At 37.5% G+C, this 57,671-nt stretch carries 53 protein-coding genes (1 of these 53 running past the window's edge); 50 read left to right on the forward strand and 3 right to left on the reverse strand.

The window, feature by feature from the left end; translation table 11 throughout:
* Positions 1 to 514: 514 nt before the first annotated feature.
* From WKT17_RS07745 to WKT17_RS07790, 10 genes are all read left to right on the forward strand, one after another.
* Positions 515 to 1,249 (forward strand): hypothetical protein, encoded by a 735-nt coding sequence (locus WKT17_RS07745; protein WP_118621657.1) that lies wholly within the window; start codon positions 515 to 517, stop codon positions 1,247 to 1,249.
* Between the two features lie 225 nt (positions 1,250 to 1,474).
* Entirely contained in the window at positions 1,475 to 1,648 is a 174-nt protein-coding gene (locus WKT17_RS07750) for a hypothetical protein (protein ID WP_195518638.1), read from the forward strand.
* Positions 1,630 to 2,187: a hypothetical protein gene (locus WKT17_RS07755; RefSeq protein ID WP_117500884.1), complete on the forward strand. Its 558-nt coding sequence runs from the start codon at positions 1,630 to 1,632 to the stop codon at positions 2,185 to 2,187. Before WKT17_RS07750 ends, WKT17_RS07755 begins: the two co-directional genes overlap by 19 nt.
* A 112-nt stretch (positions 2,188 to 2,299) precedes the next feature.
* Positions 2,300 to 3,244, forward strand: a complete 945-nt coding sequence (locus tag WKT17_RS07760) for a ParM/StbA family protein (protein WP_118621656.1) — start codon at positions 2,300 to 2,302, stop codon at positions 3,242 to 3,244.
* A 14-nt stretch (positions 3,245 to 3,258) separates the two neighbouring features.
* A complete protein-coding gene (locus tag WKT17_RS07765) occupies positions 3,259 to 3,600 on the forward strand; it encodes a hypothetical protein (protein ID WP_118621655.1) in 342 nt (113 codons plus the stop codon).
* Positions 3,601 to 3,643: 43 nt separating this feature from the next.
* Complete coding sequence (gene lepB, locus WKT17_RS07770) at positions 3,644 to 4,075, forward strand: signal peptidase I (protein ID WP_207733097.1); 432 nt, start codon at positions 3,644 to 3,646, stop codon at positions 4,073 to 4,075.
* A 16-nt stretch (positions 4,076 to 4,091) separates the two neighbouring features.
* Positions 4,092 to 4,523: a zinc ribbon domain-containing protein gene (locus tag WKT17_RS07775; RefSeq protein ID WP_118621654.1), complete on the forward strand. Its 432-nt coding sequence runs from the start codon at positions 4,092 to 4,094 to the stop codon at positions 4,521 to 4,523.
* A 351-nt stretch (positions 4,524 to 4,874) separates the two neighbouring features.
* Positions 4,875 to 5,315: a sigma-70 family RNA polymerase sigma factor gene (locus WKT17_RS07780; protein ID WP_158547684.1), complete on the forward strand. Its 441-nt coding sequence runs from the start codon at positions 4,875 to 4,877 to the stop codon at positions 5,313 to 5,315.
* On the forward strand, positions 5,305 to 5,508 hold the full coding sequence (locus WKT17_RS07785; RefSeq protein ID WP_117500889.1) for a helix-turn-helix domain-containing protein: 204 nt from the start codon (positions 5,305 to 5,307) through the stop codon (positions 5,506 to 5,508). Before WKT17_RS07780 ends, WKT17_RS07785 begins: the two co-directional genes overlap by 11 nt.
* A gap of 279 nt (positions 5,509 to 5,787) precedes the next feature.
* On the forward strand, positions 5,788 to 6,009 hold the full coding sequence (locus tag WKT17_RS07790) for a hypothetical protein (protein ID WP_025580086.1): 222 nt from the start codon (positions 5,788 to 5,790) through the stop codon (positions 6,007 to 6,009).
* An 85-nt stretch (positions 6,010 to 6,094) separates the two neighbouring features.
* Here WKT17_RS07790 and WKT17_RS07795 read toward each other — a convergent pair whose 3' ends face one another.
* Together WKT17_RS07795 and WKT17_RS07800 are read right to left on the reverse strand one after the other, a co-directional pair.
* On the reverse strand, positions 6,095 to 6,799 hold the full coding sequence (locus tag WKT17_RS07795; protein ID WP_117500890.1) for a hypothetical protein: 705 nt from the start codon (positions 6,797 to 6,799) through the stop codon (positions 6,095 to 6,097).
* Between the two features lie 11 nt (positions 6,800 to 6,810).
* Positions 6,811 to 7,557, reverse strand: a complete 747-nt coding sequence (locus WKT17_RS07800) for a hypothetical protein (RefSeq protein WP_118621653.1) — start codon at positions 7,555 to 7,557, stop codon at positions 6,811 to 6,813.
* 369 nt (positions 7,558 to 7,926) lie between these two features.
* On the opposite strand from WKT17_RS07800, the gene WKT17_RS07805 reads away from it, so the two are divergent.
* From WKT17_RS07805 to srtB, 32 genes are all read left to right on the forward strand, one after another.
* The gene (locus WKT17_RS07805) at positions 7,927 to 8,319 is read left to right on the forward strand and encodes a hypothetical protein (protein ID WP_243099414.1); all 393 of its coding nucleotides are present in this window, start codon (positions 7,927 to 7,929) and stop codon (positions 8,317 to 8,319) included.
* Between the two features lie 66 nt (positions 8,320 to 8,385).
* On the forward strand, positions 8,386 to 10,302 hold the full coding sequence (locus tag WKT17_RS07810) for a hypothetical protein (RefSeq protein ID WP_118621652.1): 1,917 nt from the start codon (positions 8,386 to 8,388) through the stop codon (positions 10,300 to 10,302).
* Between the two features lie 15 nt (positions 10,303 to 10,317).
* A complete protein-coding gene (locus tag WKT17_RS07815; RefSeq protein WP_118621651.1) occupies positions 10,318 to 12,450 on the forward strand; it encodes a transglycosylase SLT domain-containing protein in 2,133 nt (710 codons plus the stop codon).
* A 15-nt stretch (positions 12,451 to 12,465) separates the two neighbouring features.
* The gene (locus WKT17_RS07820) at positions 12,466 to 13,254 is read left to right on the forward strand and encodes a hypothetical protein (protein ID WP_118621650.1); all 789 of its coding nucleotides are present in this window, start codon (positions 12,466 to 12,468) and stop codon (positions 13,252 to 13,254) included.
* Positions 13,255 to 13,789: 535 nt separating this feature from the next.
* On the forward strand, positions 13,790 to 16,387 hold the full coding sequence (locus WKT17_RS07825; protein WP_182440779.1) for a VirB4 family type IV secretion system protein: 2,598 nt from the start codon (positions 13,790 to 13,792) through the stop codon (positions 16,385 to 16,387).
* Between the two features lie 149 nt (positions 16,388 to 16,536).
* Positions 16,537 to 17,088 carry a DUF5697 family protein gene (locus tag WKT17_RS07830; RefSeq protein WP_117500895.1) on the forward strand — a complete coding sequence of 184 codons (552 nt, stop codon included), beginning with the start codon at positions 16,537 to 16,539 and terminating at the stop codon, positions 17,086 to 17,088.
* On the forward strand, positions 17,051 to 17,764 hold the full coding sequence (locus WKT17_RS07835; protein ID WP_207733111.1) for a DUF6100 family protein: 714 nt from the start codon (positions 17,051 to 17,053) through the stop codon (positions 17,762 to 17,764). The genes WKT17_RS07830 and WKT17_RS07835 overlap by 38 nt, the downstream gene beginning before the upstream one ends.
* A 176-nt stretch (positions 17,765 to 17,940) precedes the next feature.
* Positions 17,941 to 19,002 (forward strand): hypothetical protein, encoded by a 1,062-nt coding sequence (locus WKT17_RS07840; RefSeq protein ID WP_118623120.1) that lies wholly within the window; start codon positions 17,941 to 17,943, stop codon positions 19,000 to 19,002.
* Between the two features lie 33 nt (positions 19,003 to 19,035).
* Complete coding sequence (locus WKT17_RS07845) at positions 19,036 to 20,040, forward strand: DUF6017 domain-containing protein (protein ID WP_118622880.1); 1,005 nt, start codon at positions 19,036 to 19,038, stop codon at positions 20,038 to 20,040.
* Between the two features lie 95 nt (positions 20,041 to 20,135).
* On the forward strand, positions 20,136 to 21,956 hold the full coding sequence (locus WKT17_RS07850; RefSeq protein WP_243246756.1) for a VirD4-like conjugal transfer protein, CD1115 family: 1,821 nt from the start codon (positions 20,136 to 20,138) through the stop codon (positions 21,954 to 21,956).
* Position 21,957: 1 nt separating this feature from the next.
* Positions 21,958 to 22,257 carry a hypothetical protein gene (locus WKT17_RS07855; protein ID WP_243099478.1) on the forward strand — a complete coding sequence of 100 codons (300 nt, stop codon included), beginning with the start codon at positions 21,958 to 21,960 and terminating at the stop codon, positions 22,255 to 22,257.
* 144 nt (positions 22,258 to 22,401) lie between these two features.
* Positions 22,402 to 23,367: an RNA-binding protein gene (locus tag WKT17_RS07860; protein ID WP_118622876.1), complete on the forward strand. Its 966-nt coding sequence runs from the start codon at positions 22,402 to 22,404 to the stop codon at positions 23,365 to 23,367.
* Positions 23,368 to 23,460: 93 nt separating this feature from the next.
* Positions 23,461 to 23,895, forward strand: coding sequence for a zinc-finger-containing protein (locus tag WKT17_RS07865; protein ID WP_118622874.1), 435 nt, complete (start codon positions 23,461 to 23,463; stop codon positions 23,893 to 23,895).
* Between the two features lies 1 nt (position 23,896).
* The gene (locus WKT17_RS07870) at positions 23,897 to 24,550 is read left to right on the forward strand and encodes a hypothetical protein (RefSeq protein ID WP_118622872.1); all 654 of its coding nucleotides are present in this window, start codon (positions 23,897 to 23,899) and stop codon (positions 24,548 to 24,550) included.
* 10 nt (positions 24,551 to 24,560) lie between these two features.
* Positions 24,561 to 25,169 carry a hypothetical protein gene (locus WKT17_RS07875; protein WP_147356333.1) on the forward strand — a complete coding sequence of 203 codons (609 nt, stop codon included), beginning with the start codon at positions 24,561 to 24,563 and terminating at the stop codon, positions 25,167 to 25,169.
* Positions 25,159 to 25,671, forward strand: a complete 513-nt coding sequence (locus WKT17_RS07880) for a hypothetical protein (protein ID WP_118622868.1) — start codon at positions 25,159 to 25,161, stop codon at positions 25,669 to 25,671. The genes WKT17_RS07875 and WKT17_RS07880 overlap by 11 nt, the downstream gene beginning before the upstream one ends.
* Positions 25,672 to 25,690: 19 nt before the next feature.
* Positions 25,691 to 26,029 carry a cold-shock protein gene (locus tag WKT17_RS07885; protein ID WP_445291966.1) on the forward strand — a complete coding sequence of 113 codons (339 nt, stop codon included), beginning with the start codon at positions 25,691 to 25,693 and terminating at the stop codon, positions 26,027 to 26,029.
* Between the two features lie 344 nt (positions 26,030 to 26,373).
* A complete protein-coding gene (locus tag WKT17_RS07890; RefSeq protein ID WP_118622864.1) occupies positions 26,374 to 27,069 on the forward strand; it encodes a response regulator transcription factor in 696 nt (231 codons plus the stop codon).
* Positions 27,062 to 28,114, forward strand: coding sequence for a sensor histidine kinase (locus WKT17_RS07895; RefSeq protein ID WP_243099477.1), 1,053 nt, complete (start codon positions 27,062 to 27,064; stop codon positions 28,112 to 28,114). Before WKT17_RS07890 ends, WKT17_RS07895 begins: the two co-directional genes overlap by 8 nt.
* Positions 28,115 to 28,255: 141 nt before the next feature.
* Entirely contained in the window at positions 28,256 to 29,143 is an 888-nt protein-coding gene (locus tag WKT17_RS07900; protein ID WP_118622860.1) for an ABC transporter ATP-binding protein, read from the forward strand.
* Position 29,144: 1 nt separating this feature from the next.
* Positions 29,145 to 30,389, forward strand: coding sequence for an ABC transporter permease subunit (locus tag WKT17_RS07905; protein ID WP_340272262.1), 1,245 nt, complete (start codon positions 29,145 to 29,147; stop codon positions 30,387 to 30,389).
* Positions 30,390 to 30,405: 16 nt separating this feature from the next.
* Positions 30,406 to 31,953, forward strand: coding sequence for a radical SAM protein (locus WKT17_RS07910; protein ID WP_118622856.1), 1,548 nt, complete (start codon positions 30,406 to 30,408; stop codon positions 31,951 to 31,953).
* A gap of 73 nt (positions 31,954 to 32,026) precedes the next feature.
* Entirely contained in the window at positions 32,027 to 32,206 is a 180-nt protein-coding gene (locus WKT17_RS07915) for an Apre_1838 family putative sactipeptide bacteriocin (protein WP_243099479.1), read from the forward strand.
* 76 nt (positions 32,207 to 32,282) lie between these two features.
* On the forward strand, positions 32,283 to 34,073 hold the full coding sequence (locus WKT17_RS07920) for an ABC transporter ATP-binding protein (protein WP_195368963.1): 1,791 nt from the start codon (positions 32,283 to 32,285) through the stop codon (positions 34,071 to 34,073).
* A gap of 519 nt (positions 34,074 to 34,592) precedes the next feature.
* The gene (locus tag WKT17_RS07925) at positions 34,593 to 34,736 is read left to right on the forward strand and encodes a hypothetical protein (protein ID WP_172590459.1); all 144 of its coding nucleotides are present in this window, start codon (positions 34,593 to 34,595) and stop codon (positions 34,734 to 34,736) included.
* Positions 34,737 to 34,759: 23 nt separating this feature from the next.
* Positions 34,760 to 35,875, forward strand: coding sequence for a hypothetical protein (locus tag WKT17_RS07930; RefSeq protein WP_118622850.1), 1,116 nt, complete (start codon positions 34,760 to 34,762; stop codon positions 35,873 to 35,875).
* The gene (locus WKT17_RS07935) at positions 35,872 to 36,861 is read left to right on the forward strand and encodes a hypothetical protein (RefSeq protein ID WP_118622848.1); all 990 of its coding nucleotides are present in this window, start codon (positions 35,872 to 35,874) and stop codon (positions 36,859 to 36,861) included. Before WKT17_RS07930 ends, WKT17_RS07935 begins: the two co-directional genes overlap by 4 nt.
* Before the next feature lie 29 nt (positions 36,862 to 36,890).
* Positions 36,891 to 38,039 carry an ERF family protein gene (locus WKT17_RS07940; protein ID WP_118622846.1) on the forward strand — a complete coding sequence of 383 codons (1,149 nt, stop codon included), beginning with the start codon at positions 36,891 to 36,893 and terminating at the stop codon, positions 38,037 to 38,039.
* Positions 38,039 to 39,307, forward strand: a complete 1,269-nt coding sequence (locus WKT17_RS07945; protein ID WP_243099476.1) for a hypothetical protein — start codon at positions 38,039 to 38,041, stop codon at positions 39,305 to 39,307. The genes WKT17_RS07940 and WKT17_RS07945 overlap by 1 nt, the downstream gene beginning before the upstream one ends.
* Positions 39,308 to 39,378: 71 nt before the next feature.
* Entirely contained in the window at positions 39,379 to 41,070 is a 1,692-nt protein-coding gene (locus WKT17_RS07950) for an AAA family ATPase (RefSeq protein ID WP_117500907.1), read from the forward strand.
* 190 nt (positions 41,071 to 41,260) lie between these two features.
* Positions 41,261 to 46,357, forward strand: coding sequence for a SpaA isopeptide-forming pilin-related protein (locus WKT17_RS07955; protein ID WP_118622844.1), 5,097 nt, complete (start codon positions 41,261 to 41,263; stop codon positions 46,355 to 46,357).
* A gap of 91 nt (positions 46,358 to 46,448) precedes the next feature.
* Positions 46,449 to 47,135 (forward strand): class B sortase, encoded by a 687-nt coding sequence (gene srtB, locus WKT17_RS07960; protein ID WP_119637540.1) that lies wholly within the window; start codon positions 46,449 to 46,451, stop codon positions 47,133 to 47,135.
* A gap of 385 nt (positions 47,136 to 47,520) precedes the next feature.
* Here the strand turns inward: srtB and WKT17_RS07965 are convergent, their stop codons facing one another.
* Entirely contained in the window at positions 47,521 to 47,829 is a 309-nt protein-coding gene (locus tag WKT17_RS07965; protein WP_270475800.1) for a helix-turn-helix domain-containing protein, read from the reverse strand.
* Positions 47,830 to 47,947: 118 nt separating this feature from the next.
* On the opposite strand from WKT17_RS07965, the gene WKT17_RS07970 reads away from it, so the two are divergent.
* From WKT17_RS07970 to WKT17_RS08005, 8 genes are all read left to right on the forward strand, one after another.
* Entirely contained in the window at positions 47,948 to 48,631 is a 684-nt protein-coding gene (locus WKT17_RS07970) for a 4'-phosphopantetheinyl transferase family protein (RefSeq protein ID WP_270475799.1), read from the forward strand.
* Positions 48,632 to 48,690: 59 nt separating this feature from the next.
* Positions 48,691 to 49,464, forward strand: a complete 774-nt coding sequence (locus WKT17_RS07975) for a LytR/AlgR family response regulator transcription factor (protein ID WP_270475798.1) — start codon at positions 48,691 to 48,693, stop codon at positions 49,462 to 49,464.
* A 164-nt stretch (positions 49,465 to 49,628) separates the two neighbouring features.
* Positions 49,629 to 51,116, forward strand: coding sequence for an acyl-CoA carboxylase subunit beta (locus tag WKT17_RS07980; protein ID WP_270475797.1), 1,488 nt, complete (start codon positions 49,629 to 49,631; stop codon positions 51,114 to 51,116).
* A gap of 30 nt (positions 51,117 to 51,146) precedes the next feature.
* Positions 51,147 to 51,893, forward strand: a complete 747-nt coding sequence (epsC, locus tag WKT17_RS07985) for a serine O-acetyltransferase EpsC (RefSeq protein ID WP_340272300.1) — start codon at positions 51,147 to 51,149, stop codon at positions 51,891 to 51,893.
* 63 nt (positions 51,894 to 51,956) lie between these two features.
* Complete coding sequence (locus WKT17_RS07990; protein WP_270475794.1) at positions 51,957 to 52,673, forward strand: thioesterase II family protein; 717 nt, start codon at positions 51,957 to 51,959, stop codon at positions 52,671 to 52,673.
* 5 nt (positions 52,674 to 52,678) lie between these two features.
* Positions 52,679 to 54,622 (forward strand): non-ribosomal peptide synthetase, encoded by a 1,944-nt coding sequence (locus tag WKT17_RS07995; protein WP_270475793.1) that lies wholly within the window; start codon positions 52,679 to 52,681, stop codon positions 54,620 to 54,622.
* 13 nt (positions 54,623 to 54,635) lie between these two features.
* On the forward strand, positions 54,636 to 55,892 hold the full coding sequence (locus WKT17_RS08000; protein ID WP_270475792.1) for an ACP S-malonyltransferase: 1,257 nt from the start codon (positions 54,636 to 54,638) through the stop codon (positions 55,890 to 55,892).
* 15 nt (positions 55,893 to 55,907) lie between these two features.
* Positions 55,908 to 57,671, forward strand: partial view of a beta-ketoacyl synthase N-terminal-like domain-containing protein gene (locus WKT17_RS08005; RefSeq protein ID WP_340272308.1) — the 5' portion only. It continues 3,717 nt past the right edge of the window; 1,764 of the gene's 5,481 nt are visible here — the first part of the coding sequence; it begins with the start codon at positions 55,908 to 55,910; the stop codon falls past the right edge of the window.

The raw sequence follows: 57,671 nt of genomic DNA on the forward strand, positions 1-57,671 counted from the left end.
GCCGATTGATATGTCCTGTTTTAATTTTTGATCCATTTTATTTTCTCCCTTACTTATATACATATTACAGAAAAATTTGCAATGAATACGTTGCATTGCTATCTTGATTCTATGGGAGAAAGAGGATATAATTGCAATGAATAGGTTGCAAAATGAAGAATGTGGTAAAAAAAATTTTAAAAATTTATATTTTACAAATGAAATAGAAAAACCTTTGAAAAAGTAGGAAAAACGAGCCATGTGAGAGGGCAAGAATATTGAGAGCAGGATATTCATGGCATTGGTTAAAGATTGAAAAATAATCTCTTGTTGGAGATCCTTTTATAAAACGTATGTAGAAGGAATAACTGTGCATGGATTATTTCGCCATCAATGAAATTTTCTGGAGTAGCACTGCAAGTTGGCGGTTGGATTCCACATCGTTTCATACCCTCTTTTTGAATTTGTTTTATGATAAAACATAAATAATGACTGATAGAATCATAAATAGAGAGTGTTAGGAGGGTAGAGGAAAATGAAACGGTATTATGTGGTACATGTAAAGCTAATTTGGGGAATGGTGCTCTTATCTTTTGCATCTCTTTTGTGGAACGGGGTTCAATTTTTCAGTCAGAAAGATAATCTTATTGAAGAGAGAAAAAATCAGAAAGAGGTTTCTTATGAATATAAAAAAATCGAATTTGCTCATTCAAAAGTAAAAGATTCGGTGGACTGTTATCTGTGCGGAAATAATAAGCGCAGCCTTATGGGAATGTATCGGAATTCTGATGAATTGGGAATTGTCAGTGTTAACCATTGGCATGTGGAAAATCTCCGTACACGGAACAGGGATGATGCAGGACAACTGATTAATTCCAGCGGTTCTGTAAATACAATTACAGGAACGGGAGAGGGTGGCAATTTCTTTTACAGCAGCCCTATGAGTAATCGTGGGATTTCTAATGTAAAAGTGAACTATGGAGAAGATAGTATTTTAGATGGAAAGGTAGCGAGAAAATTATTCTGCCAAGCTTGTCTGGAGAAGCTGGAAAGGGTAACAGAAACGTATGTGCCGGAAGACAAAAGCCCTAAGGTAAGAGATTTATTTCTTATAGATTTTAAAACCATGGAACTGTATTCCCTACAGGGACAATATACAGCATATATGATTCGAGATTATTATGTGCAAATTGATTATCAGGAGGAAGGCTTGAAAGTGACAGCCTTTTATGCACCGATATTGGAAAATGGGGAAAAAAGAATAGAATAATATTTATGTATTATAAGACAAGTTAAAGGATTTTGATTATCAGTTGATAATTGAAATTCTTTTTTTATGGTTTTTTACACTTAAATTTATATTTATTTACAGAAACATCACATGTACCGCCTTTTTATTTATTGAAGTTTGGTACATTGACAATTAAATACAGTAGTCACTGAAGCGTTCAGACGGATGTACACAGGAGAATGGAAAACAGTTTGGAGGAATTATATGTTGTTGTTAAGCGTTATAGGTGGCATTTTATTTTTTTTATTGTATTGCTGCCTTGTGGTAGGAAAAAGAAGTGATAGAAAACTGGCAGATTATGAGGAAAGAGAAGAACAGAAAACAAGTAAAGATACTGCAAAGAAATTGGGGGCAGATATATGGGAAAAACAGGAGTAATAAATAGGGATTTTACTGGGGAGGAAAATAACGTTTACCATGATGTAATCCGGCTATTTAAAATATATCGAGCCGTAAACTGGAGAATGCAGATTAAAGTCAATCAAGTAAAGCACCGGATACGGGAAGAGTATGGAACGGATCTTGATGAATTTTTGGATAGTATCTATCAGGCTGGTATGGATATCAATCAGGATTTAGATGATATGAAGCAGAGGATAGAAGTAATCAACCGATCTAATAAGTTTCTGAAACTGATAGATGAAGCGGTAGAGTTGATGAGAAATTTTCATCCGCAAGGAGAACGTTATTACTGGGTTTTATATTACAGTTATATGTCAGCACGAAAAGCAGAGAACATAGATGAGATATTAGACCTGTTAGAGCCGCATTTTCCAAAAATCACACGAATACACCGGGCAACGTATTTCCGATGGCGAGAGCAGGCTTTTCAAGCTGTCAGCAGTATTTTGTGGGGATATGAAGACGAGAGCAGACAGATTATTGAGTACTTCAAAAATAATTTTGAAGTGGAATAGATATTCTGTTGACATGAAAAGTGCGAAAAATTTATATTAGGTACAAGTAATCAATGCGCATAAATTACACAATAATTTTTGAAAGATTTGTACCGGAAAGGAGAGACAAAATATGTTAATGATACCGATTGACACAGGAAATAAAGCAATTAAAACAGAAAATTTTGAGTTTCATTCTGGGATTACGGCATTGGAGAGCATGCCGGGGGAAAATGAAGAGGCGTTAATGTTTCAAGATAAATATTATCGGTTAAGCCATGAAAGAAATGTGTATTTGCCGGATAAGACGCTGGATGACCGTTATTACCTACTGACACTGTTTGCAATTGCAAAAGAATTGGAAAAGCTGAGACAGTCCAGACTATTTATTCCGGGGGAACTGATTAGTATGGACCTGGTAGTAGGACTTCCGCCGCTATATTATCGGAGTCAGTACAAAAAGTTCAGAGACTACTTTTATCGAGAGGGGCGGTTGGTTCATTGTGCATATATGGGAAGGTCATACCGATTGACTTTCTCTAATGTATATGTTCATATGCAGACATACGCTGCATATCTGTATCTGGCGAAAGAACTGAAACTGTCTACATATCCAAAAGTATTGATGATTGATATTGGCGGATATACCTTAGATTACATGTTATTGGAGAAGGGTATGATTTTGTGGAATTACACAGATTCAACAGGAAAAGGCGTTATCTCCATGTATCAGAGGGTAAATAAAGGGATTCGTGAAAAGTTTGACTTGGACTTAAAAGAAAATGATATTGATTCTGTTCTGAAAGAAGAAAGCTGTATGTACGGCGAGGCGATTCGAAAACGGGTAGTAGAAATCGTTACCGAACATGTGGAAGAAATACTGGGAATGTTTCGGGAGTGCGGAATAGATTTGCGTTCGGCAATGACGATTTTTGTAGGTGGAGGTTCAATTCTTTTATCAAAGATAATTGAAACCGTGTGGAAACGATATGACGGAGAATATTACGTGGTAAATGATTCAAAAGTCAATGTACATGGGTACCGAAAAAAATATCTGTTTGATAAAGAAATGCAGTAAAAGGGGGTATCCTTATGGCAAAACAGGATGAACACCGTTTTAATTTGAGATTTGATGAAGATGATGAAAATCATAGACGGGTAAGTGCCTATTTGAACCAATGCGGCAGAAAAAAGGCAAGATACATTGTAAAGGCGGTACTTGCCTATTGGGAGCTGCAAGATGGAAGGATACCGGTCGTAGAACAGCCGGAAAGGAAACAGTTATCAGAAACAGAGTCAGCGATTCATAAAATAGGAGAACAGAATAAGGCGGACAGACTGATTCAGGTAGAAGATGTAAAGGATAGTGTGCTGGATCGGGAGGAAGCTGATTTGATGCGTCAGAATTATGCAATGTTTGAGGATATGGAGTAGGAAAGGAGAGAGGTATACGAGAACAAAAAGAAATGCAGGCAGAATGACGCTGGCAATCATCATTGCGGTATTGATCATGCTTTTGTTTCAATGTTTTTTTGAAGTAGCGTATGTAAACGGGAAGTCAATGGAACCGACTTTTCAGAATGGAGATGTACTCTTATTAAAGAAATGGGGAGTACCCAAAAAAGATGATATTATTATCGCATACATAGAAGAACTTGACCTCATGGTAGTAAAAAGAATACTGGCTATAGAAGGTGATGTAGTCAGTATAGATGAAAGTGGTGTATACGTGAATGGGAAAAAAGCTGCGGAATCCGTTGATATGAAACGGACGAGTATGGAATTTATAGTAACTGCAAATCAGTATTTTCTAATCGGGGATAATATGATGGATTCTTTGGACTCACGTATTTGGGGATGTATAGGTAGAAGTGCTGTCCAGGGGATCGTTATAAAAAAATTATTTTAGAGGAGGCAGAAGAATCATGAAAATGAACAAAATATATGGATTGTGTGCAGTGCAGCTCATGGGGGTAGGTGTACAGCTTATGAATAGGGTAGCAGGAAGTATGATTGTCTTTCTCGGTGTCATAGGAATTATTTTGTTTGTGGCAAGAGAGGATATGGAACGTCGAAAATATAAGACTTGTCCAAAGTGCAAGGCACAAATACTGAAGAAAGCACGTATCTGTCCAAAATGCGGAAATCAGTATATGCAGGCTGTATCAGAAGAAGCATTAATGGAGATGATTGAACAGAGATGTGTTGAAGAGGAAGAAAGAACTTCAGAAATGATTGATTGTGACTTTGAGAAAATTGAGGAAGTGGCAGTAGACACATTTACTTCTTTCGATGGGGATATACAGGAATTTTTGGAGAAAAAGGACTCTCAGGAGAATATATTAACTGTGAATTAAGAAAATGCTAGTAAAAAGTAAGAATTGACATAAGAGATTGGTGTTAAGATTATACTAAATAACCATTTTAATATTGAAAGATACAAAAGAAAGGTATAATCTCATATAGAAGTATAACAAATATTTTGGCAGATATTTCTAGAGATAAACGGTAGAGTTATAAAAAAGAAATACTGCAATCAAGGTAATATAAGCGAAATAACAGACTGTTGGGACATGATCCTGACAGTCTATTTTTTTGTCGAAAAATGTATTTTTCTGCATGAATATATGCGGATGCAGAAAAAATACTGGGCAAGGTCACCGCCTGAAAGGTTCAGCGAAATGAGTAAAAACTTTCAGGAGGCAGAGATGGATAAATATAATGATGAATTAAAAATGCAGTTTAGTGCGTATGTGAAACAGTCAATTTTAAACAGGAGAGGACAATACCTGAGGAAAAAATACAGGATTGAAAGTCTTGAAGTAAATTATGAAGAGTACCTGAGTGTTCTGAAGCAGGATACAGAAGAACTATTTGGAAAAATAGAAAAACTGTCAGGGAAAGTATTTAGTGAGATAGTAGAGAGCAGGCTGCTTTTAGAGCAGATAGAAGATTATCAGCTTTTACAAGCATTAATTACGTTATCTGAAGAACAGAAAAAAGTAATTTTGCTCCGTATATTTTACGAAAAAACATTTCGAGAAATTGATTGGATTCTTGGATTTCCAGAGAAAAAAGCTGAAAATACATACTATAATGCTATCAAAAAGCTACGGAAATTAATGGGAGGTAAACGTCATGGAGTTTAAAGAAATGTTGAAGTATGCGAAAGCATATGATAAAAGAGCGATGATGGATATAATAGAAATGTACCGTCCATTATTGATTAGTAAGTCGGTTGTGAATGGAAAATTTGATGAAGATCTATATCAAGAATTTGTTTATACCATGTTGATGTGTATTTTAAAATTCCCATATCCTCAATCAAAACCGGAAGAATAGGAAATAAAAATACTATATGTTGTGTTTTGATATTGACACAAACTATATATTGTTGTATGATAAGCTTGATACAAGTGTTTTTCAGAAAATGATTTCTGAAAGAAGAGTTTTTGTTTCAGCATAAGTTGGAACTAAAATTTAGGCAGTTTACTGCGTGTAAATTCGGAAGAAAGGCATTGATTGTTTTAGGATAATCAGTGCCTTTTTTGTGTCTGAAAGGAGAAAGTATCAGAAAGGAGGATAGCGGGAAAAAAGAAGAACGGGAAAGGAGGAAAACGAATGAAACCTAAAAAATTTGTACAGATTTATGGCAAAGTTGTATTGCCGATAATCAGAGGAATGACTGTAAGATATTTCAGTAATGGAACATGGAAAGAAACCGCAAGGGTAAGGCGTGTGATTGAGGTAACGGATGCATACATTAAATTTGAAACAGACCGTATTCGTTACTGTATTGATTTTGGGATGGTAGAGGATAATGCAATGCCGATAGCAGCATAGAAGGAAAGGGAAAGGGGCGAAGGATTTTCCCCCTCTCCCGGTAGTCTTAGGTGCTTTTCGGAGACTAGCTAAGAACTGTCTAGACCTATTTATTTTTGTTGTTGATATTTTTCTTATACCATTCTATGCCGCGTTTTCCACACTCATCACGAATCTTGTCCCTAAGAATACCAGTTTTTGTTTGGATTGAAACCATGCGTTCATATAAACATTTAGTTGTTTTTACACACACGTCTTTAATGTTGTATAATTCTTTTTTGTCGTGAGGAGAAACACGAACTTCCCCTTTACCTATTGCAACCAATAAGTTACTTATTTCATCTCTAACTTTTTTGGAATCAATATAGTCGGAATATGCGATATTACTCATAATAAAAGAACGAAAATGTAAACTAGTATATCTGTGAAATTTATCGTTCGCAAGACGCCTTTGATTTTCGTATTCTAAGTTTTTGTTTAAGGTATAAGACACATTGGTAAGTTCTTGAAATCGTTCTGTCCATGCTGTACTAGCTTTTATATATCCTTTGCGTTTGGCATTTTGAATTAATTCTTTGTTTTTTTCTAATTCAATTTCTAATTTTTTTTGATAAGTGTCAATTTTAAATTGTAAATCATCAGTACTTTTACAATCTTGAATCGTATAGCTAGTATTATTCCTATGATTTTTCGGAATGGAATGTTTTTTCTTTTTGTTAGAGCTAAAAAGAATTATAATTAAGAAAATGATAATTACTGCCACAATAACCATTCCAATATTGTCAAATAGCGTATTTTTTAATGTATTCATAATAACCCTCTTTAGTGTATTTTTGATGCTAACATAGGAATAATATTTACGATGGTAGTTACACCATTTATTCTTAATCTGAGTAAATCCATATAGAATTTCATCTCCTTTTTACTAATTGTTCCAGCATACATTTTGGTTTGGTAAAATTGACATACTTGTTCGGCTTCGGAAATTGCTTTTGAAGCCTTTTTTCTGTCTATCATAGCTAATTTCATCATTTTATCAAATCGTTTGTTCTGTTCTTTCCTTTGTGCTTCTAAGTTTTTATAGTACAGATCCATTTCTTTTATTTTCAATTTGTAAGCAGAAGCAATTCTTTGAATTTCTGTGTCATAATAACGATTGATGTTCATAATACTTTGTTGAAGATTACCTTTGATTTGTGCGAGTTTTATTTCTGTATCGCTTTCAATACGACTCATAGCCACATGATATTGCTTATCTACACCGTCTGATATAAACTTTAGCTTTTTTTCAAATTCTTGATGAGCATATTTCATGCGTTTCCTTTCATTTACAAACTTTCCGACACTCCGCAATAAATCTGGAATTACGGTCACTTCGGGAAACCCCACTTCTGTTTTGTTAGATTCCACAAAATTAGCTAGTTTAAATAATCCATCGGTATTCATTACAGGTTCCAACACATTACTATTTTCAAAGCCAATTGGTTGAGAGATGAATTGTTGAAAAGATTTGTTTGAATTTGACGAAAATTTATTATATTTTTGGTTATTATTCTTTTTGTATGTCATGATATCACCTCTTCAGTTAATTCTAATATCTTATATAATTATAACGGTATCTATTAGTACTGTAAAGCTGTTAAAGTAACTTGGTAAAATACAATAAGAGTCAAAATACTTTTCTTAGGATGAAATTTACTACAAATGGTGACTTTATTCTATAAGAGATAAAATTGCTATGATTATGCGACTATATTGCGAACCTATTGATATTGACAGATGACTTCCACAAATATACAATGATAAAGTAAAGTTTTGTGCATGAACGGAACTTGCATGGAGAGCCGCAAAACATTACAGCAAACAGACAGTCACAAAAGGGCTGTCTTTTTTTATGCAAAAAGTAAGTTGATTTTCATACAGAAGGGAGGGAAGTTATTGGCAGAAAATATCAAAAAACAGAATATGGATAGTCTAAAAACGGGGAATCAGTACATGCAACTGGTTCCTCGTTTTGCATTTATTGCTTTTTTAGCTGTTGCACTGATTGCGGTTTCGGCATCACCTGTTTTTGCCGCCGGTATTTTTGATACAGCAAAAAATGCGATGCAGACAGTTTACAAAGATGTAGCGGGTATAGCAACAGTAGCAGCGGTTGTGTGTGCGGCAGTATGCTTATTCTTAATGAACTTTTCTAAATCAGGTCGGACAGTAGATGAATCAAGATCCTGGTTAAAGAGAATCATCATTTGCTGGGCAGCACTCATGACAATGGGAGCGATTGTAACATATTTCGAGAGTATCATTCCAAAGAGTATGTTCGGCGGTTAATGTAAACAGACAAAGCCGGCGCTCTCCCGGCAGAAAGGAGGTTGCCTGAAAGGGTAAGAGACATATATGGGTTGGTTATTAGAATTATTGGTCGAGGGAATCAGAGAAATGCTGTCACAGTTTGTAATCGACATGATGACGCTTGTGACGGATATGTTTACAGAGCTACTGTCCTGTGACCTTAGTTTATTTGAGGAATTATTTTCTGTGGTAGGAGACCTGTATACGAATGTGATGTTGCCGATGGGAATAGCCCTGCTTCTTTTGATTTGTGTCTGGCAGTTATTTAAAAGTATGTTTGGAAAAGCAGGAGTTGCTAGTGAAGATCCAATAGAATTGGTATGCCGGACTGGAATCAGTCTTTTTTTTATTGTGGCGGCAAAGCCATTGGTGGACTATATTCTGACGGTGGCAGGTACGCCGTATCAATGGATTGCAGGAACAGATATTGAGGTAAGCAGTTTTTCCGAATATGTATCAGCATTGGAAGGACTGACTGGCGGACTGGGAATTGACAGTTTAAACATAGCGGTGCTTATGTTAATCATGCAGTTTGTAGTTGCATGGAATTATTTTAAAATGCTCTTTGTAATTGCAGAGAGATATGTATTGCTTGGTGTATTTTCCTATACTGCACCTTTAGCATTTGGTACGGGCGGTTCAAAAGCAACAAATAACATTTTGGCATCATGGGCGAAGATGTTTGGCGGGCAGATTGTGTTAATTATTCTGAATTCATGGTGTTTGAAAATGTTTTTATCAGGGTATGGGAATCTTAATGCAAGCAGTTACGGATTTACCAAATTCTTTGTCGCAACGTTATGTCTGGTAGGCTTTTGTAAAGTCACGTTTAAATTAGACTCATATTTATCCTCACTGGGCGTTAATTTAGGACGACCAACAACTGGAATCGGGGCGCTTGGTCTGATGATGGCAGCCGGAAGAGTGCTGTCACATGTCGGAAGGGGCGTCGGTGACTCAGCAGGAGCAAGTGATCATGCAGGAAATAGCCAGGTATCTACAGATGGAGCCGGAATGACGGATGCTGCACCAGGTCCGATTCCAATGGGATTTGGAAACGACGGTGATGCGATGCACATGGAGGGCGAAAATGATTTTGATAGTGCAACAGTTGATGAAGCAGTAGATATGGAAGCAGATGGAAACGACTTTGATTCTATGGATAAGGAACAGGGCGGTGTATTGCAAGAAATGGGTATGATGCCTGAAGATACGTTTGCTGATGAAGAGGGAATGACAGATATGAATGGTTTCTCCGATGGCACAGACTTTGATTCCGGTGAGTTGTCAGAGAATTCTGCAGATGGTCTCGTGGAAGGTACAGATGGTCTTGTGGAAAGTGCAGATAGTACAGATATGGATACTGTGCTCACAGGAGAGGGAAGTATGGTGAGTGATTTCGGAGATTATCCGGTAGAGGAAGATGAAGCAGAAACGGGAGATTCCATAGAGCCTGAAATGGAATTAGACGGAAATGCAATTGGTAGTACTGGTGGCGAAGATATCGGAATTGGAAGTGGAATGGATACATCCGGTGGAGAATCGCCGCTTTCTGGAGGAAATCAATTATCTGGTAAACAGGTATCCGGACAGTCTGGTGGAATTATCAGCGAAATAGGCGGAGATGGCGGTGTAATGCTGTCCGATTCTTTTGATGCAGGTGGACAAGACTATACAGCAGAGGGTAGATCTCTGCATACAAATGATGGCTTGGATAGAGAGAACAGAGGCTATCAGTCAGAAGGATATCACGATTTTGATGTACCGATACATCAAAATACTTCTTCCACCATGGATACAGACCATAGTTTAAATGGTTTAAATACGGAAGAGGTTAGAAGCCAGGACAGGAGAAACGGTGCTGAAACAAGGAAAAGCTGGGAAGTTCCAAAATCAAGGGAAGAACTTAATCAGCGAAACCAGAAAAATCACAGACGGAATGAAGATGATTTTCTGACATAAGGAAGGGGTGAATGTATGAGAGATGACAAATCAAATGCCTCTCCTTTAGATGGTGCAGCTGGTACTGTAAGTCAGGCAGCACAAACAGCGGGGCAAATTCAGAAAACAGTAAATCAGGCCAGACAGGGAGCAGGTGCGGCACAAAAGGCGGCTCATACATCACAGGCAGCTTACGCCGCAACTGCTTCGGCACAGGGAGGCGCAGCAGCAGCTGGTGCAACAACAGGAACCGCCCTTGCAGGACCGCTGGGGACAGTTGTAGGCGTGATTGTAACGAGTAAAACATTTTGGAAGGTAGTCGGTGGTATTTTGATGGCAATCTTCTTATGGATGTTTATTATTGCAAATCTCATTGGTATTATTTTGACTTATCTTGGATTCGCTGATGCAGATGCCTTTGCAAATGAAGCCCAGTCGGAAGAACTTGCCAATCTGAAAGTCCGGGTAGAGCAGATTTTGGACAAGGAAGAGTATGAGCATGAGATTATGGCAATCATTGAGCAGAATAGAGATGTAAGGTTGGAAGAGATTGCTGCAGATAAGCAGGAAAATTATAATGATTACGAATTGTCTGTGATAGATGAATATGAAACAAAGTTTAAAAGAAATGCAAGCTATTATCTTTCTATATTTTTACTGGATATCTGGGATTCCAACACGAGAAATGAGTTTTTAGGATATTCCAGTGAGTGGGGAGATATGACAACAAATCTGTCAAGTCCATATGATGCTTACTTCCAAGAGGCTGCACAGTCCTATGGTGTTCCGGTGGCTTTATTAAAAGCAATGGGAAAAACGGAGTCAAATTTTAATCAGAGTGCCGTTTCCAGTGCAGGAGCAATCGGAGTGATGCAGCTTATGCCGGGAACTGCCGCTTCTCTAGGGGTAGATCCTTATGATGCCCGTCAAAATATTATGGGCGGTGCAAAATATATTGCTGGAAATTTGGAACAGTTCAAAGGCTATTCCAATGGTTTAGAACTTGCGATTGCTGCTTATAACGCAGGTCCGGGGGCAGTTATAAAATATGGATATCAAATTCCGCCGTATAAAGAGACTCAAAATTATGTGAAAAAGGTTTTGGGATATCTGACAATTGAGGAACGAAAGAATGGAAACAACGAGGGAACAGAGACGGATGAAGATTTGAGTGAACCATATCAACAGTTAAAAACTGCTGTCACAGAACATGTTGACAGCTTTTTTTCATGGTCTGTCACAGATGAAAAAGAACGTGAGATTATGGAGTCCGTATATTATCAGATTTTAGAATCAGGGAAGCAGGAGATTGATCAAACCACCTATGAAAAGCTGAAGGCAGATGGGGAAAACGTGGTAAAGGAAACTGTTCCTGTGATGAAGCAAACAGTCGAATATACCCTTGCACTTCTTCTTAGTTCACAACCCGTATCCGGAAGCGGATATGAATATAAATACGTTACAAGCCAGAGTACTTTTGAATTGGTCTTAAAGGTATTGAAAGTGATGGATGAAGGAGTGGCTGCCTTGAAAGATGCTTTCTTTTCCCTCTTTTCATGGAAAGATTTTGTAACTGGCGGCGGGGAGGATACCTACGTCAGCAATATTGACGCATCAGGCGATATTTTCACCTACGATACGGTTGGAAAAGGAGTCAAAAAAGTAGTCTATTTTAATCAGACGGAAGAACCTTGGGGGAGTATGCCGTATGGCACAAGCACCATAGGGGCAGCTGGATGCGGACCAACTTCAATGTCCATCGTCATATCTACGCTTACCGGAAAGATTGTAAATCCACAGACAACCTGTGCATTCTCCATGAATAACGGAGAGTATGTACCGGGAGCAGGTACGGCACATTCTTTTATCGGAAATGCTGCAAGTAACTGGGGATTGACTTGTGAACGTGTAGGAAAAGATCGTATGGATTATGTTGTGCAATCCTTAAAAGAAGGGAAAATGGTTGTGGAAATCTGTGAAGCATACACCATAACGGGAAGTGGCAGCGGACATTTTATCGTACTTACAGGCGTTACAAGAGACGGGTATATTACCATTGCAGATTGTGCGAGCAGGGAGAGAAGTACAAAGGCATACAGCGTTGATACGATAAAATCATACGGTCGTGATTTAAGTGCCGGGGCATTTTGGATTATTGGAAAAGATTAGTAGGAGGAGTGGCAGATGTATTCAAAAAGGAAAATGTGTTGTTTGATTGCCACATGCAGTTTGTTAGTTTGTATGTTTCGTGCAGAGATATTTGCAAAAGGGAATGAGCAGCAGGAATTACCAGAGATTATTCGGTGGGAAGAAGGTAGGGGCTTTGATGAACAAGGAGAACAAATTGTTGGATCATGGGCATATGATACCGTAAACGTAGAAGGGAAGTATGTATTATTTGACGACATGGGCAATGTAAGAGCGAAAACAGATCAATGGAAAGAACGGGAAACGTATGCAGAAAATTTTACGGATACGGAACAAGCAACAGCCACACTTGCTTTACGGACGGAGTATTTTCCTAAATTTACGGGAACTGTCTACATTACGATACAGAAAGAAAACGGAGAGAGCAGGCAATATGAATTGTCGCCGGATAATCTGTATGAACAAAATGTTGCGGTAAATAACGGAGTTTATAAAGTAAAAGCGGTCGAGGCAGTAGATGAACAGTATATCTATAAAACGGAATATGCAAAGGATGTATTGGAAATGGAACAGAATCAATTACTTCTCTTGAAAATCAACGTCACAAAAGAAAAGACAGGAACGGTGGCAGAAGCAGAAAAAAGGGAAACAAAAATGGTTGAAAAGGCTGGGATAAGAAATGCAGCGGATAGGGAGAATAAGATTGAGATTCTTTTGGAGGAAGGCAGCACAAGAGAAAAGTATGTTTTGTGCGGCTGTATTCTGTTAGCAGCGGTTCTCGGCATTGGACTTTTGTTCCGCAAGAAAAGAAATCAATATGACTAACAGGAGGTGGTCAAAATCGTACAGAGAGAAAAGGTAGACGTATATACAATTCCGCCTAATTTTGCACAAGAAGGTACTATTTTTTCAGGAAGAGTCAGATTAAGAAATGCATTTGAAGCAGGGGTTCTGGCTCTTCTTTTATTTCAGTTGCTTATGGCAACAAACCTCAGCGTGAAAGGAAAAATCTATGCCGGGATAATTGTAATGATACCAGTTGTTATATTTGCGGTGTTAGGGGTACAGGGGGAAAGCCTGACTTCTTTTTTATTTCAGTTTCTGAAATACCTGTGGGGACGGAGAATACTTACAGTTCCAGACGGTAAATATCGTTTAAAAAGGAATCGCAGATTAAGAAAACAGCAATACCGGAGCCAGAGTGGAAAAGGAGGCGAGCGTCATAGGAAACGAGGTAAAAGAATTAAAACGTCAGCTAAAAGAAGCAAAACAGACGGAAAAACGGAATCTTAAAGAAGAGAAAAAAGAACGTAAAAAGCAGCAGAAGTTAGAGCGGGCACGTTTCCGGGAAGAGGAACGGATGCGAAAAGTTCAGATGAAAGAAGAAAAGAAGCTGAAAAAAGAGCTGGACAAGCCAGAAGTTCATAAAGAAAATATCAGTAATTTAAGAGATGATCGGAGAAAGGAGAAAAAAGAGCGAGAACCGGATTTGGACTTACTTCCGGTAACATGGGTATCCTCATATCTTCCGATACGTCAGATAAAAAACGGGGTTATCTATACAACGGATCACCGCTATGTGAAACTGATAGAAATATTGCCAATCAACTTCCTGTTGCGCTCATCATCTGAACAACGCAATATCATTATGTCTTTTATGTCCTACTTAAAAATAGCACCTGTTAAAATACAGTTTAAAGTGGTATCCAAGAAAGCGGATATTTCGGAGTATATAGAAAAAATCAAAGAAGAGGCAGAACGGGAACCGGATTACAGGGTAAAGCTGCTTCAGGAGGATTATGCGAAACTCATTGAGCGTTTGGGAAGAAAAGAGGCAATTACCAGACGTTTTTTTATGGTGTTTGAATATCAGTCCTATAACAATAACAAAAATCCAAAAGAGAGGGAGGTACTGCTTTACATGAGGTCAGTAGTACAGACTGCAAAAAAGTATCTTTCTCAATGTGGGAATGTTGTACTGGAATATGAAAATGACACCCGTTTTCTGGTGGATGTCCTGTATCAAATTTTAAATCGAAAGACGAGTGTGTATGAAACTTTGGAGGAACGGACAAAAAAAGTAGCAAGGTATTACCAGAGAGAGAATGGTAGGGAGAGTATCAGCCACATTCCGGTTACTGAACTGATTGCACCTGAAACAATGGATATGCGGCACAGGAGTCATCTTGTCATTGACGGTATGTATTACAGTTATCTTCTGATACCTTCCCATAAATACAGGACAAGAGTACCAGCGGGATGGCTGTCACTATTGATCAATGCAGGTGAAGGAATTGATGTAGATGTTTTCTTTTTCCGACAGGATAAAAGTAAATCCATGGAACGTATCGGCAGAAGAATCCGTCTAAATCGTTCCAAAATTAAAGATACCTATGACACCAATACGGATTTTGATGATCTGAGTGAGTCTATCCATGCAGGATATTATCTGAAACGTGGGTTAAGCGGGAGTGAGGATTTTTATTATATGAGCACTCTGATCACTATTACAGGATACAGCGCAAAAGAAGTCGAGTGGCGTGTAAGAGAAATGACAAAGCTATTGAACTCTCAGGATATCGGAGTGATAAGCTGTATGTTTCGTGAAGAAAATGCGTTTTTGTCTTCGCTGCCTTTATTGTGTCTGGATAAGAAACTGTATGAACGTTCAAAGCGGAATGTACTGACTTCCGGAGTGGCGAGCTGCTATCCATTTACTTCCTATGAAATGTCGGACAAAGACGGAATTATGATGGGTGTCAACAAAGCAAACAATTCACTAGTAATCGTAGATATTTTCAATACGAAAATATATAAGAATGCTAACATTGCCATTTTGGGGACATCCGGCGCCGGTAAGACTTTTACCATGCAGTTAATGGCACTGCGTTTAAGAAGAAAGAATGTACAGGTATTTATTATTGCACCGGATAAAGGGCATGAGTTTGCGAGAGCCTGTAATAATATTGGAGGGGCTTTTATACAGATCTCTCCAGCTTCACCAAATTGTATCAATGTAATGGAAATTCGTCCCACGGATACAAGTGCCAGTGAAATATTAGATGGTTACACAGTAGAACGCTCAGAACTGGCAATGAAAATACAAAGTCTGCATATTTTCTTCAGCTTACTGATTCCGGATTTGAGTCACGAAGAAAAGCAGCTTTTAGATGAGGCATTGGTAATTACCTATGCGGAAAAAGGGATTACGCACGATAATCAAAGTTTGGAAAATCCAGACAAGCCGGGGCAATACAAAGATATGCCGATTTTGGGTGATCTGTATGAGGTTCTGCTCAGAAAGAGGGAGTGCCGGAGAATGGCTAATATTTTAAACCGATTGGTACATGGTTCTGCTTCAACATTTAACCAGAAAACAAATGTGGATTTATCAAATAAATATGTAGTTCTGGATATTTCAGAGCTTTCCGGCGATCTGCTGCTTGGAATGTTTGTTGCTTTGGATTTTGTTTGGGCGAAGGCAAAAGAGGACAGAACTGTGGAAAAGGCAATTTTTGTAGATGAGGCTTGGAAACTCCTGGTGTCAAATGAATTGGCAGGAGAATACCTGCTGGAGATTTTCAAAGTAATTCGTGCTTATGGCGGCTCTGCAATCTGTGCAACACAGGATCTCGTGGATTTCTTTGCATTAAAAGGTGGCAAACTTGGAAGGGGAATCTTAAATAACTCAAAGACCAAAATCATTCTCAACATGGAGACCAGCGAAGCAGAGAATATACGGGAGGAACTTGATTTATCTGAAGCAGAAGCAATGTCCATTACAAGATTTGAAAGGGGAACAGGTTTGATTTCTACGAACAGCAATAATCTAATCGTAGATTTTAAGGCAAGTCAGTTAGAAAAAGACTTGATCACAACGGACAGAAAGGACTTGCAGGAATTAAAGGAGCGTCTGCAGAAGTATGGACAACAGGCATACGGAAAACAGACTACATAGCGGAACAGATTTGTAATAATGCGTATTAAAAGCGTTGTTGTATGCGTCACAAGATTATCTGCGAAAGAAAACAGGTAATAACTTGTCATACAATGCGCTTTTTATATGTCATTAAGTAACTATGATTATTTGGAAAGGATACAGGCATTATGGAAAATCAGAATAAGCAGAGAGACGTGGAACGGGAATTAAAAGAATTGGTTCAAAAATATAACGTGCTGGATAAGAGTCAGTTGTATGCTTACTTTGAAAAAGACGGACGGGAAAGATTTGTTGGGCGGGCTTTAAAGGTACTGGAAAAAGACCGCATGATATATGTGAATAACGAAACAAAACAGGTGGCTGCTAATGAATCTGCACATACAGCATGGGAACGTGGGATAAGTACCTGCCTGTGGGTACTGATTGACCTGATGAATCAAAAGAAGATTGAGCAGCATTTTCTCGCATCTAAGGAGGAATATCCGATACGGATTATTTTTGTAGGAGACGGAGAAATATATGACATCCTCTATATTGCACCGGAGGATATTGAACTGACAAATCAATTGTTTGTACGGAAAAAAATAGACGGATGCGGGCATGTTGTGGTAGTGGAAGAACCGGAAAGTATCCCGAAGATTCGGATTCCGGATGTGATTGGATATTGCACGGTAAAGGGGGATGGTGAAGTCGAATATTATCAAAAAGAAAGCCAGTAATCAGGACATATTTCAAAAGGTGAAAAAACAGTTAGATGAAGCACAGAAAATGACCTCAGAGGTGGGAGAGCTTATGGCAGAAGCCAGAAATATTCTGATCGCATATTCCAGATGTAAAACGGAAAGTGGTTATGAAAATTTTACAGATATGATACTGGAATCGTCGAAAAAGGGGGAGCGTTTAACAGAAAAATTGAGGCGTTTATCCTTAGAAGTCGTGCTGGATCAGGTGAAATATGAACAGTATCAGTCAGAACTTGTGGCTGTACATGGGATTGAAATGGATTATTCCGATGAAATTTTAAAAATCATTATGCCGGTTCTGATTCCGCACCGGAAAGAACACTATACCGATTATCTGTACAAACCTTTATATATCGCATTTAAACAGTGGTGTATCTGTCAAAATCAGGAACAGAAAAGGATACCGGAATATGAGAAATGTACTGTTTGCTTTGTACATCTGTATAACCGGGATTTACCGCTGGGACGCATTCGGGATCACGATAATTTTGAAGAAAAACACGTACTGGATGTGATATCAAATTTCTTTCTGGCATCAGATAGCGGTCTGCATGTGGATACCTACCACATTACCAGAATGGCAGAACAGGATGCAACAGAGGTTTATATTATGGATACAGAAAACTTTCCAAAATGGCTTCAAAAAATGTGAAAAACAGTATCGAAAAATACTCCTGCTGTCAGAGCACCTTTTTCGATAGCAGAAAAGTGGCAGAAAAATAGAGAAAAAGCAAAGTTTTTCGGGAGTCAGAAAGTAAATAGTACCTAAGTGTCAAGCAGATAGGGTACTGTTTTGAAAAAGGAGAACCGATGGAAGGAGGAGGTTATATGCGAAAACAGGATACGTTACTTTTGATGATAGCAGTCAGCGGAGAAATGCCGGCAGACCTTGCTGAACACATCATAGGATCTGTATCCTATACCGCTGCGGTTATTACCAGGCTAAAACAAGAGGGATATATTTCTGTGCGAAATAAAGCCGGGTATAAAGGATATGTGCTGCGTGCAAAGGGTAAGAGATATGTCCTTTCACAATATAGTGAAGATGCTGCTTCTTTTTTACAGGGGTCAGTGGAGACAAACCATGTGAAGACGGAAATTGAGAAACGTCTCCGTTTGCACCGGATGAGCAAGGTATGGGTCTTTCTTTGGAAGACGGGTATTCCTATCTTCAGAAGCCAAAAACCGGAACTGTTTTGTTCCGATTCTGAAAATGGGAGGGGGCAAGCGGCATATTACGGAAGTTTGGAGTTTAAAGGATTGACAGATGCAATCAAAGGCTCAAGAGCTTGTGGGATTATGCTGTCCGGGGAGTCCGGCTATATTATTTATCACACGCTGGCACAGAAAATGCGGTGGGCGAAGAAAATGGAGCGTTCCATGCGAAGCTTTGTAGAACGAGAATGTATGAAAGCTGGTGCACTCAAAAGGATAGATGCGGTCATTATGGGGGATACCATAGAGTTTTTAGTAGAACTTCTGGAAAGTGACGGTGGTATAAAGGGGAACCTATTTCAAGTAGACGATATTTACGAAAATTATTACTACATTCCCACCATTGAGAGTGCAAAAATCCAAGTGAAACTCTTAACAGACAAAGAAAAGCAAATCGGACTGTACCGGTTCTTATGTGGAATACTGGAACAACCGGGAACCCGGGAATACCAGGTGAGTGCAGGGACAGATCAGACAGGGAACCCGGTCTATTTTTGTTACGAACTGGAACTTCGGCATCTGTTACGGGTAAAACAGGAGTTGGGGTGGAAAAAGCAGGGAACCATTCTGTGTTTTTCTTATCAAAAATCTATATTGGAATACTATTTTGGGAAGGAGGTGTCATATCTTGAAATTTTAACAGAAAAGGTTATGGAATATTTAGAAGGATTGTAATACTGTCCTTCATGCGGTGAAGGAGGTGCGGGCATGAACGGTCCGTTTGAAACGGGCAGTCTTACGGTAGATTGTATGAGCCGGCTGCAGATATCCGGAAACGTAATCCCCGTCAGTTGGTATAAGACAATCCGCAAACCAACGGGGAAACCGAATTTAAATGCAATCATTATACTGGCGGATATTGTGTACTGGTATCGGGCGGTAGAAATCAGAGATGAAATGACAGGGCAGTTGATTGGTCTGAGAAAAAAATTCCATTCAGATATGTTGCAACGCAGTTACCAGCAGCTTGCAGATCAATTTGGGATTACCAAGCGTGATGCTACGAATGCAGTTGTAGAACTTGAAAAGCTGGGTGTTGTGCGCAGGGTATTCCGAACAGTTGAGGTCAAAGGACAAACTGTGTCCAATGTATTATTTTTGGATTTGAACGTAACAGTTTTAGAGCATCTGACGTATCCGAAAGAAGCTGAAGCAGGGACACCAGAGGCAAGAGGCAGGTGTCCGCCGGATACCGTCTCACCGAAATCGGGGAGGGGTGTCACCGAAATAAGTGAGAGGGTATCCCCGGAATTTGTGGGAGGTGGCACGAAAACCAGTGAAACATATACAGAGAGTACAGCAAAAGATTACCGTACAAAAGATTTCTATCAGTCTTATCAGTATGTGGAAGATATGGTAAAGGCACAGATTGATTATGAGGCATTGAAAAATGATAATCCATACGATGAAAGAATCGATGAACTGCTTGGGATTATGGTGGAGATATTGACTTCCAGTTCTAAAACTATCCGCGTAAACAGGGAGGAAAAACCAGCACAGGTGGTAAAAGGACAATTTCATAAAATCACCAAAAATCATATTGAGTTTGTATTGCACAGTATGAATGAGAGCCAGACAAAGGCACGCAATATTCGGGCACTTCTTGTAACTGCCCTATATAATTCTGTTCATACCATTTCGACCTATTACGGGAATCTTGTACAGCATCATATGGCAACAGAGAGTTATACAGTAAAGGAGGTGGAAGAATAGACCGGAAAGGTGTTACAGTTTTAAAAATCATAGGACTGACAGCAGCATTTTTTATTCTGGTTTTATATGTGGGCGGATTTATGGAACAACTGTTCATGGAATCAGTAGTGAGGTTAGAGCCTATAGATACAATTAAACATGGTATATCATCGGCGGCAGGAATACAGTGCTCAATTGTTGCTTTTTTTCTGTTTGGTATAATTGCGGGACTGATTATCTGGAGAGGTTCGGGCAAAGAAAGTTATGATGAACGGAATTTTGAAATCTCTCAAAAGGGAACATACGGAACAGCAGGGTTTATGGGGGAAGAGGAACGCAGTCAGGTTTTAAGAACCGACAAGAATCTGGAAAAGGTAGATGGTGTGATATTTGGGCGAGACATCCAGGATAAAAAAATAATAAGTCTTCCGGTTGAGTCCAGACTTAACCGGAATTTTGCTGTATGTGGCAGTCAGGGAAGCATGAAGTCCAGAGCTTTTGCGCGTGTAATGGCATTACAATGCATCCGCAGGGGGGAAAGCATCTATCTGACAGATCCAAAATCAGAACTATACGAGGATTTGTCCTCTTACTGCCGGGAATGCGGGTATACGGTGAAACAGTTAAACCTGATCCAGTTAGAACATTCTGATGCATGGGATTGTCTTGGAGAAATTGATGACGGCAGCCTGATAGACGTATTCTGTGATGTAGTAATCCGTAATACAACGGATAAGTTCGACCATTTTTATGACAATACGGAAATGGATCTTTTAAAAGCACTTTGTCTTTATGTGTTTCATGAGTATCCACCGGAGAAGAGAACATTTCCGGAAGCTTATAAACTTTTGATTAACAAAAGTGTAGATATGCTGGATGCTATTTTTGAAAGGCTGCCGACACATCACCCTGCACGCGGTCCGTACCAGCTATTTGCGAAGGCTGAGAAGGTAAAGGGAAATGCGGTTTTGGGACTCGGAACAAGATTGCAGATTATGCAGAATAAACTGGTACAACAGATTACCAGTCATGATGAAATTGACCTGTCGCTGCCGGGAAGGGAAAAATGTGCATATTTTTGTATTACTTCCGATCAGGACAGTACTTTTGATATGCTAGCCACGCTGTTTACGTCATTTCTAAGTATCAAGCTGGTGCGTTATGCTGACCGTACAAAAGAAAGACGTTTGCCGGTGCCGATACAATTTATACTGGATGAATTCCCAAATCTTGGCGTTGTACCGGATTTTAAAAAGAAACTGGCAACAGCAAGAAGCAGGGGAATTGGCATGAGTATTCTGTTTCAAAATATTCCACAGCTGCAGAACCGGTATCCAGATAATCAGTGGGAAGAAATTTTAGGAGGATGTGACTTTTCGATCTTTTTAGGCTGTAATGATATGACGACGGCATCCTATTATAGTGACAGAACAGGAGAAATCACTGTGTCGGTATCTTCCATACGAAAGAATTACTATACTCTGCGTGCAACCGACTACGTGCCGGAGTATTCCGAGTCAACGTCACTTGGAAAGAGAATGCTGCTTCTCCCGGATGAAATTTTACGTTTCCCACTGAATCAGGGGCTATTGATTATCCGTGGGCAGAGGGTATGCCGTTTTCAAAAGATGGACTATTTGGAGCATCCGGATGCCCAACATATGAAACTGGAAAAAGTGGAGGAGCATGTGCCGGAGTGGTTTGAAAAGTGGCAAAAGGAAAAGTGTGATTTTCAGATACATACTGAACAGGAAGAGAAACCGTTAGAGGAAAAGGTATCGTGTCAGGAAGATAGCGAGCCGCTTATGCTTGATACGGAGATTAAGAAATCTGAAAAACAGAAGGCTATCAAAGAGAGCAGGCAGCAGGAGGGAAAAAGAGTGATGAAAGTGGAAGAACTCTTTGCGCCTGTTTCGTCTGAAGGAAAGGAGGCTTAGGTTGAGAAACTCCCTTGTGAAATATGGATTTATAAAAATATTGGAACTGGAGTTTGGTATATACTTGAAAGAGCATGAAACAGAAAAAATAGAACTTGCAGAAACTTGTATCGAGGTTTATGACAGCGTGGAAGACTTTTATAAGGCAACAGGCTGGCAACGGGATAATCCAGAAGAGGCAAATTTGGAATATCTTTTAAAACACAGGGTTTTGGTAGAAATTCAGGGAAAGATGTGGTATTTTTCCAGAATCCGTTATCAAGACGGGCTGAAAAAGTTAATGAAACAAGATTGCATCTGATATGCGACTGTATTGCAATGGTGATGGAATTGACATTCGAATGTGGTCCGTATAAAATAGTATCTGTAAAATAGTGATAGGGCATAAGAAGACAGCCAGAGGGCTGTTTTTTTGTGCCCTTTTTAGGATGAATGGAGGTTTACAATGGCAGAATTAAAGAAAGCAGTTAATAAGATGGAAGAGCAGGGGATACCAAGAGCGGTGTTATCGGAAGGAATCTTAACGATTGACGTAGATTCCCATGTAGAAACAATGGAAGAACAGGAGGATGCCAGATGGCATCAGCTTTTGAACGCACACCGCACGAAGAAAATTTTGACCGGACAACTTGGAGGTATTGAGAAACTGGACAGCGGATGGACAGTAGCGATTACCTATTACAACGGTTTCCGTATCTTAATTCCGATGGATGAGATGATGATCAATCTTTCGGGAGATGGAAGAGAGCATTCAGATACCTTGAACAGGCAGACAAGGATTGCCAATAATATGCTTGGCAGTGACATTGATTTCATCATTCGTGATTTGGATGAACAGAGCAGAAGCGTAGTTGCGTCAAGAAAAGATGCCATGCTGAAAAAACGTCAGATGTTCTATTTCAATGAAGATGAAGAAGAAAAACCGATGCTGTACCCAGGAAGGATTGTGGAAGCACGTGTCATTGCAGTTGCTCCAAAAGTCGTCCGGTTAGAAGTGTTCGGCGTGGAGGTTTCTGTGCGTGCAAGGGATATGGCATGGGAATGGATGGTGGATGCTAGTGAGAAATTCCAGGTGGGAGATCTTACACTCGTGATGGTGAATCAAATTAATATCCGATCAGTGGAAGAAATGGAAATTTCCGTAGATGCCAAAAGTGCAACTGCCAATGTCAATAAAGATAATCTGAAGCGGTGTGTGCGTCAGGGAAAATATGTGGGTATCATTACTGATGTATATAAAGGAACTTATTTTATCCGGCTTAATATTGGCGTCAATGCAGTTGCGCATTCCTGTAATATGGCAAGCCTTCCGTCAAAACGTGACGAGGTGGGATTTGTTGTTACCAGAATTAACGATAAGTTTGAGGTGGCAGAAGGCATTATTACCCGTATGATCAAACGTGGTGCATAAGAAAAAAAGTGTAGGGATACTGTTGACTCACAGAAAACAGATTGTTTACAATACCTGCAAACTAAAAGAAACATTTGACAGGAGGCGGTACTAATGAAAAAGAAAAGACAGAAACCGGAAAATATCCGGGTACGGTGTCCGTATTGTGGCCGCATGGCAAGGCTGCACCCGGCATCTTATGTGTATGGCAGTGACAATTTGGATTCAGAAAGTTATCTTTATGTGTGTGACGGGTATCCTGATAACTGCGATGCATATGTGGGTGCACATAAAAAATCACTTCTGCCGAAAGGGGAACTGGCGGATGGACAGCTTCGTAACAAACGGATTTTAGCACACCGCGCGTTGAATACCCTTTTGGAAGAGGGATACATGACAAAGAAGAGTGCTTATATCTGGCTGCAGAATAAGCTGTGCCTTCGGGAAAAAGACATGCATATTGCAAAGTTCTCCCTGTATTACTGTGAGGAAACAATTCGGGTATGTAATGAATTAGCCGAATGGCATCAGAAAAGAAAGGGGGCATGATATGCGTTTGATGGCAAAAGAAGATGATGTTTATAAACTGATGGATCGAAGAGACCTGTATTTGGGGGCGGCAGGACTTTGTGGAATCGTATCTGTTGTTTTACTTCTTTTCATCTCATATGGGTATGGCAATTGGGAAAATCTGTATTTTCTTTCAGTTCTTATTGTTGGAATGATTTTTTTGCTGTATTATACATGGAAAATCAACCAACGGATTATGGAAGCGGAACGGTGCTATCTGGAACTGGATGAAGACTCTTTGGCAGTATACCAGCCAGAGAAAAATGGACAGTATGAAGCCTGCCGTATTTTTTATCAGGAAATTGAAAAGATCGTGGAAGGCAGCAGAAGAGGAGTCCCTGAGTTCTATGTGGTCGTACATGGAGATGAAAACCAGAAAAGTTTTATTCTGTTAAATGGAGAAGAACAGATGCGGAAGATTTTCTGTGTCAGGTCCTTGGGATACCGCCATGAAGAATTTAAAGAGTTCTATCGAAGACTTCGCTGGGAAGTTCCCGGTAAAGTCCGGATTGTAGGTACAAAATATCAGACCGTGTGGGATATGAAACAATCGCATAAGGGATGGATGTTTTTTGTTTGTGCAGGGGCGGTATATCTAATCCTAGAGGTCTGTTTGAATCTGGGGATTTTGTAAGGAGGGCAACATGATGAGATGGTATACGGCTGTGGGGGTAAAAATGGAACATCCGGGAGGGCTGTTTTGTGTACAGGTTGGAACGGAGAACAAAATATTATCCGGTATGGAAATCTTTATTTGGAATGCGCTGCTTTGGTCATTCGTGGAAGAAACACAGATTTACGGGAGGATGGTACAGTTGTTAAAGGCTGTATTTCCGGAAAAGGATCTGGATGGGAAAACAGGAAAGGATGAATTTAACTTCTGCTTCCGGAGGCTGATCACTAGGGGACTGATTACATTCTGTGAATGTGAAACAGAAAAAGAAGCAGCAGAAAACCTGCTGCAGAATGCGATAGTTGCAAGAGTGATGAGAAACAGCGGAGAACGTTTTTTGATGTTTTGTGAAAGCTTTGCCTGTGGCACACCTTTTTGGAAAGCACTAAGAGTATTCAAAAAAGAACCCATGGAAGAAAGGTACCGGCAATTTCTACTTAAAATAGAAAAATGCGGAGAGGTAAGGTATTACTTAGAAACCACAGAGCAGCCAAATGAAATACTGGAAATGCTGTCTCTTCTGTATCAGAAGAAAATACTGTTTATCCGTTCAGTAAAGGAGGTCACTATTGAAGCATAAGAAAAAAATGAACAGACGGGAACGTATTGCCGATTATATCAATCAGCGCATGGAAGGATTTTCAAAGGTTCCCAATGTACTGGCAGACAGAGCCCTGAAAATAGGCGCTCTGTCTTTTCTTGCTCTTTTTCTTGGAAGTTATATGGGAAGGCAGATGGATTCAGCAAGTTTTATTGCATGGTCAGTCGTTATGTGGCTGTCTGGAATCGGATATGCGTTCCATCTGCTATGGTGTGGGGAGAAAAAGGAATATGAGACAATCGAAGGAACGGTGTATGAGATAAAGGGAAAACGCATTCCCGGGCGTGTCTGTAAAGTGGGAATCCGTCTTTCTGACGGAAAACAGACTGTGTTACTGATGGATAAGAAACATCAGTTTACAATTGGGAAGAAATATCGGTTCTATTTTAACAAAAGAAAGCAGGGGGTTCTATTTGGAATCCAAAAGTTAGATGCTGCTTTAAATGTAGGCTCTTACTATGGGGCGGAAGAAATTGAGTAGGGCAAGGGGGAGTCAGGGCATGGTTCGAGTCCATGCCGCCCTGTTTCGTGTGGCGCCAACACGAGATAATAAGATTAGAAAAGGAGAAATGATTATGGCACAGAAAACAGGAACAGTCAAATGGTTCAGCGCAAGGAGAGGATATGGTTTTATCACAGATGAAAAGGGAAATGACTTTTTTGCACATTTCAGCGAAATCCAGACAGAGGGATTCCGGAAACTGAAAACAGGGCAGGCAGTTACCTTCCGGACAGAGGAAGATGACCAGGGAAGAGGACTTGCAAAAGAAATCTATCCGGCAGATTCCCAAGGAGACGAAGAATTGACTGATTCGGAAGGCATGTCGGAAGAAACATAAGAAGCACCTTAAAAAGAGCTGTGACTATATCTTGCGTCATGGCTCTTAAAAAAATGAATTTGAGCACAATATAGACACGACAAACATAGGGATGAACAAATTGTAAACAAATCTATATTCTTACGGCTTGAGTGATCTCAAAAATACTTTTCTATGTTAGTACTCAGTACAAGTAGCTATTTTTGCAAAATATAGCATGCCTTTTACACGTTTTGTAAGCGTTTGTTCACAGAAAAATTTACTCATACGTTTGTCGTGCAATTTATACAATAGAGATTGACATAGAAATGGTGAGGAGTATAAAATGATATTTGAATAAATCCTTTAAGAAATGAGTGAAATAAATGAGTGAAATAATTCTTGTGGTTGAAGATGATAAAAATATTTCTGACTTATTAGAAATATACTTAAAAAATGAGGGATATGATGTTATTACTACTTGTTCAACGGAAGAAGCTATGGAAAGTTGTATAAAGAAAAAGTTTGATTTAGCAATAATTGATGTTATGCTGCCAGGTAAAGATGGATTTTATTTATGTAGTGAACTTAGAAAACATCATAATTTTCCCATTATAATGCTAACAGCCAAAAGTGATGAAAGTAGCAAGATTACAGGATTAACTATGGGGGCAGATGATTATATTACAAAACCATTTTTGCCATTAGAAGTTATGGCCAGAGTAAAAGCACAGATAAGAAGATATAAAAAATATAATTTCCAAGAAGAAAAAGCAGAAGAAACTCTTTTAACTTATGTAGGAATAGAATTAAATGTTAAATCCAGAGAATGCTTTGTGAATAAAAAGTTAGTTTCTTTAACTCCGAGTGAGTTTGCGATATTGAGAGTTTTATTAGAAAAGCAGGGAGAGGTTATTGAATCAGAGAAATTGTTACAATTAGTTTGGAACAATGAATACTATGCAAAAAACAACAATACTATTACAGTTCATATACGACATTTGCGAGAAAAATTGGGTGATAAAACACAAAAACCTAAATATATAAAAACTGTGTGGGGGGTGGGATATAAAATTGGCTGAGAAAGTAAAAAAAAGATTAAAAGTACACTTGATCTTAACACTGATTGCATATAGTTTTACCGGATGGATTATTCTGATATTTATAGATTTTTATGGTTCAAAGTCTTCTTCCGTATTATTAAAGAATGCATTATTGCGTATTGATATAATAGGAATACTTTATATAATAATTGGATATATAATTATTTTTTTATGGTATTGGAACAAAATGTGTGGATATTTGGATCAGATTGTTTCAGGAATTGAAACGATATATAAACAAGATGATACGTTAATAGCACTTCCAGAACCTTTAAATGAAGTGGAAGGTTTTATGAATCGTATAAAAATGTCTGTAATGATTGCTAATAAGGCTGCTAAGGCAGAAGAAAATAAGAAAAATGAAATTGTAGCATATTTAGCACATGATATTAGAACACCTTTGACATCAATCATTGGATATCTTAATTTATTGGATGAAATACCCGATATGGATGAAACGAAGCGTATGGAATATATTCATCGAGTGTTAGATAGAGCTGAACATTTAGAAGATTTGGTAAATGAGTTTTTTGAGATTACGCAGTATAATACTGGAGAGGTTATAGCGAATAAAACAAAGATAGATATACACTATATGTTCCTTCAGCTTCAAGATGAATTTTTACCTATGTTAGAAGAGAATAAGAATGAGTTGATTCTTGATATGAAGGGCAAAATTATAGCAAATGTAGATGCTGAAAAGTTGTCAAGAGCATTTTCAAATTTATTAAAAAATGCGATTTTATATAGTTTTCCTAAAACAGCAATTTGTATTTCAGCCAATATTAGTGACAATAATCTTTATATTAAAATGAAGAATAAGGGTAAAACGATTGCAAAAGAAGATTTAGGAAAAATTTTTGGAAAATTCAATCGTTTAGATGGTGCCCGACAATCAAATAATATAGGTGCTGGATTAGGTCTTTCCATTACAAAAGAGATTATTAATTTACACGGAGGAAATATTACGGCTGAAAGTAGCAACAATGAGGTTGTATTTCATGTGAAAATCCCTTTGGAATGAAGGAAATTAGGGAAATAACTATAACTTCTTAATATTTTCTTAGGAAAATTCCTATAAAGTTTTAAAACCATAGAAGCCTCTATTTGATATGATTTATATCAAATAGAGGCTTAATTATATTGTTTGGAGGTTGGTGATTTGATGAATTTACAAATTATGAATGTTACAAAAGAATTTAAGGATAAAAAGGCTGTAGATAAAGTAAATTTAACACTTACCCCAGGGGTATGGGGACTGCTCGGGGCCAATGGAGCTGGAAAAACGACTTTGATGCGAATGATTACAGACATAATGAGTCCATCATCTGGAGTGATAAAATATAACGGGAAAGATATAAAAAAACTAGGAAAATTATATCGAGAGATTTTAGGTTTCTTGCCTCAAGAATTTGGATGTTCTAGTGATTTTTCAGTAGTTGATTATCTTGAGTATGTTGCTGCATATAAAGGAATTGAAAAAAAAGTTGCAAGAAAGAAAATAGCGGAATTGTTAGATATACTTACTTTAAGTGATGTGAAAAAGAAGAAGATTGTTAAATTATCTGGTGGTATGCGTCGGAGAGTAGGGATTGCTCAAGCAATGCTTAATAATCCGGAAATTTTAATCCTAGATGAACCAACGGCAGGACTTGATCCAGGAGAACGTATTCGATTTCGCAATTTTATATCAGAGTTTTCACAAGATAGAATAGTCTTAATTTCTACACATATTGTTTCTGATATTGAATATATTTCTACCCAAAATGCAATTATGAAAGGCGGGAAAATTGTTGATGTAGGAACCACGGAGGAGTTAGTGAAACAAATTGAGGGAAAGGTGTGGTCAGCTTTAATTCCTGCAAAGGAAGTTGCTGTTTTTGAAAGAAAGCTAAGAATTATTAATCAAAAAAATGAACCGAATGGTATGGTTTCCATACGGTATTTATCCTCAAATTCAGAGGTGGATAATTCCGTTAATGAAGAACCTAGATTAGAAGATTTATATTTGTGGTTATTTCCAGAGGCAGCGTATGAAAGAGAGGTGAAATAGAATGAGAATGTTTATAGTAGAACTTAAAAGAATTTTATCATCTCGAAGAACTTTGATTATTTTAGGTATTGGTCTGATCATGTCAACTTTGATGGGCATATTACCTATCACCTATGAAACCATAAATTATACAGATGCTAATGGTGAGGTGATTAGTTTACAAGGTAAGAAAGCTATTGAATATAAGAAAAGCATACGTTCAAAATATGATGGGGAAGTAACTGGTGAAAAATTAAAAAGTGCATTGACAGCATATCAAAAAGTAATAAAAGAAAATGGGAATATTACAGAGGATAACGAAAAATTTCCATTAACAGTATATACGGAATCAATATCTCCAATTAAGCCATTATTATCTAAAATGCCCGAAGTATTTGCAGATCCTCAGACTGGCGTAGGTAGTGGGTTAAAAGATATTCCAATAGAGAAAAGTGATGATTTTTATAATAAGGCAAAATCACATTTAGAAGATGTAATTTCTTTAGAATATGATGGTAATAAAAAAATTATAGATACTGCATCTGAAATGTATGAAAAAGTAGAAATGCCTTTTTCATTATATGGAGGGTATTCACGTGATGCATTTGATTATATTACATTAAATATTTTGATACTATTGGTATTGTGCGTGTCTATCGCTGCTCCTACTTTTGCAGAAGGATATCAAAATGGATCTGACTGTATTTTGCGATGCACAAAATTTGGACGGATACCATTTGTAGTATATAAGATATTAGCATTGTTTTTTATTATAATACTATACTATTTAGTGTGTATGTTAATCCAAATAGGAATACTAAATTATAATTTCGGGTTGGAATGTTTAAATACATCAATACAAATGCTGTTTTCAGCCGTGGGATTAGTTTCGCTAAACCTTGGTCAATTACAAGTAGCAGTGGTATTGGGAGGATTGTTATCTATCTTGTGTACAGTTGCCCTTACTCTATTTATCTCAGCTAAAGCCCGAACATCTTTGACAGCAATACTAATTTCGGTAGTAACAGCACTATTGCCAACTATTGTATATGCTGTAGTAGGAACATCATGGCTTGTTTATATTTTACCTTCATCGGGTATTGGAATGCAAAATAGTCTTTTATATCAATTGGTTGATATTAATTTCTTGCCAATGGGTAATGCTGGTGTTTGGACACCATATATGATTATTGGAGGAGCGGTTGTTGAATTGATTGTGTTTTTGATGCTTTCAGTATATTCATATTGTAGGCATCGAGTAGGCTAGGAAGGGAGAAGATTGTATGAGTACAGAAGAAGTAGTAGTGAAGTTTTACGATGCTATATGCGAATATGGACGACCGGGAAGACTTGGAAAAACTTTTCAAACAAAGAAGAATTATTATTTTCTGGATGCAGGAACAGGGAAAGTAGCACAGATAAGAAAAACAGTATATGAGATTTTAACAACATTACTGGAAAGTGATGATGTTACAGAACTATTACAACTTTCTATGGATAGCAGCGAGTTGATTCAAGGCATTGAAGAAATTCAGGAAGCTATAAAAACAGAACATATTCTTTCAGCCAATAAAGTAGAAACTCTAACTGGAGAAGCTGTTACGGATTTGGATGAGGCTTTAGATCATAGAGTACAAAATGTAACATTAGAAGTTACAGAAAAGTGTAATTTGCGATGTAAATACTGTATCTATAATCCATCTCATCCAGAATATAGAGAGTTTGGTCATAAAGATATGGATTGGGAAACAGCTAAAAAAGCTATTGATTTCTTAAAATTACATTCGGATAAGGCGGAAGAAACTCATATTGGATTTTATGGAGGAGAACCTTTAATGAATTTTCCTCTAATAAAACAAGCCGCAGAATATGCGTTAGATGTATTCAATGGGAAAATGACATTTGCGATGACTACGAATGCTACTTTAGTTTCTGATGAAATTGCAGATTTCTTAATGCGCCATGATTTTAACATAATTGTTAGTTTGGATGGACCTGAAGAATTACATGATGCTAATAGGATTATGGTAGACGGAAAAGGTAGTTATACAAAGACGGTTCAAGGCATTAAGAAACTTCTTGAAGCAGAGAAACGGTGGAAAAAGGAATCTAAAATAAGCTTTAATATGGTTGTGTCTGAACCGGATTATGAAAACAAGTACAACAGGATACAAGAATTTTTGGATAATGCAGAATGGATTCCCGATAATATAGGAGTATTAACTTCATCTGTAGATAGAGGACCAGAGGATAGCGAGTATTATCTTCCACAGAGTAAAGAGGAATTTAGATATGTAAAAAGTGCATATGATCCTTTAGATGATTGGGAAAATCACTATAGAGAGGAGCATGAAGAAAGAGAAAAGCCACTATTTTCGGATAGCGTGATTGATAAGGGAATTTCAATTATACATCAAAGACTTTTGTCAGATAAGCCTGTGAAAAATTATGGAATGAATGGTTGTTGTGTTCCAGGAGAACGAAGAATATATGTAACAGTTTCAGGAGAATTTTTACTTTGTGAAAAAGTTGGGAATATTCCTAGTATTGGAAATGTGAATGAAGGTTTTTATAAAGATAGAATTAAAGAACTGTATGTAGATAGTTTCATTCAAGAAGCAAAGAAGTATTGTGGAGAGTGTTGGGCTGTTAATTTGTGTTCCATGTGCTATGTTAACTGCTTTGATCAAAACGGAACTCATTTTGCTTATCGGCACAATTCATGTAGAAGTGAAAGAATATATTTAGAGAATAATTTAGTAAGATATCATACCATCTTGGAAGAAAATCCAGAACGATTATTAGAATATAATCAAAAAGTATTCAAATAGGGAAAATACATTTTTTACATAAATGTGTTTAGTAATACGGAAAGGAGGTGTCGGTATGAAGTTTGTAAATCCAATGGGAAGAGAGCCTGGTAGTGGAATACAGCCGAGAGCATGTACTTGTACATCTGGATACGCAGGATACAGAGGCAATAATGATAGTTGTCTGCATTGCGGATGTGGCTGCGGTTCAGCTGGTGAATATCGTACAGGAAATAGAGTAAAATCTGTTACGACTATCAGAGCATCAGCGTAAGTTAGCTGAAAAAGGGGTATAGCAACTCAAGTATGAGATTTTGCTATGCCCCGATTTTATTTAAGAGGTGTGTCGTATGTTTGTGAAAATAAAGGAATACTATATTTTGTTTATATATACTTTGAAGTTGATATGCAGAATAAGTCTAAAGAATTTTCTTTTTACGGTAACTATTTCGAGCTTAAGTGGATTTCTTCCATTTATTGTTTTGGTAATTAATCAAAGGTTGATTAATGAATTGCAACTAATGGAAAAACCATTGAATATTATACTACAATTAGTGATTTTGTATTTTGCTATTTCTGTCATTCAAAATTTTTTTCAAAATTTAAGTAATTATAATTTGAATAAGCTTAATAATATTACTCAATATGGTATCAACAAAATTCTAATTGAAAAGTGTGGTAAATTATCATTGGAAATGTTAGAACGGACTGAAACATATGATGTTATCACGAGATTAGAGCAGGAAATAGCAATTAAACCTTATCAGACATTGCAAGCAATTATGAATATTTTTTCTAGTATAGTTTCTCTTATATCAGCTTCTATTTTGATCATATCATGGAATTGGAAGATTGAAGTGGCACTTATCATCATCTCTTTAAGTATGTTTGTAGGACAAATTATTATTGGGAATAAGGAATTTATGATGAAATATAGTAGAAGTAATAAGGAGCGAGAAGCCTGGTATTATTCATATCTTTTGACACATGATACTGCGTTTAAAGAAGTAAAATCGTATAATTTGAAAGATTATTTTATAGAAAAATATAAAACCATCAGTTCTTTGTTCATAAAGCAAGAAAATACTATAGAAAAATATAAAACCATTCTTAACTTGATTATAGGTCTTATTCAAGATTTGTTTAGCTTATTTATTATGGTAGTAGCTATTAGTGGGGCTTATGCAGGGGAAATTATGATAGGCACAGTGATGGCTTACTTAAATGCTATTACGATGATAGAAACATCTACAAATACAGTTGCAGCAGGCATATATTCCATTTATAATTCAAATTTATATATGAGAATGTTAAAAGATTTCATTGAAGATTCTGAGGGAGAAGAAAAAATAAGGAAGGATCTTCTAAAGATTGAAAAAATAAATAAAATAGAGTTGAGAAATGTATGTTTCGATTATCCAGAACTTAAAAATGTACTGAAAAATATTTCTTTAACAATTGGTAATAATGATCAAATTGCTATAGTTGGAAAAAATGGTTCTGGAAAAAGCACGTTATTTAAAATCTTGTGTGGGCTGTATTATCCTAAAAGAGGAGAAGTTTTAATAAATGATAAGCCGATAGAGAAATATAGTATTGAAGAATATAGAGAGAGAACTTCTGTATTATTTCAAGACTTTTTGAAGTATGAAGGATCATTAAGAGAAAATGTAATACTTGGAGATATTAGACGTGATAGTACTGATGAAAACGTTAAAGCTGCATTAAATAAGGCAAATGTGGATTTTTTGCTTCAAGAAGAAAAATATTCTTTAGATCGAATACTGGGTAATTGGTTTGATAATGGCAGTCAGTTGTCTGGTGGTCAATGGCAAAAAATAGCCTTATCTAGGGTATATTATAAAGACGCAGATATATACTTGTTAGACGAGCCTAGTTCTGCTTTGGATGCAACAGCAGAATTAAAAATTTTTAACAGCTTTTTTGAAGTAAGTAAAGAAAAAATTGCCATTTATATTACACATCGTGTAAAAATAGCAAAAAATGCCACAAAAATTATTGTTATAGATGAAGGAAAAATAGTTGGTATGGGAAATCATATGGAGTTGTTGAAAAGCTGTTCTGTTTATAATGAGTTATACAAGCAAGAAGTCGAAGAGTATAGAAAAAAAATATTATGAAACCACTAAAAACATTGCAGTTATATGTACTGGTTTAGAGCATGTTACAGCAGAATAGATTTATATTTTGGAATGTACATGAGTAAAAGGTTTATAACTTAAATGTAGATTCACGACAAACATATGAGTGAATTTTCTGTGAACAGTAACCATTCATACGTTTGTCGTGAATATATAGATTGAATAAGTTGACAATGACTATATATTGTGCTAATCTTAGATTGAATTAAAATTTATGCAGGTTCAAGCTAAGAACAGGCAGAGTTTTTAATTTTTTGTTCCGGCAGAACCGGAAGTTAAAGTTGAAGTGTAAACACACTTAAAAAAGGACACTGTCTATAAGGAAGATACAAAAAGTAAAAGAATCTTTTTGTGTCTTTTTTTGTGTCCATTTTTCAGAAAGGAGGATGACGAATGAAAGTAACAAGAAGTACAGGCAGCGTCAGGCTGTGCAGAAAAGAAATACCCCAGGACAGGGTATGATGGCGCAGAGAAAAGCAAAAGAAAAGGAGGAACAATATGCAGACAATCAAAGTAATGTGGGACGGTATCAATGAGCTGGATCTTATGACATTAACGGAAATGGGCAAGGATGGTTATCTTTTTGAGATTGAAAACGGAAGAATCCAAAATATCCTGATGGTGGCTGGAATTTTGAAATAAGAAGAATCTCAGAAAGGAGCAGTATGTATTATTATGATGAATTTGGAAAGGAATTTAAAGATGAATTAAGTTTCCATGAGTATCTGGAGGAAATTGATGAAAGAGCAAAATGGATCCGTATACCGTCACGAAGCTTGAGCGTCCTGACAGTTTCCGGCCATGAAGTACTTGTGCCGGATATGGAAGGTGTCGATATGAAGGACTTACTGGCAGATACAAAGAAGCATTCCGGATTACTGTTACAGTTTCCGGAAGGAATGTATCCCTTGGGAAAAACGGCAGTCAGTACACTGAAAGACCGCGCAAGAATTAAGGGAACGGCACTTATGGATGTCAAAAAATCGGTGCTGGCGGATATTCTTAATGAATGCCTGCAGGTTGCGAAAGGGGATGCGCTTCTGCGGATTTCAGAAGGTAAGGTAAGGGGAGTACTCTCCGGTGATGAAGCAGATTATGCGATTATCTCCATGCCGAAACTCTTTATGGTTGCGTCAGCATATATCAGTGGTGATCGTAATGGCGAGTTTATTTATGGTTATGCAGACCACAATATGGCACAGATCACTTGGAAGATTGTCGATCAAAAGATGACGAAAGCCTATGCAGATCTGATGGAGGAACATGGGAAAAAACCTTTTGGAAACCTTCAGACATTTATCCGCATTGTGAGTTCTGATGTGGGAGCATCGGGAGCAAATATTTTCTATTCCATTTTAGATGGAGACTTTACGATTGTCTTAGGGGAAGCGCTGCGTACAAAGCATCGGCATAAACAGGGATTAGAAGAATTTAGTGAAAATATGGAATCCATTTTCCAGTATTACAAACAGAAACTAAGGGACATAGGAAAGCTGTGTGATATCCGTATCCGGTATCCGGTGAATGCCCTCTCAGAAGTCATGAAGAAACAAAGTTTTGGGAAAAAGCTGATTGCGGAGACGGTAGAACGTTTCAAGACAAACTTCGGTGAACAGCCATGTAGTGCTTACGAAATTTACTGCGGGCTTTGCGAGGCACTTTTTTTTGCAAGGAAAAGCGGCAGCAGCCCATCCAATCTTGTAAAAATGGAAGAAAAAATCGCAAGGTGCATGAATGTACGCTGGCATGACTATGACATACCGGGAGAGATTTCGTTATGAAACTGAAAAAGGCAGAATCTGAAATGCTGCCTGTATGGGTGCTGTCCGGAGTTTATACCAAACCTTTTTTTGCATGGCTGAATGAAGCAGAGAAAAGCAATATATGGGAACACCAGAACGATACGGTGGTAAAAATGAGGCAGGGAAATTTTATCTATCTGTATCTCCAGAAAGGGGCAGGAAAAAATCTTGTGCCCGGGCATGATCTGAAATTTGCGGGATTGTTTGTCAGAAAAAATTACAATCTGTATGACGTGGATATGGAACTTGCTGTATTACTTGGCCTTCCGGAAGAAATAGGTTTTCCATGTAGAACAGACATCAGGAGAGCAGCAGAGGAACGAGCCAGCCAGAAAGCTGATGAAATACTGGAAATGCATTGGCAGGAGTTCCTATTTCAATCCGGGCTTGATACCAAGAGTTTGATTCCGCTGGTGGTCCGTAGTGAAATCAGAGAGCGTGCAGAGAACTATTATCTGCAGGGCAGGAATCTTGCTGATATCAAATTCGTACCGAAGATTTCTTTGGAGACATCTTTTTCCGATACCATGTATTTGCTGTTCTTGGAATATGGAGAGCAGGTGGTGGAAAAGATTGCAAAGCGGTGGATCAAACGGAATATTGCGTATATTTCGCAGCAGCGAATTCTTTTCGGCTGCGTGCGGGATGAATTCAGGGAAATTTTAAATACTCCGAATGACCGTATCCATAAAATCAAACGTCTGATACAGGCACTTGAAGGAAACAATAGCAGGACAGTAAAGATAGTCCTTTGTCGGAATGGGAAGGTGATTCATACAAATGTGCGAGCGGTGGATATATGTAATCCCAAAGGATGTTACGCTGTTAAGAGCCTTGTCCCAAAAGACAGGGGAGCTTTATATCGTGTCTTTGGAAAGGCAGCAGAATTCCGGATAGAAGATATACAGAGTGTGTCATGCGGCAGAGAGCTTCTTTATGAAGATACAAAGAAGAAAACAGCATAAAATTAGCAGAAACAGGAGGAAACGAATTAATGAAAAATTATCAATATTTAAATCTGGAACAGAAAATGTTAAGAATCAGAAGGAAAATGCCAACTCTTTTAAAAAAATTTTACAATGATGAGGCGGAGTATGATTTTTCCACACTGGATGATATTTACGAGGCAATGACACCGGCATTAAATAAATATGGCGTGAACTTTGATATTGTGCGTGAAATACCTACCCAGTATGACAAAGAGGGGCATCCGACATATCTTGTATTAGATAAAGATGACTTTTGGAGATATGAAGCAGACGTAGAGCTTAGCTGGACAAATGCGGACCGGCCGGAGGAATGCAGACATGCGACAATCCATATTACCGGAACAAACGAGATTCCGGATAAGGCACATGGTACTGCATTGACTTATGGACTGAAATACTATTTCCGCAATAAATTCTGTATCCGTCAGGTTGGAAGCGAGCAGGAAGATCCTGATTACACAAAGCATGATGTGGAACAGGACACAAATGCTGCGGATAGGCCGGCGAAAGAAACTCACAAAAGAGAAAAGGAAACAAATAAGGCGGTAAAAAGTTCAGAAAGTAAGAAAGGGACAGCAGAAGACAAAAAGAATCCGGCGGTATCCTCCGGGAAAAGTAAGGAAATGAAAACTCTGCTGGGGAACACTCCGGTGACTAGAGTGACGGAAAAGACAGAGAAAGATACGGCAGTCTGGGAAAAGCAGGCAGAGCATGTAACGAAATCTGAGGAAAAGCAAGCAGAGCATGTAACGAAATCTGAGGAGAAGAAAGAAGTTGCAACATCTGAAGGAGGAGAAAAACTGCACACAGAAGAGGCAGCTTTGGCGGACAAACCTGAGGATGCGGATGGATTTATTCCTGTCAATGCAGAAGAAGTTCCATTTGAAGAAGATGCTGACTTTATGGAAGAACTTCAAGGCGAACTGGAAGAAGAAACATCAGATTCCGAAGTAGAGGCGGCAAAGAAATTCGTGTGTGACTTTGGCGTGTTTAAGGGCAAGACGATGGAACAGGTTTTGGAAGCCGGAGTCAAGGGTACTGAAACTTTGAAATGGATTGCCAATAAGTATAAAGGTCCGAATAAAGAGCTGGTAAAAGCGGCAAAAACACTTCTGGATTATCAAAGTGAATCCGAAGAATTAAAGGCTGCATAATGAGTTTGTATGAACATGGTTCCCCTGTGGGACCATGTTCTTTTGAGGTAGAGGATATGACATCATTTACGATTACAGATGTGGGAAACCTTTTAGGAATCGAGCGACTTTCCGGCGGTGATGACGCTTCCTATAATGTGGTCTGCCCGTTTTGCGGAGACAGGAGGGGGAAGTGTAATTTTGTTGTATACAAAGATGGCGAACTGGCAAACGTCTATCATTGCTTCCATTGTGATGCAGCAGGAAATATGCTTACACTATATGTAGAATTGACAGGGCTATATGGTTCTGACTGTTATAAAAAAGCTTACCATGAAATACAGAAGAAGCTGGATTTGGGTGCAGGTGAACAGATGGAAAAGAGACTGGAAATTCAATGCCGGAAAAAGAAGCAGAAAGAGTCCCTGGCAAAACCTGTAGATTATAAGCGACGGGATCATACGTACCGGGAACTTCTAACCTTGCTGCAGCTATCGCCTCAACATAGAAAAGATTTGTTAAGCAGGGGGCTTACAGAAACGGAAGTTGCAAATATGGAAGCCTTGGGGTATAAAAGTACCTGTGCTGAAGAATCTGTCGCAATCGCCAGAAAATTACTGAAACGTGGTTGCAGGCTGGAGGGCGTGCCCGGTTTTTTCATGAATTATCATGGTGACTGGGAAATTGCCTTTTATCAGAAGAATAACGGCTATCTCTGTCCGGTGTGGAGTGATGAGGGACTGCTCATTGCGTTCCAGATCCGTTTGGATGTACCTTATCAGAAACGGAAATATGTATGGCTCAGCAGTGCGAAGATGGAAAAGGGATGTTCTCCTGGAAGTCCGGTAAGTTTTTCCGGTGTCCTGAACAGTCCGGTGATTTACGTGACGGAAGGTGTTTTGAAAGCAGAAGCAGCTTACCAGAGAACCGGACATCCTTATCTCGGAAATCCGGGTGTGTCCGCTTATAAAGAATTGGAACTGGCGCTGAACCGGTTAAAAGCTCATGGAGTAAAAGTAGTCATTGAAGCAAATGATATGGACAAATGTATACGTCTTCATTGTGATCGCGCTTACAGCGAAGCCTGTGCAGACTGTGAGGGCAGCAGTCATGAATGTCCGAAGAAGAGAGAAAAACGGGATCATATCCGGAAAGGATGTCTGAAACTCTATGAGATTTGTGAAAAACTGGGTTTGATCTGTAAGCGTGCGGTTTGGGATACAGATGACGAAGGTTACTGGGAGGAGAATTACAAAGGCATTGACGACTGGGAATTACGGGAATTATGAAAAAAGTTAGGTATAGGTTTTTGGGCGTATCTTTGTTATAATATAACTAATAGAGAAGGAGTGTGAATGATATGGTTAAAGAAAAAAAACGCCTTCCGGTGGGATTGGAAAATTTTGAGCAGATTATTAACGATAACTATTATTATGTGGATAAGACGGGGCTGATTTCAGAACTGATCCGTAACGGTGGAATGGTGAATCTTTTTACCAGACCAAGACGCTTTGGGAAAACCTTAAATATGAGTATGTTGGAACACTTTTTTTCCATAGAGAGAGACCAAAGTATCTTTGAGGGATTGGAAATTTCAAAAGATACAAAATTGTGTAAAGAGTATATGGGGAAATATCCGGTTATTTCCATTTCCCTGAAAGGAATCAATGCCGCCACTTATGAGGATGCATTTGATTTTGCAGTTCGAATCATGAAAAAAGTAGCCCGTAATGTTCAGTTTCTTTTGGGGAGTGATGCCTTAAGTGATTATGACAAGTTAGAATATAAGGAACTTTTGAATAATAATATGAGTGAGGCTGCATTTTGCGGTGGATTGAAAATATTATCGGAATTATTGGAGAAACATTATGGAACAAAAGTAGTTCTTTTGATTGATGAGTATGATGTTCCATTAGCAAAAGCATTTGAAAACGGGTATTATGATCAGATGATCTTTTTAATCCGTAGTTTATTGGAACAGGCATTGAAAACGAATGACAGCTTGAAATTTGCAGTGATGACAGGATGCATGCGTATTTCAAAAGAAAGTATCTTTACGGGGCTTAATAACCTGAAAGTATTGTCCATTACAGATGAACGGTATGATGAATATTTCGGTTTTACAGATACGGAAGTAAGAGAAATGCTGAAGTATTATGAAATCGAGGATCATTATGAAGAAGTAAAGAACTGGTATGACGGGTATCAGTTTGGCAGCGTGGAAGTGTACTGCCCCTGGGATGTATTGAATTACTGTGATAAATTAAAAGACCATGCGGATTCTTTTCCGGAAAATTATTGGATCAACACCAGCAGTAATGATGCCGTCAAGAAATTCATTCAAATGTCCGGTAATTTTAAAACCAAGCGTGAGATTGAAACTCTGCTTGCCGGAGAGGAAATCATAAAAGAGATTCATCAGGAGCTTGTCTATCCGGAAATGTATCAGTCGTTAGAGAACGTCTGGAGCCTGTTGTTTATGACGGGATATTTAACACAGCGTGGAAGGGTTGATGCAAAACGGTATAAACTTGCGATACCGAATCTGGAAATCCGGGATATTTTTGAAACACAGATCATGGAATACTTTAAAGAGAGCGTTGCAAAGGACGGCGATACATTAAGCCGATTCTGTGATGCCCTGAAAAACGGTGAGGAAACGAAGGTAGGAGACATTTTTGAAAGCTACCTGAAAAAGACCATCAGTATCCGGGATACGTTTGTGAGAAAAGCAAGCAAGGAGAACTTTTATCATGGGATACTGCTTGGAATCCTGGGCGTGAAGGAAGAATGGTACGTATCGTCCAATCAGGAAAGTGGCGAAGGATACAGCGATATTCTCGTTGAAACTGAAAACAGTGAAACGGTTATTCTTATCGAAGTTAAGTATGCCAATGACGGAAATCTTGATCAGGCTTGTGAACAGGCACTACAGCAGATAGAGGAAAAGAAATATGATGAAGAACTCCGGGAGAACGGAGTGGATAAAATTTTAAAATATGGGATTGCGTGTTATATGAAACGATGCAAAGTAAAACTGGCAGATTCATGATACGTCCCAAAACAATCAGGTGATAAAAAAGCGGAACTGTAAGAGTGCAGTTCCGTTTTTTTATGGCCTGATTTATGAGCCAGAGGAAAGGAGATGAAGCATATGCACATACGGGAACGCCCTACATAAGATTCGGGGAAATAAGAATACACAATCACACTCAAAAACCAACAGGAAAGGAGCGTTGCAATTGAAACATAGAAAACACAGATGGCTGGCGGGAACGCTGGCTTTTCTTTTATCCTGTTCTGCACTTATTCCGTCTGGGAATGCTGTATTTGCGGCATCAAAAGGCAGAATAGCAGAATCAGAGACAAATGTAACAAAGGAGGAAAAAGGCGATGAGGGAGAGGAACAGATCACCGCCGAAACCCTGACGATTGAGCAGGGAGAAACATTTGAAATCGAAAAAGATTTTACAGGTCTTTCTTTGAAAAAGGGCGAAAAGGCTGTATTGAAAGATGTTGTCAGTGAAGACGGACAAGGATTTTTTGCGGACCGTCCGGGCACTTACCTGAGTACCTATCTGATTACACCGGAAAAAGGTGATAGTTATGAAGTGACACGTAAGATCGTAGTTAAGCCTCGTGAGGCTGAGAGCAAAGGGGCAGATCATGGACAGAAAGGGAACAAAGAGGATACGGAGGAAAGTGATCCTGAGCCGGAACCCGTCCTGACAGAGGCGCCGGAGGTACCGGAAAACACAGAGCATTTGAAACTGGATGTATCTCCGGATAATGCTGCTTTTTTATCAGTTGTGCCGGAAAGCATGGCAAAAAACAGGTCGATCAACGCCAATCTGGTAGTGGGGGAAAGACTTCCGTATCCATCTAGTTTGGGGAATTATTCTACAACCTATTTTACGGTAAATGGGCATGTAGCATATTGTCTGGAATCGGCAAAGACTTCACCGCCATCCAGTGATTATGTTGCAAACATATTTGAAAGCAATCTGGCTTTACAGAAAGTCCTCTATTATGGATATGGAGGACCGGGAGATATTACAGACAGTTATATGCCGGGGTTTGACTGGAAACTGAAATATATCTTCACACACATTGCGGCATCCTATGCATATTGCGGAACAGACGGTTTTTATGGCTGTACATTTGAAAACATCCAGTCGTCAGGATTATGGGATTACATCCAGTATTTAAATGGTTTGGAGGCACCTCCAAAAGCTGCAATCGATCTTTCTCCGACTTCGGCTGCCGCATATGAAAGCAATGGGGAGCAACGTACAAAAGAATTCCATTTAAAAGGCGATCACAGAAACTATATTACGCTGAATTTGCCGGAGAATGTGACTTATCATAGCGGTGATACCACGAAAACAGGCAGTGTGAAAATTTCTGGCGGTACAAAGTTCTATTTCAGCGCTCCGATGACAGTAACCGGAACTTGGAATTCAGGTTCCCTGGCAGGGCAGATGGGAACACAGTGGAAAACTTTAGTTGTTTCTACGGGGGGAACCACGCAGGATATTGGCTATGGCACATTCTTTGAAGAGGAAAGTGATTCTGTCAGCTTTCAGGTAAAATGGATGGATTATGCAAAAGTCAAGGTCGTGAAAAAGGATAACGTAACCAACACAGCCCTTGCCGGTGCCGTCTTTGGAATTTACAGTGATAAAGAGTGTACCAAACTGATTACCAAGATGCCGGCAACCAATGAAAAGGGGGAAACACAGGTAGATATCCCGAAGACACAGGATACGGTATATTTAAAAGAGATTTCTGTTCCCCAGGGATATAAGCTGAATACTTCATCTTTCAATGTGAAACTGGAGGCAGGGAAAACCCAGAGCCAGACGGTGACAAATGAGGAGCAGAAAGGAAAAATCACAATCCGAAAGAGCGGTGAGGTGCTTTCTTCCGTATCCGGAAAAGAAGGGCATCTTACGTTCCAGTATCAGTCTGCACCGTTTGGAGAGGCAAGTTATTTTATCTACGCAGCAGAAAACATTGTAAGCCAGGATCAGAAGACACCGATCTATCAGTCCGGCGAGCTGGTGGACAAGCTGACAACAAAGGCAGACGGAAGCATCACAAGCAAGGAATTGCACTTAGGAAAGTATAAGATCGTGGAACAGAAAGCACCGGCAGACCTTACCATTGGAAAGACTGAGGCAGATCGTACACAATTTGTAACCCTTTCTTATGCCGGACAGACGGTAGAACTGGTGCAGGAGGAAGCTGCTTATGTGAATGCCAGACCGGGAGTAAAGGTGCAGGCAGTGAAACAGTCTGAAAATGACAAGGTGACTTTAGAGGGCGCTGTATTTGGACTGTATGCAGGGGAAGACATTACCAATGCAACCGGAGCCGTTGTTGTGAAGAAAGATACCTTAATCGAGAGCGTTACATCTGATAAAGACGGAGTGGCAGCGTTCCAAGCGGATCTTCCGATTAATTTCCGTTACTATCTGAAAGAGATTCAGGCACCGGAATTTTATTATATGAGTACGGACCGTTATGACTTCCTGTTTGAGTATGAGAACGACACAACGTATACTTACGAATTTACACACACATTTTCCAATAAAGAAGTGCGTGGGGAAGTCCATGTCTTCAAGATAGACAAAGATGCGGAAGAATATATCAGCCAGGGAGATGCTAATCTGGATGGCGCTGTATATGGACTGTATGCAGCTGAAGATATCCGGCATCCGAACGGGAAGTCAGAAGATGTCCATAAAAAGGACGAGCTGGTAGCCCAGGATACCATTCAAGACGGAAAGGCGGACTTTACCAACCTGTATCTGGGGAATTATTATGTAAAAGAAATTTCGCCGGGAGAAGGATACCTGCTGGATGAAACAGCATATCCGGTAGAAGTTGGCTATGAAGGACAGGAGGTTGCTATTGTACACCGGAATGTAACGGTAAAAGAAACGGTAAAAAAACAGGCTTTTGAATTAATTAAGATTTCTGAGGATGGCAACCAGACAGAGACGGAGTTGTTGGAAGGAGCCGGATTTAAGGTATTCCTTATTCAGGATTTAAAAGGTGTGAAAGATGGAAGCCTGAAACCATCGGAAGGAAATGCTTTCAGAGCAGAGGATTTTATCGGATATGACTATTCAGAAGATGAAACGGCACATTATTACGAGAATGGTAAGAAAGTTTCGGTGGAAGAACTGTTTACAGACAAGAAAGGATTTGTACGTTCTCCAGAACTTCCATATGGAAAATATGTGGTTTTTGAATCTACAACTCCAGAAAATCTCCAGACCATCAATCCATTCCTCGTAACCATTTCCGAAGATAGCAGGGAACCGCAGCCATGGCGTGTTTTTGATGATAGACCAATCCAGTTTTTCCTTAAGATTATCAAGGAAGATGCACAGACACATCTTCCGGTATTAAATAATCACGCACAATATAAAATCTATGATGTGAAAAAGAAAGAATATGTGACAATGAAGGTGCGCTATCCGGAAGAAAAGGAACTGGATGTATTTGAAACGAATGACGAAGGTTATCTTATGACACCGGAGCAGCTAAAGATGGGAACTTACCGCATAGAAGAAGTAAAAGCTCCTGATTTATATGTACAGCCAGGGTATGAAATGGCGTTGAAAGACGGAGAGAGCGATATTCCATTAAACCAGTTGTCACAGACAGGCGCTTATGAAGATGCAAAACGCGATTTCATTACGATCACTGTGAATTCCGAAACAGCTTATGAAGTAGAGGAAGAAACCGGAAAATATATTGTCGTAGTTCGACAGCAAAACGATGAAGCAGTAGGCAGTCTGACCATCAAGAAAACAGGAGAAGATATTGTGGGTGCTAAGAATGTGGAAGATTCCCTTCTTACAAAAATGAAAAATGGCATAGCAGGCACAATAAATTCTATCATTGAATTTTTCGGCAAAGAGGAAGTTATAGAAGAAGACAGCGGCTATATGTTCCAGTATGAGAACAAAGGGGCAGAGGGAGTGACCTTTGAAGTTTATGCAAAGGAGACCATTTATACACCGGACGGACAGAAAGATGAAGCAGGTAACCGGAAAGTATTGTATGAAAAAGACGGGCTTGTGGCGGAACTTGTGACCGGAGAAGATGGCAGCGTATCACTCCATAATCTTCCGATTGGTTCCTATTATCTGAAGGAAACGGATGTTGGAAATCATCATTTTGTTCTGGATCCTGAAGCAAAAGAATTTGAAATCAAATATCAGGGACAGGAAGTAGCGGTAGATTATGTTTCTATGGAACTTGAAAATAAACGCCAGAAAATAGAACTTGTCCTTACCAAACAATCTAAGGAAACGAAAGAACCGGTACAGGGTGCCGTATTTGGGCTGTATGCAGAGGAAGATATTTTAGACCTCACAGGGGAAGTGATTGTAAAGGCAGGAGAATTTCTTGCGAAAGCAGAATCGGCAGAAGATGGAACCCTCCGATTTGACATTGACCTTCCGCATGGAAAATATATGGTGAAAGAGTTGGAAGCAGCACCGGGGTATCTGAAAACAGAAGAAACATGGTCCTTTGACGCAACTTATCAGAATCCGGAGCTGGAGGTGATTTCCCTTGCAAAAGAAATTGAAAATCAGCCGACAGTTGTAGAAATTACAAAAACTGACATCACAGATGAAAAGGAAGTGGAAGGGGCAAAACTTCAAATCCTTAATAAGGACGGGGAAATAGTGGAAGAATGGGTTTCCACAAAAGAACCGCATAAAGTGTATGCGTTAGAACCGGGCGAATACATCCTGCATGAAGAGGCAGCCCCGGAAGGATATCTTGTTGTATCCGATGTTCCTTTCGTTGTCGAAGAAACAGGGGAAATTCAGAAAGTAGAGATGAAAGATGAACGTCCATCCGGTCAGCTCCTGATTCAGAAGGCAGATGCGGAAAATAAAGCACCGCTTGCAGGCGTAGAATTTGAGCTCCGCAATAAAGCTACTGGGGAAGTAGTTGGGACACTGGTGACCGGCGAGGATGGAACTGCAAAGAGTGAAGAACTGCCGATTGCAGTTTATGAAGAGGGCAAATATGTAGAACCGATTGTATATGTTCTTGTGGAAACGAAACCGTTAGAAGGCTATGAAGCAAACACAGAGGAGGTGGAGGTGGTATTTGAATATCAGGATGATGAAACCAAAATCATTGAAGTAACAGAAGAGGTTGAAAATACTAGAAAACCAGGAACTCCGCCGCTGGATGCACCGAAGACAGGGGACGATACAAGAGCATGGATTCCAGTTGTAATTATGAGTGCTGCCTTACTTGGCGCTTTCTTTATAGTAATCCGTATCCGAAGACGGAAAAGATAGAATATAATAATCGTAGAATGTAACATGTAATGATGGAGATTGTCACTTGGAATTCGAGGTGGCAATCTCTTTTTTTATTGGAGGAAAGAATATGCGACATATTGGAGAAAAAATTATTTTGGTGCTCTGCATTGTGTTTTTTGGAATTGCAGCCATGAACCTTGTGGAAATAGGAAAGGAATATTATGACGGACAGAAAGAGTATGAGGAACTTAAGGAATACACAGAAGAAGAACCGAACGGGCAGCAGGATGATCCGACAGAAGGTGAAGCAGAAGAGAAGACGATTGATTTTGCGGAGCTTCGCAAAATCAATGAGGATATTGTTGCCTGGATACAGATTTCAGGGATTGGTGTGGATTATCCGGTAGTACAGGGAGAGGATAACGAGTATTATCTGCATCATACGTTCCGAAAAGAAGCAAATAAGGCAGGAAGTATCTTTTTAGATTATCGGAATCGTGCAGATTTTACAGAGCAACGTGTGATCATATACGGGCACAATATGAAAGACGGCAGTATGTTCAGTAATCTGAAAAAGTATCAGGACAACGCATTTCGGAAAGAATCTGGGACTGCATACCTGTATTTGCCGGAGAAAACCCTGCAGTTGGAAATTGTAGCATGTGAAAGAGTATCCATGAGAGATAAAGCATATGCTTTGGAATACAATATGACCTGTGACTGGCCGGAAGAAATCATACTGTCTACCTGTAGTTCTTTTTCCGATACAAGGTTGATTTTAAGGTGCAGAATGGAGGAAGTTCAATTTAGATGAAAAGATAGAACAGAAGATTAAAACTGTAGCAGTAAATTAAAAAGAACTGTCTTGGAAGGAAAATAGAAGACAAATAGAAAGATGAAATATTCTGGGCGTTGATTGATTCAGGGAAATTATTGTAACGATGATCGTGTATTTGAAATCTGGTAATGTAGAAAAGGCTAAATATGGATAAGCAAAAAGAGGGATGCGAAAAAACTCAATCGAGTTTTTTCACATCCCCGTTTTTTATAAAGTCGTCGTATATATTTTTAACTGCCGCTCTTTTTTGATTGCCATCATAAAAAACAAGAGCCGATAATCCGCGCCAAAAAGGCTTGCGGGTTATCGGCTATGCGTCTGGCTCTCATAAAATATTATGATTTAGCTGATAGTTCCTCATTCAGTTTGTTTTCTTCTGGTTGTTAACCTCTGCAAGTAAGGCTTCAACAGAGGTACCAAATAATTTTGCAAGTGCAATCAAATTAGATGTGCTTGGATTAGAAATACCACTTTCCCATTTTGAAACTGCTTGCCTGCTAACCCCAATCCTCTCTGCAACAAATTCTTGTGTCATTTTACAGGCTACACGGTGTTCTTTTAAGACTTCTCCCAAATTCTTTTTGATTTCTGTTTTTTCTTGATTTATTATTATAAATACAATTTGAAAGATGCATAAAGTAAGAAGTTTATGTTTGAAATATATATACATGATTGATTGTCTCAGTATCTAGTAATTTGTTCATCTCGTATTGCAAAATGCATTAGGTAGGGATTATATTAAGAGGAATGTATCTTAGGATAACCAGCTGGATAGAGAGGAATTTATAATGGCTAAAATATATATGATAAATGTAAATGAATTTGGAGAATGGAACAAATATGAATATTTAAAACAATTTGTATCAAAAGAATGCAGAAAACGAGCTGATAAATTTTATTTTGTTGAAGATGCCAAAAGGACTGTTGGAGCTGAACTTTTAGTTAGATACTATTTGAGGCTGAATTATAATACATCAAATCGTAAGATTGAGATGGAATATAATCAATATGGTAAGCCATATATAAAAAATAGCAATGACTTGTATTTTAATATTTCTCATTCATGTGACTGGATTATATGTGCGTGGAGCAATCACGAGATTGGAGTAGATTTGGAAAACATTAGACACATTGATCTCGACATTGCAAGAGTACAATTTTGTAATGATGAATATACTTATATTATAGAGTTCCCAGAACTGTCATATAGAAGATTTATGCAAATATGGACATTGAAAGAAAGTTACATAAAGTATATTGGTAAGGGTCTAAACATTCCGCTGAATTCATTTAGCGTTAATTTTGACAGCAATGGTAAGTGCACATTGAAAACACCTTTCAAACATAATCATGTTTATTTAAAAATTTCAGAAGAATTAGAAAATTATATTGTAGCTGAATGCAGTGAATACAATGATGAAATGGATATAAGAAGAGTTAAAATAAATGATATATTGCATGTCTTTGATTAAAAAATCCTTGATTGGACACAAATGAATGTGGTTCATAGGAAAATCAGAAACAGTTAATTATGTATGATTTTAGTTATTTAGAGTATTATAAAATGCAAGATAATATGTTAAATTTGAAGATAGGGATATGCAATGGCAGTACCGAAACAGAAAATTTTATTGAACGAATGGTTTGTAAAAAACGAAAAATGTCAGGAATTACCATTCAAATAAATATATTCTCCTTAAAAGACTTAATAAGAAACAATATAAATGAATGCGATATTATTTTTCTTGATTTAAAAAGTGAAGAAGACATTGCTAGAGCAGTTGCAGCTCATAATAAATCTAAGCAAAAGAAAATATTAATAGCAATTGCTGCCGATGATGGTCATGCTCAAGAATTAATAGAATTAGAAGTATTTAGATTACTAGTTAAGCCACTTAACGAAGTAATGTTTGATAAATATTTCTATGAGGCATTATCCAAATTTCCTATTATATCTAAGGTGTATAATTTCCAGTATAATAGGATTCAATATAAAATATTGTTAAATGAAATAATATATTTTCAAAGCGACAAAAGAATTACATATATAATAACAAACAATAAAATTAACAAAATATACTCATGCTATAAATCTTTAAATAAAGTAGAGTCAGAAGTATTGGTATTATCCAATTTATTTTGTAGAATACATCAATCTTTCCTAATTAATGTACTTTATGTGAAATACTTTACAGAAGAAATTGTGGAACTTATTGATGGAACTATTTTAGGAATAAGCAGAAAGAGGAAAAAATCTACAATAGAGCAATTAGAAAAATGTAATATACCCAGACAAAGTAAATAATAAAAAAGCGTTATCGCACTAAGCATAGTATTAGTACGATAGCGCTTTTTTATTATCAAATAAAGTGTAAGTATATAGAAGATAAAAGTTACATTTTGCTGAGAATAATTACATGATGAATGAAAATTATTCAATGAGTGATATAATACATATGAGGTGATACTATGGACTATCAATTTGAAAAGCAACATCAAAAAGGAAAACTGCATGCCATTGAAAGAATAAAACGGCTATTAGATGAAAATACCTTTTTCGAACTTGGACAAGCGGTAAGCGGTAAAAAGGGCGACTGGAAGGAGATAAATATTCCGTACGATGGAGTTATAACAGGTGTAGGGGAAATCAACGGGAAAAGAGTATATATTTATTCTCAGGATTTTACTATTAATGGAGGAACTTTAGGAAGTAAACATGGAAGAAAAATAGTAAATATTTTAAAAAGAGCTATACTTGATAAATGCCCTATTATCGGAATTAATGATTCTGGAGGTGCACGCATTCAGGAAGGCGTAAATTCGTTGAAGGGGTATGGTGAAATATTCTACTATCAGGTTTTAGCTTCAGGATATATTCCACAGATTTCAGTAATTGCTGGGACTTGTGCAGGAGGGGCGGTATATTCTCCAGCTCTTACAGATTTTATTTATGTTATTAAAGATATCTCCAAAATGTTTGTTACAGGCCCACAAGTCTTAAAGGAATCTACTGGAAAAGTTATTTCTTCCGAGGAACTAGGGGGAGTTAACGTTCATGGGAAGGAATCAGGTGTTGCTCATTTTGTGATGAATTCAGAAGTCGAATGCTATGATGCAATAAGGAAGTTATTGAAATTAATTCCTCATAATAATGAATGTACATATAAGTTTGAATTAAACAGTAATCTTAAGAAAAACAAAAATATTAAGGGATTGGTTCCACAAAATAAAAGATTACCATATGATGTAAAAAAAATTATATATGAAATATGTGATGAGGGATCTTTTATAGAAATACAGGAACAATATGCTCCCAATATTATTGTAGGCATGGGAAAAGTAAACAATGGGACTGTCGGAATAATTGCCAACCAGCCAATGATAAAGGCCGGGGTTCTAGATGCTGATTCAAGTGTAAAAGCTGCACGTTTCATTAGATACTGTGATTGCTACAACATTCCTATTATTACATTAGTTGATACACCAGGTTTTATGCCAAGTGAAAACGAAGAAAAGAAGGGGATTATTCGTCATGGAGCTAAACTGGTAACAGCATATGCAGAAGCGCATATCCCAAAGATTACAGTTATTCTTAGAAAGGCGTATGGCGGAGCATATATCGCTATGGGAAGTAAGCATTTAGGTACTGATTTTGTGTTTTCCTGGCCTAATGCTGAAATTGCTGTCATGGGTGCAGAGGGGGCAATTGATATTCTTTATCAAAAGGAATTGCGGAGCATATGCGATGAGAAAGAAAAGGACATTTTTAAGAAAAGCAAAATAAAGGAATATAATAATAGATACATAAATTCTCACATGGCCTTAGCTGAAGGATATGTGGATGCTGAAGTAGATCCGGACGAAACAGTAATTAGAATTGCCGATGCACTCAAGACTATTAGTAAGAAAGAATTTATAGATTCTATAATAAAAAAGCACACTAATATCCCGTTGTAGAAACCGCTTTATTAATTATGGGAGGAGAAAATGTGGAGTATACCTTCAAGACAATTAGCAGATAAGATATTACAGAGTTACAAAGTAGTGTTATTATCTGATGCAAAAAATATGGAAACAATTTTCGATGAATTGATATATGACCTTAATTCGATGCTAACAAAATTAAATGAAATTATTCCCACTAATGAAAGTCCAACATTCTGCCATAGAGATGCAAAAGAAAAGTTTAGGATTATCTTTTATGATTTAGTAGATGAAATAGGACAAGTACATGAACGTGATCCTGCAATTACTTGTAAAGAAGAGGTCATTCTATGTTATCCCTATATCAAAGCTATTATATTACATAGAATCTCCCATTATTTGTACCTGAATAAATTTAATATTCTAGCCCGAATAATAAGTGAAGAGTCACATTCAATGACAGGAATTGATATTCATCCAGGAGCTAAAATCGGAAAAAATCTTTTTATTGATCACGGTACAGGAATTGTAATTGGAGAAACCACTATTATAGGAAACAATGTGACTATATATCAAGGAGTAACTTTGGGTACTTATTCGTTCAGAAAGAATATAAGCGACTGCGTTGATTTTAAGACGAAAAGGCATCCAACAATTGAGGATAACGTGACAATATATGCAAATGCAACAATATTAGGTGGAAATACGATTGTTGGAAAAAACAGCATAATTGGGAGCAATGCTTGGGTGGCCAAAAGCGTTGAAGCCAACTCATTAGTAAAAGCGAATTGCATAATAGGTGCTCATTGAACTAAGAATATCATACAGTGAAAATATTTTACAAAACGATAATGAGAGGAGTTAATAAACAATATGTCGGAGAAAATAAAGTTATTTTGTTGGCCTTTTGCAGGCGGTTCTGCCAGTTACTATTTATCATGGCGACAATATTTACAAGAGAATATAGAGATTATACCTGTACAACTCTCTGGGCGAGGGGATCGGTATACTGATAAGCCATATAATAATTTTGGAGAAATGGCGGATGAAGGATACAATTATATAATTAATAATGTTAAGGGGAATGATAAATTTGCTTTTTTTGGTCATAGCATGGGAAGCTGGATTGTGTATGAAATTTGCAGGAGAATTAGAAATACTGAATTTGAAAAAAATTTAATGCATGTTTTCTTTTCTGCTAATCGGGCCCCATTTTACAATCATAAAGAAAAGCAAATTCACACATTACCAACGGATGAATTTATATCAGAAATACTTAAGTTAGGAGGAGGGAAGAGAGAAATTCTAGAAAACAAAGAATTTGGTACTATTTTTATCGACATTTTAAGAAAAGATTATACGTTAATTGAAGAGTATTCTTGCGCAAGGAACGATCTATTATTGGATTGTAGCATTAGTATATTTAATGGCATACAAGATAATATACCCTATGAAGGTCTTTTGGCATGGAATGAGTGTACTAAAAGAGACATGAAGCTATTCAATTTCCAAGGAAACCACTTCTTTATTGATAGTGATAAAGAAAATGTAGTTTTTACTATTGAAAAAATATTGTTTGAAAAGGAGTAATAGTGATGCAAGATTTAATGAAAAGGTTTATAGAAAATACACGACTGGAAAATAGAGGAATAACTATTATCAAAGATGAAAGTAAAGAAAAGTTTATACCGTATAGCTTAGTATATGAGAGTGCATTACGTTATTTAAAAGTGTTCCATGAATATGGCATTTGTAAGGGCAATGAGTTGTTGTTTCAAACAGAGAATATTGAGCAGTTTATTTATACTTTTTGGGCCTGTCAAATGGGGAGCATTACTGCTGTTCCAATTGATATTGGCGAAAACAATGAGAATGTAGAAAAGATTTTTAGAATTTTGAAAAGCCTAAGTAATCCATTTTATTTAGCTCATGAAGAGACTTTTAATGTTTTGCTTAAATATAAAAAGAATTATGAAGAGGAAATGAAGCTGCTTGAAAACAGACATATTTTTTATGAAAAAGTTATTAGTAACACTATTGCTGAAACGTTCGATATAAATAAACATGATCATGACTATATATCATTGATTCAGTATTCATCTGGATCAACTGGAGTTCCGAAAGGAATTCCAATTCTGTATACTTCTTTATCAACACATGTAAATGCATTAGCAAAAAGAGAGGCTGTTACGGACAATGATAAAATGCTGAATTGGGCACCATTAAGTCATAATTTAGGGCTGATATCAGTTCATGTTGTGGGTACCTTTTGCGCTACAAATCAGTATTTAATGCCAAAGCAATTATTTGTTCGTAATCCTTTAATATGGATGAGAAAGGCAAGTGAATATAAAGTAACAATGATTTATGCTCCAAATTTCGGGTTTAAATATTTACTTACGCATTATAAAACAGTGCAAAATGAAAAATGGGATTTATCAAATATTCGAGTGGCTTTTAATGGAGCAGAGCCTATCAATTATAAACTATGCACAGAGTTCGTAGACACCTTGCAAAGACATGGTTTACATAAAAACGTTATATATCCAGCATATGGTTGTTCCGAAGCTACTTCTGTTATTTCAATTCCTGAAGTGGGGAAAGAACTAAAGAAATATTTTGTTGACAGAAGGTATTTGAATATTGGGAAACAAGTTGTTTTGTGTGATAATACTGAAAAAAATGCTACTGCTTTCGTGAGCGTAGGAGAACCTGTAGATAATTGTGAAGTAAGAGTTTGTGATGAAAATAACAACATACTTGCAGATTTTTCGATTGGATATTTGCAGGTAAGAGGGGAGAATGTAATAAAAGAGTATTATAATAACGCCTCTGCAACAAAGGAATCGTTTGTAGGAGATGGGTGGTTTAATACAGGCGACTTGTGTTTCAGAGATGGAAATTCTGTAATAATTACAGGAAGGGCTAAAGAAATTATTTTTATTAATGGGCAAAACTATTATCCAATGGACATTGAGCGAGTGGTAGAAGAGGCGGATGAACGGCTAGCTGGAAGAATAGCTTGTTGCGGAATTTTTAGTGATGATATTCAAACAGATAAAATATATTTCTTTTTAGAATCCTCAGAATATAGTTTTGATGAATTTTCTATCCTTTCATCAAAAATATTAAATAGAGTTACCGATAGTTTGGGACTATATGTGGAAATGGTAATTCCAGTTAAGAAACTAGAAAAAACGCAAAGCGGAAAAATTCAGCGGTTAAAAATGGAAAAACAATTTCTGGCTGGAGAGTATGATGATTTGCTAGGACTGTATAATATCAAGAAAGATAGCAGCGATTTAGATGAAGCAGATGTAGAATCGAGTATTTTAAATATTTGGAAAAACGTTTTAAATAATGCCAATATCAAGAGCGATGATAATTTTTTTGATTTAGGTGGAAGTTCTAGTCTCCTAATCTTATTAACAACAAAAATTGAAGAAAAGTACCCTGACAGTGTTTCTGCTATTGATATTTTTGAAGCACCTACAGTAAAGGAATTATCAGAATTAATAGTGGATAGGATCAATAAATAAAGGAGTAACAGTGATGAAAGAATTAGGTATTGTATTTTCAGGCCAAGGATCACAATATCCAGGTATGTTCAAAGAACTTATGTCAGTGTATCCCAATGGAAAAGAATTTTTCGAAAATGCAAGCGAACTCTGCGGATTAAATCTGATAGATATCTGTTCTAATGCCTCTGAAGAAAAGCTGAAAGAAACAAGGATAGCACAATTAAGCACAGTAGTTTATAGTGTTGCATTATATGATTTTTTTGTAAAAGAAAATGGAATTTTGCCTAAACTATTTGCTGGTCATAGTGTAGGCGAATATGCAGCATTAATTGCATCAGGAATGCTTAGCTTTGAAGATGGAATTCGTTTAGTAAACAAAAGAGGCAGTCTGATGCAAAATATAGCTCAAGCGGGTGGAATGTTAGCTATTTTAGATGATGATATTTTAAATATTGAAATGTATTGTAAAGAGCAGAATTCTGAAGGCAATGAAATCGCTATTTCAAATTATAATTCCGATCATCAAACAATTATATCAGGTACAGTTGAACAGATTGAAAGAGCACAGGAGTATTTTGAAAAAAGCAATATTTCAGTTAAGCTATTGAAAGTTAGCGGAGCGTTCCATAGTCCACTAATGAGAACAACAGAGGATGCTTTTGAAAAAGAATTACAGAAATGTAAATTCCGAATGAATACAAATATTGTTTTTTCGAATGTAGATGCCGAGGCATACGAAAGCGAAGATGATATTAGATTAAAATTAAAGATGCAATTAAGTAGACCTGTTTTATGGAATGATATAATGCATGCTTTGAGAAGGCAGCAAGTAGATATTGTTATAGAGTGTGGACCTCAAAAGACGCTTACTAATCTGGTAAAAACAGTTTCAGGATTTTCAGCTTACTCGTACTCAAAAGATCGAGAAGAAATAAAGCATATTATTAGAGAACGGTATTCTGTTTCTAATAATCTTAGAAATCTGATAGAAAGAGGACTTACTATAATTGCTTGTACACGTAATTGTAATGATAGCATGGAAAATTATCAGATAGAAGTGATCGAAAGAGGAAAGAGATTACGAGGTATGATAAAGCATTGTAATGGCATAGAAAGAATCGACGAATTATTGATAAAAGATATAATTAATTGCTTACAAGAAATGTTAAATGCAAAAAAAATAAGTCCTGATGAACAAAAAAAATGGTTCCATAAACTGGAGAATGATACAGCGGATTTACAGCTGCAAAGAATATTAGCAAATGAAATTAAGACTAGGTTCTCCTAAAAGGTGGTAGTAGATATGAAAGATAAGAATAATGTTATGGATATAGCTATTATAGGTATGGCAATAAAAATACCACAGGCAAATAGTTTGCAGCAGTTTTGGAATATCATAGTCAATCAAATTGATACGGTAAAAATGTTACCGGCAAAAAGACGACATTGGTTGAATAGATATATAAATACAATACCTTGCAATCATCGAGATAAAATAGTATGCCCTGAAGGGGCTTATATTGAGAATATAGAAGAATTTGATAATGAACTTTTTCATATAACGCCAAAAGAATCTGAACTGCTTGATCCGAATCAGAGGATTTTTTTACAAGTTGCTTTTAAAGCATTAGAAGATGCGGGATACCCATTAGCTACCGTAAAGAATACTAACACAGGAGTATACGTGGGATTTGGAGATGATTCCGACTATTATACGCTAGTACAAGATTTGCAAAATCAGTTTTCAGATATAGCTAAAACCGGAAATTTGCGGCCAGTAATAGCTAGTCGATTATCTTATATTTGGGATTTAAAAGGACCTAATATGATGATTGATACATCTTGTTCTTCTGCATTAACAGCCATACATGTGGCGGCAAAAGCACTTAGGTCTGGCGAATGTGATATGGCTCTGTCAGGTGGCATTAAACTTAGTGTATTGCCTAATAAAAATAATTCTAATATAGGTGTGGAATCTCCGACCTATAAAACAAAACCATTTGATAATGGTGCTAATGGGACTACCTGGGGAGAGGGAGTAGGAGTAGTAGTTTTAAAACGATTAGAAGATGCAAAAAAAGATAATGATAGAATCTATGGAATCATTAAAAGTAGCAACGTGAATCAAGATGGAAAATCAGCCGGTATTACAGCACCAAGCCAAAAAGCTCAGGAAAAATTAATTGTTAATACCTGGAAGGATTCTTTGATTAATCCAGAAGAAATTTGTTATATTGAAACACATGGTACAGGAACAATATTAGGTGATCCGATAGAATTGGAAGGCCTTACTAGAGCTTTTAATCATTTTACAAAGAAGAAGCAGTTCTGTGCAATAGGAAGTGTCAAAGCAAATGTTGGGCATACTGTACATGCATCAGGTGTGATTGGACTGATAAAGGTTCTCCTATCCATTCAGCATAAGATTATACCTCCTATGACCAATTTTAATATAGCAAATCAAAATATTACATTTGAAAACAGTGCACTTTTTGTACCAACAAATACAATTTACGTAAAAAATAAAATGATATGCGGTATCAGTTCTTTTGGAGTAAGTGGTACCAATGTTCATATGCTAATAGAAGAAGCAGAACCAAAAAGAATCCATACAATATCAAAATATGCTGGTTCAAATTATTATTTGGCTTTATCTGTTCGAAGAGAGGATGATTATAAAAAACTACAAGATGAATATGTAGCATTTTTGAATAAGAATACGGATATTACTTCAGAAGAAATTTGCTACAGTGCTTTATACAGAAAGAACCACTACAATTTGCGTAGTGTTATAAATTTCTCCAATATTAAGGAACTAATAAATATTTTAGAAGAAGGTCCAAAACATAGAAAATGGATATTTTCTGATTCAAGATTAGAGGAATTAGGAGAACTACCAGATTTTTATAAGTGTTTTCTTGCAGGGAATGATATAAATAGTTTTATTGAACCAAAGACAAATGATATCAGATATGTGAAGTTACCGGGAACAATATTTCATAATAAAAACTATTGGCTAGAAATTCCCAAATCATTTAGAGTTTCTTCGGAATTATATCATATTGAG

Source organism: Blautia sp. HCN-20427, from assembly GCF_037890365.1.
Lineage (GTDB): Bacteria > Bacillota > Clostridia > Lachnospirales > Lachnospiraceae > Blautia.

What these genes read in the sequence shown, in the direction of transcription:
- WKT17_RS07745 (WP_118621657.1), top strand. Translation starts at nt 515, where the DNA reads ATGAAACGGTATTATGTGGTACATGTAAAGCTAATTTGGGGAATGGTG.
- WKT17_RS07750 (WP_195518638.1), top strand. Translation starts at nt 1,475, where the DNA reads ATGTTGTTGTTAAGCGTTATAGGTGGCATTTTATTTTTTTTATTGTAT.
- WKT17_RS07755 (WP_117500884.1), top strand. Translation starts at nt 1,630, where the DNA reads ATGGGAAAAACAGGAGTAATAAATAGGGATTTTACTGGGGAGGAAAAT.
- WKT17_RS07760 (WP_118621656.1), top strand. Translation starts at nt 2,300, where the DNA reads ATGTTAATGATACCGATTGACACAGGAAATAAAGCAATTAAAACAGAA.
- WKT17_RS07765 (WP_118621655.1), top strand. Translation starts at nt 3,259, where the DNA reads ATGGCAAAACAGGATGAACACCGTTTTAATTTGAGATTTGATGAAGAT.
- lepB (WP_207733097.1), top strand. Translation starts at nt 3,644, where the DNA reads ATGACGCTGGCAATCATCATTGCGGTATTGATCATGCTTTTGTTTCAA.
- WKT17_RS07775 (WP_118621654.1), top strand. Translation starts at nt 4,092, where the DNA reads ATGAAAATGAACAAAATATATGGATTGTGTGCAGTGCAGCTCATGGGG.
- WKT17_RS07780 (WP_158547684.1), top strand. Translation starts at nt 4,875, where the DNA reads ATGGATAAATATAATGATGAATTAAAAATGCAGTTTAGTGCGTATGTG.
- WKT17_RS07785 (WP_117500889.1), top strand. Translation starts at nt 5,305, where the DNA reads ATGGAGTTTAAAGAAATGTTGAAGTATGCGAAAGCATATGATAAAAGA.
- WKT17_RS07790 (WP_025580086.1), top strand. Translation starts at nt 5,788, where the DNA reads ATGAAACCTAAAAAATTTGTACAGATTTATGGCAAAGTTGTATTGCCG.
- WKT17_RS07795 (WP_117500890.1), bottom strand. Translation starts at nt 6,799, where the DNA reads ATGAATACATTAAAAAATACGCTATTTGACAATATTGGAATGGTTATT.
- WKT17_RS07800 (WP_118621653.1), bottom strand. Translation starts at nt 7,557, where the DNA reads ATGACATACAAAAAGAATAATAACCAAAAATATAATAAATTTTCGTCA.
- WKT17_RS07810 (WP_118621652.1), top strand. Translation starts at nt 8,386, where the DNA reads ATGGGTTGGTTATTAGAATTATTGGTCGAGGGAATCAGAGAAATGCTG.
- WKT17_RS07815 (WP_118621651.1), top strand. Translation starts at nt 10,318, where the DNA reads ATGAGAGATGACAAATCAAATGCCTCTCCTTTAGATGGTGCAGCTGGT.
- WKT17_RS07820 (WP_118621650.1), top strand. Translation starts at nt 12,466, where the DNA reads ATGTATTCAAAAAGGAAAATGTGTTGTTTGATTGCCACATGCAGTTTG.
- WKT17_RS07825 (WP_182440779.1), top strand. Translation starts at nt 13,790, where the DNA reads ATGCGAAAAGTTCAGATGAAAGAAGAAAAGAAGCTGAAAAAAGAGCTG.
- WKT17_RS07830 (WP_117500895.1), top strand. Translation starts at nt 16,537, where the DNA reads ATGGAAAATCAGAATAAGCAGAGAGACGTGGAACGGGAATTAAAAGAA.
- WKT17_RS07835 (WP_207733111.1), top strand. Translation starts at nt 17,051, where the DNA reads ATGGTGAAGTCGAATATTATCAAAAAGAAAGCCAGTAATCAGGACATA.
- WKT17_RS07840 (WP_118623120.1), top strand. Translation starts at nt 17,941, where the DNA reads ATGCGAAAACAGGATACGTTACTTTTGATGATAGCAGTCAGCGGAGAA.
- WKT17_RS07845 (WP_118622880.1), top strand. Translation starts at nt 19,036, where the DNA reads ATGAACGGTCCGTTTGAAACGGGCAGTCTTACGGTAGATTGTATGAGC.
- WKT17_RS07850 (WP_243246756.1), top strand. Translation starts at nt 20,136, where the DNA reads ATGGAATCAGTAGTGAGGTTAGAGCCTATAGATACAATTAAACATGGT.
- WKT17_RS07860 (WP_118622876.1), top strand. Translation starts at nt 22,402, where the DNA reads ATGGCAGAATTAAAGAAAGCAGTTAATAAGATGGAAGAGCAGGGGATA.
- WKT17_RS07865 (WP_118622874.1), top strand. Translation starts at nt 23,461, where the DNA reads ATGAAAAAGAAAAGACAGAAACCGGAAAATATCCGGGTACGGTGTCCG.
- WKT17_RS07870 (WP_118622872.1), top strand. Translation starts at nt 23,897, where the DNA reads ATGCGTTTGATGGCAAAAGAAGATGATGTTTATAAACTGATGGATCGA.
- WKT17_RS07875 (WP_147356333.1), top strand. Translation starts at nt 24,561, where the DNA reads ATGATGAGATGGTATACGGCTGTGGGGGTAAAAATGGAACATCCGGGA.
- WKT17_RS07885 (WP_445291966.1), top strand. Translation starts at nt 25,691, where the DNA reads ATGGTTCGAGTCCATGCCGCCCTGTTTCGTGTGGCGCCAACACGAGAT.
- WKT17_RS07890 (WP_118622864.1), top strand. Translation starts at nt 26,374, where the DNA reads ATGAGTGAAATAATTCTTGTGGTTGAAGATGATAAAAATATTTCTGAC.
- WKT17_RS07900 (WP_118622860.1), top strand. Translation starts at nt 28,256, where the DNA reads ATGAATTTACAAATTATGAATGTTACAAAAGAATTTAAGGATAAAAAG.
- WKT17_RS07905 (WP_340272262.1), top strand. Translation starts at nt 29,145, where the DNA reads ATGAGAATGTTTATAGTAGAACTTAAAAGAATTTTATCATCTCGAAGA.
- WKT17_RS07910 (WP_118622856.1), top strand. Translation starts at nt 30,406, where the DNA reads ATGAGTACAGAAGAAGTAGTAGTGAAGTTTTACGATGCTATATGCGAA.
- WKT17_RS07915 (WP_243099479.1), top strand. Translation starts at nt 32,027, where the DNA reads ATGGGAAGAGAGCCTGGTAGTGGAATACAGCCGAGAGCATGTACTTGT.
- WKT17_RS07920 (WP_195368963.1), top strand. Translation starts at nt 32,283, where the DNA reads ATGTTTGTGAAAATAAAGGAATACTATATTTTGTTTATATATACTTTG.
- WKT17_RS07925 (WP_172590459.1), top strand. Translation starts at nt 34,593, where the DNA reads ATGCAGACAATCAAAGTAATGTGGGACGGTATCAATGAGCTGGATCTT.
- WKT17_RS07930 (WP_118622850.1), top strand. Translation starts at nt 34,760, where the DNA reads ATGTATTATTATGATGAATTTGGAAAGGAATTTAAAGATGAATTAAGT.
- WKT17_RS07935 (WP_118622848.1), top strand. Translation starts at nt 35,872, where the DNA reads ATGAAACTGAAAAAGGCAGAATCTGAAATGCTGCCTGTATGGGTGCTG.
- WKT17_RS07940 (WP_118622846.1), top strand. Translation starts at nt 36,891, where the DNA reads ATGAAAAATTATCAATATTTAAATCTGGAACAGAAAATGTTAAGAATC.
- WKT17_RS07945 (WP_243099476.1), top strand. Translation starts at nt 38,039, where the DNA reads ATGAGTTTGTATGAACATGGTTCCCCTGTGGGACCATGTTCTTTTGAG.
- WKT17_RS07950 (WP_117500907.1), top strand. Translation starts at nt 39,379, where the DNA reads ATGGTTAAAGAAAAAAAACGCCTTCCGGTGGGATTGGAAAATTTTGAG.
- srtB (WP_119637540.1), top strand. Translation starts at nt 46,449, where the DNA reads ATGCGACATATTGGAGAAAAAATTATTTTGGTGCTCTGCATTGTGTTT.
- WKT17_RS07965 (WP_270475800.1), bottom strand. Translation starts at nt 47,829, where the DNA reads ATGTATATATATTTCAAACATAAACTTCTTACTTTATGCATCTTTCAA.
- WKT17_RS07970 (WP_270475799.1), top strand. Translation starts at nt 47,948, where the DNA reads ATGGCTAAAATATATATGATAAATGTAAATGAATTTGGAGAATGGAAC.
- WKT17_RS07975 (WP_270475798.1), top strand. Translation starts at nt 48,691, where the DNA reads ATGTATGATTTTAGTTATTTAGAGTATTATAAAATGCAAGATAATATG.
- WKT17_RS07980 (WP_270475797.1), top strand. Translation starts at nt 49,629, where the DNA reads ATGGACTATCAATTTGAAAAGCAACATCAAAAAGGAAAACTGCATGCC.
- epsC (WP_340272300.1), top strand. Translation starts at nt 51,147, where the DNA reads ATGTGGAGTATACCTTCAAGACAATTAGCAGATAAGATATTACAGAGT.
- WKT17_RS07990 (WP_270475794.1), top strand. Translation starts at nt 51,957, where the DNA reads ATGTCGGAGAAAATAAAGTTATTTTGTTGGCCTTTTGCAGGCGGTTCT.
- WKT17_RS07995 (WP_270475793.1), top strand. Translation starts at nt 52,679, where the DNA reads ATGCAAGATTTAATGAAAAGGTTTATAGAAAATACACGACTGGAAAAT.
- WKT17_RS08000 (WP_270475792.1), top strand. Translation starts at nt 54,636, where the DNA reads ATGAAAGAATTAGGTATTGTATTTTCAGGCCAAGGATCACAATATCCA.